This is a genomic window from Paenibacillus sp. PsM32 (genome assembly GCF_030433815.1).
Classification (GTDB): Bacteria; Bacillota; Bacilli; order Paenibacillales; family Paenibacillaceae; genus Saccharibacillus; species Saccharibacillus kyungheensis.
Genome location: NZ_JARUWY010000008.1, coordinates 1 through 57,671 on the forward strand (window position 1 = coordinate 1; position 57,671 = coordinate 57,671).

Sequence of the window (57,671 nt, forward strand, 5' to 3'; positions counted from 1 at the left end):
CGCACAGGACTTAAAATCCTGCGGTAGGTGACTACCGTACCGGTTCGATTCCGGTCCTCGGCATACTTATATTTTTGATATAAGTATAACGCATTATAATCAGTACATAAAGACAAGCAGCACATGTATAACCCTCAAGATCAATGTGGGTTACTGTGCCGGGGTGGCGGAACTGGCAGACGCACAGGACTTAAAATCCTGCGGTAGGTGACTACCGTACCGGTTCGATTCCGGTTCTCGGCATTATGAGATGTACCATTATACAAAAAAAGATCGTTTTCCTCTTATGTAATATATAGAGGAAAACGATCTTTTTTTGTTGTTTCTGTTTTACGAAAGATATGGTTTGAGGTTTTCCAAAATAACAGCATAAGCATTAGGCCACATATGAATTCCATCTGTCGAAAATTCTTCTTTTAAATTGCCATGTTCATCTGCTAATCCTTCATTTACATTGATAAAGTGAAAATGGTGTTGGCTAGCCAGTTCTTCAATGGCAGTGTTAGCTTCCTCAATATTAGATAGAGTACGTGTAGCAAACATCTCCGCTTTCATTGAAGGATCAAGTCCAAAATCAGCTTCTCCATTCACAGGATAGTATGCCATCACATAGACTTCGCATTGAGGTAATCTGTCTTTAATTTGATCCATAATTGTATTGTAATTGGTAAGAAGCGTTTCTTTTTGATAGCCATTTGGTCCAATAGATCCAATATCATTTGATCCAATATTAATAAATATTTTGGATGGAGCAAGTGCAAAAATACAATCATCCATCACTTCAAGAAGATCAGCCGTCGTACTTCCAGCAATGCCTCGATTGTAGATGATCTTTTGTAAATTAAGATTCAGTTGCATTTCATTGCTAGGGAACCATTCCATCAAAGAAGAACCTACAAATAAAATTTGTTCTTTCGTGATAAAATGATTAAGTAGTTTATATTTTTGATGTGTACTTTTCTTTTGTTCGCTAAAGTTATTCATCATTACAGTCTGAATCACTGCTTGCACATCCTGATCTTGCATTAGTTTCTTCATTTGTTCTGGACTCATAGTTGATCTGCTCCTTTAGATTAGGTTGAGAATGTATTCATATCTTTATTATTTGCTTTTACTAAGACAAGCATATACCTAGAATAAATCAATGTACAATATTGCAGGGCTAATGATTTGGGATAGGGCAAACGACAGGAAGCAATGTCTAGTGATATAGACAGCTCTCACTGTACGTTCTAAGCAGAATGTACATTTGTAAATGAATTAATACCTTCTGCACCTTTTGTCCTTATAGAGCGAATATAGAGCGCTCTCTTGCGAATAAGTAGTTGTTATCATTCGTGTTTAATAGCTTCAATACAAACAACATTAAAGTCATACAATATACGTGTACATATAACTTTATAATATCTAGAAAGATTATCCTGTATAGGGTGATCTTTTTTTTGTGAAAGATTATTCCAGATAATACTAAAAATATATATATTTTTATATTTAAATTATGTATTATATGTATAGTGAACAAAATTCAAAATATTTAAAAAAATATAATTATATTAATTAAAATAATTAAGGAGGTGATAAAACGTACTCTGAAATCTTTTTTAGTATCTTTATAAATTGGGAATGTACGTTATATATCGTTAGTTAAAGGATAGGAGTAGATAGAAAATACTGAACTTGATAAAGGAGGCAATATGATGGTGAAAACAAGTCGTACTTTGTTGCTGGTTCTAGTAATGTTCAGTTTGGTGTTTGGAGGTGTAGCTGTTTCTTTGTCATCTCAAGTGGAAGCAGCAGATGTTAATCTGGCACAGGGAAAACAAGTGACTGTTTCTTCTACAGAAGCCAGTGGTAATATCGCAGCTAATGCAGTAGACGGTAATTTATCGACCAGATGGGCATCGACAAATAGCGATACACAATATTACATTGTAGATCTCGGAACAGCTCAATCGGTATCCAGTGTTATTTTGCGTTGGGAGACTGCTTATGCGAAGCAATTTCAGATTCAGACATCTACCGATAATGTAAATTGGACGACAGTGTATTCGAACTATAGCAACACGGGAGGAACCAATACGATTACGTTTCCATCGACTACCGCTAGATATGTGAAAATGTATGCGTTTCAACGGGCGACTACCTATGGTTACTCGTTATACGAATTTGAAATATACGGCAGTGGTACACAAGCGGCTACAGGAGTACTTGATTATATTAAAAGCATCAGTGGCAAACAAACTGTAATTGGAATGCACAATCGTGAACCGAATGCTACACCTGCTGTACAGACAGAGAAAGTCAAAAGTATTACAGGTAAATATCCAGGGTTATGGAGTGGTGATTTATTATTTTCAGCCAATGATGTCAACAATCGTTGGAATATGATCTATGAAGCTAAAAAGCAGTGGGATAACGGAGCGATTGTGCAGGTGATGATGCACGTTACACCACCTACACAAGCCGATGCAGGCAATTGGGAAGGCGGAGTAGTCAGTCATTTAAGCGATGCTCAGTGGAAAGACTTAACGACTAACGGTGGTACATTAAACAAAGCGTGGAAAGCTCGCTTAGACAACTATGCGCAATATCTTCAGTATTTAGAAGACAATAAAGTCACTGTATTATTCCGTCCATTCCATGAAATGAATCAAGGGGTATTCTGGTGGGCAGGTCGTCCGGGTAGTACGGGTACTGCTGAATTGTATCGTTTGACTCATGATTATCTTGTAAATACCAAAGGGTTAAGTAATCTGGTATGGGTATGGGATATGCAAGATTTGGATCTGAATTGGAATGTATACAATCCAGGTAATGCTTATTGGGATATATTTGCTTTAGACGTATACAACCCTGATGGATTCACTACGCAAAAATACAATACAGCTTTGAGCGTAGCCAATGGCAAGCCGATAGCGATTGGTGAATGTGATGTATTACCTACACCTAGTCAGTTAGCGGCTCAACCGAAATGGACATTTGCTATGAGCTGGGCAGAGCTAACATTTGAAAAGAATACCAACGCTCAAATCCAGACTGTCTATAATGCGTCTAATGTGATTACACGTGATGAGTTACCGAAGCTAAAGTAATAGTGAAGCAAAGGAAAGATTAGAGTTAGAGTATAAGTATTTTATTGTATGTAGCAAGTCATATTAGATAGCTTGTAAAATAATCGATCCAAACAGTGGGCTAAGAGAAATCTCTTGGTTGCTGTTTGGATTTTTTTTGATACATATAGAGAATAGGATTAGAGTTGAAATTTGTTGAATAAAGCTTTATTGTTAAGTCAAGTGAATCCACTGTAGATAGACGATAGAACAAAGGGGATGATTAGCTCCATGAAAAAAATTACGCTCCAAGTGATTGCAGATGAATTGAAAGTCTCCAAAGCACTTGTCTCCAAAGCGTTATCCAATGACCCTGCTGTAAATGAAGGTACACGAGAAAAAATATGGCAAACAGCTGAAGAAATGGGTTACCGTATTAAGCCTGTTCGCAAAAAAGCTTCCGATACTCAAACAGGCAATATCGTTGTTCTGATGCCGAGAGCATATCTAGATGATATTGAATACTGGGGTAAAGTCATGCAAGGGGTAGAAGCTGAATTAACCAATCACCAATTTAGTATGATTTTATCGACAATAGATATTAGTTTATTCCCAAAAGAAGGATTGCCGTCTAGCATTTATGATCGCAAAGCCGATGGAGCGATAGTGATGGGACATTTGCCGGATAATTATATCGAAATGCTACGCTCGATCGATTTCCCATTTGTTATGTTAGATGCTAACTTACTTGATCCTTCGATTGATCATATTCTTGCAAATAACTTTCTTGGTGCTTATCAAGCGACCAATTATTTGTTTGCACAAGGTCATCGGAAAATAGGATTTGTGGGCGATCCAGATGCTTCGTGGAGCTTTCGTGAACGTAGTCGGGGATTTCGTGAAGCGATTCGTGATTTTAATGAGAAAAATGATGAAGAAATTCAAGCTACATTTATTGCTGGTATCGGTGTAAGTGGGACAGGGATGTACATTACAGGTGAATTTGCAGATACATTGAAAACGCAAACAACTTCAGAGCAAGCTTTAACTGGACTATTTTGTGGGAATGATGTAGTTGCTCTGGAAACACTCAGTCTATTATCGAAATGGGATATTCATTGTCCGGATGATGTATCGATTATCGGGTTTGACGATTTGACGTTAACAGAATTGATGAATCCCAAATTAACGACTATTCGTGTTCCCAAAAATGATATTGGCATGCGCGCAGTACAGATGTTAATGCGCCGAATCGAACATCCTGAGGTTACGCCCGAGCACATATTGATGTCTACCCAATTGATTGAGCGAGCATCGATTACAGTACCCAAGCAGTGATATAGAAGAAAGTCATAGTGATAAACGACGAAAAGCGATGTTATACAACGATATGGAATACAAATAGTTTATAAAAGGCACTTAGCAAGCATTACTTATGCGCTAAGTGTCTTTTTGTTATGTATTTATCTAAAGTCTATTTTAAAAATATCAATAAGTTGAATTAAATATAATTATATTGTTGAAATAAAAGTTTAATTATGTTAATGTTTGAATGTAAGCGATATCAATATTAGGGGGCTTTAAAGTGAAAAAGATATATTTGTCTGTACTGCTCGTTTGTATATTTTCGGTATTGTTAACAGCCTGTGGTGGAAGTCAGAGCACATCAGCAGACAAAAATGAAATTAGTGGCACGATCACTTTTTTAACAAATCGGACAGATATGGTTGGCGAAAAATATGATGATTATGCTAAACGTTTTAATGAAAAATATCCAGATGCTCATGTTGAATTTGAAGCAGTTACAGATCTAGACAAAACGACCAAAATTCGTGTCGGTTCTGGCGAATTTCCTGATGTGGTATTAATTCCAACGATTCCTAACTCAGACCTCCCCAAATATTTCACCCCATTAGATGATCTCGGATTGAATGATCGTATTTATTTTAAAGATTACAAATCGTTTGAAAACAAAGTGTATGGTATTTCAGTAGGTGCGACTACAACAGGTATTTTATACAACAAAAAAGCTTTTGCCGATGCAGGTATTACTGCGGTTCCCCAAACGCTTGATGAGTTCTATGCAGCAGCAGACAAACTCAAAGCCGCAGGCAAAGTTGCGTTAGCTTCTAATTTTAAAGATCAGTGGACATTGTATCCGTGGTCTTCTGAGATTCCAACTGCAATTGCAGGCGATGCTAATCTCAACAACAAACGACTTGAAAGTGATGCTCCTTATCAACTGGATAACCCTTACGGTCAATCGATGAGCATTATTCGCAATATGTATGAAAAAGGTTATTTAGAGCCAGATATTAACTCTACCAATTGGGAACAATCTAAAAAAGATATAGCTAGCGGTAAATTTGCGATGTATGTGATCGGTAACTGGGCGATTCCCCAAGTGATTGAAAGTGGCACTGATTCCAGCAATATCGGATACTTTCCATTTCCTTACGATAATTCTGGTAAATACAATGTCACATTAGCACCGGACTGGGCGTATGGTGTGAACAAAAATAGTGAGCATCCTGCAACAGCCAAAGCTTTTGTAAAATGGATGCTAGAAGATTCAGGGTTCGATGATTTTGCTGGATTTATCCCTGTATTGAAAGACAAAAAGCCAGCTGTAGAACAACTGACAGAATTTAATAGCTTCAAACCCAAGTATCTAGAAGCAGTATCTGATGATCCTAAAGTCACTGCTATCGTCAATAAAGCACAAATTACTAAAGAAGCATTTGTACAAGAATTTGTATTAGCTCCTGATCCACAAACGATTATGGATAAATATAATGCCGCATGGGCAAATGCCAAAAAATCGTTAGGTCATTAACAATAGGACATAGACGTCTATTTGTGCTCACACTAGAACAGATAAAGAAGATCAGCAAAGCAGGTCATTTTATTAGAGTGATCTTGCTTTGCTGAATGAAGCTGTTACAGAAAGGGAATGAAGTGGAACGATGAGTCATATTTCATATCCATTACAACGAAAATTGATATTGATTTCGTTTTTGTTAATACCTTTAGCATTATTAGTTATTTTTACGTATTATCCAGCGATGCGATTAGTGTACTTGAGCTTTACCAGTTGGGATGGAATCAGCCCGGTCAAAGAGTGGCTTGGACTGGGTAACTATATTGAAATTTTCACCAATCCTGATTTGTTTGGTGTATTTCTTCATCAGATTCCTTATGTATTGATCGGGATTATTCAAAATATCGTAGCGATTGTATTTGCTGTAATTTTAAATTCCAAATTGCGAGGACGTAATTTTTTTAGAGTCATGTTATTTCTTCCTTTTATTATGAATGCTGTTGCAGTGGCTTTTATGTTTCAGTATGTATTTGATACGACCAATGGATCGTTAAATGGATTGCTTGGGCTTGTTGGATTAGAGTCATGGCAACAAAGTTGGTTAGGGAATGCTTCGCTGGTCAACTATGCACTGGCATCTATCGGATTTTGGCGCTTTATGGGCTACAATATGGTCATTTATCTGGGAGCTCTTCAATCGATTCCCGGAGATATGTATGAAGCCGCCAGAATAGATGGAGCCAGCCGATTTCAAATGTTATGGTCGCTTACGATTCCTAATTTGACACCTATTATTTCATTAAATATGTTCCTTACGCTTAGTGGTGCTTTGGCGGTATTTGATTTACCGTTTGTTTTAACTAAAGGTGGACCTGCTGGAGCAAGTGAAACATTTTTGTTCAAAACGATTGAAACAGCATTCCAATTTAACAATTACGGTCTAGCTTCAGCGATGAGTGTAGTTCTGCTTTTATTTACAGCCATTATTTTGGTGGCACAAAATCTAGTCATTAATCGGAAAGGAGATTAACTGCTTATGAATCGAAAGTTTGATATCGTGCATATGCTCAAATATGTCATTTTGATCGTAGGAACATGTACCGTTTTATTTCCGCTGTATGTGGTATTTGTGAATGCATTCAAAAAAGAAGATGAAGGCAGTAATCCTTTCTCGTTACCTGCTAGTTTTTTGAATTTTGAAAACTTTGCCAATGTTATCGATCGGGCAGATATTATGCATGCTTTTTTGAATACATTTCTAATTATTATTATCGCATTGCTTGGCAATATTATACTCGGTACGATGGTGGCTTATGCTGTAGGTCGAATTCAATTTAGAGGCAAAAGGTTAGTGATTGGTGCGTTTCTGATCGCTACTATTATTCCGACGATTACGACTCAAGTGGTGACATTTTCGATTATTCAAGCGATAGGTATTTATAATACGCTTTACGCACCGATTTTATTATTTGTAGGCGCCGATGTGATTCAGATCTATATCTATTTGCAATTTATCAAAAATATTCCGTATGAATTGGACGAAAGTGCCATGATGGACGGAGCCAGTCTGTTACGGATTTATCGCAGTATTATTTTACCGTTACTTGGGCCGGCAACAGCGACTTTGATTATTTTGAAAACGATCAATATTTACAATGAGTTATATATTCCATTTCTGTATATGCCCAAGCAAGATTTGGTTGTGGTCTCTACAGCGATTATGCGGTTTGCAGGCAATAATCAAGCCCAATGGACGAATATATGTGCGGCAATTCTAATTATTATGATTCCGACGATTTTGTTGTATTTGTTTTTGCAAAAGTATATTTTCTCAGGTGTTACCAGTGGAGCAGTGAAAGGATAAGCATCTAACAAAGGAGGGAACGATTCTATTGGCAAGTATGTATACATCTGATCGTGAATATTCGTTAAGCCAGATGACATGGGAACTGAAAGGATTCTGGCCGTGGGTTCCGGTCAAAGGCACAAGTATGGAAATTGGGAACGAATTGCTAGGAGTTACAGAATGGATGCCAGCGACTGTGCCAGGAGGTGTTCATTATGATCTATACCGGGCAGGGTGGATAGAAAATCCGTATCAAGATATGAATAGTCTGCAATGTGAATGGGTGGAGAATCGCTGGTGGGTGTATCGGACTTGTTTTGAATGGAAAGATATTTATCCTCAGACAGATACAGTAGCTACCGAATTAATCTGTCAGGGATTAGATTATGAAGCACTCATTTATTGGAATGGACAATATCTTGGTGAACATATCGGAATGTACGAACCTGCGGTATTCGATATTACAGAGCAACTGCAACAAAGTGAACGTGTTGAACTGTTGATTATACTCAAGCATCCACCGGATGAAATGGGGCAAATCGGCAAAACGTCAGCAACATTTACCCAGAAAAGTCGATTCAACTACAAGTGGGACTTTTCCACACGTCTAATTAATATTGGCATTTGGGATGATATCGTGCTCAAATCCTATCAACATTGTTCTTTACAGGATATTCAAGTAAAGACTGATCTAAACGAACAATATCAAGGAGTTATTCAGATCGGTGGAGAGATCCAGCCACATGGGAAAAGTAAAGGCAAAAAGTCTACGCTAGTACAAGTGGCTATTTGTGATCCGGCAGGAAATGCTCTTGTTCAATTAAAACAATCACTTACAGAGAATGAGTCTACATTTACTATGCAAAGTCTAATAGATTCTCCGCAATTATGGTATCCCAACGGATATGGAGATCAGCCACTATATACGGTAGAGGTTGCATTGCTTCAGCACAATATCATATGTGATATGTATACATGTCGTGTAGGAATACGGCAATTGGAATATGTATCTAATGAAGGAAGTCCAACCGATGCGTTGCCATATACTGTTCGGATCAACGGACGTAAAATCTATATCCGTGGAGCAAATATCACTCCGCTCGATCATTTATATGGAAATGTAACTGCTCGTCGTTATGAATGGCTGATTCATCTTGCCAAAGAAGCAAATATGAATATGCTGCGTATCTGGGGTGGCGGTATTATCGAAAAAAGTATTTTATACGAGCTATGTGATATGCACGGTATTATGATCTGGCAAGAATTTATTCAATCAAGTTCAGGGATCGATAATACGCCTTCACAACGTCCTGAATTTTTGGATTTATTACAACGCAATGCAATCTCAGCGCTTAACAGTCGTCGTAATCATACTAGCCTTACGATCTGGAGCGGTGGCAATGAATTAATGAGTGCACCTAATATTCCTTCCACGTATGATGATCATAATCTAGCATTGCTTCAGCAACTGGTACAGCAGTATGATCCACAGCGAATGTTTTTGCCAACGTCTGCTTCAGGGCCTGTACAATATATCACCCATGAAAAAGGGGTCAGCCATGATGTACACGGTCACTGGAAATACGAAGGTAATCCTCAGCATTATGTGTTGTACGGTGAAGCAGATCATTTATTTCATAGTGAGTTCGGTGTAGATGGACTAAGTCATGTTCGCAGTCTACATAAATTTCTAAGTCAACCTTACCGACGACCGACTTCGATGGAAGATAGTCTGGTCTGGCGACATCATGGAGAATGGTGGGATACGTATGGCCGTGATATCGAATTATTCGGTTCGCTCGATAATTTAGAATCATTTGTAGATTGTAGTCAATGGATTCAAGCCGAGGGATTACGTTTTATTTTGGATTCTAATCGAAGCCGTCAATTTAACAATAGTGGAAGTCTGGTCTGGCAATTGAATGAACCATGGCCAAATGTCACCTGTACCAATCTAGTTGATTATTATAATGAAGCGAAAATGGCTTATTATTGGGTGAAAGAAGCTTATGCTCCTTTTCGAGCAAGTATCGATTATCGCAGTCTGCATTATGTTGTTGGTGAGACGGTGGAGTTTCCGTTACGTGTTGTAAGTAATCATGCGTCCAGAGATTTCACTATCAATATGCAACTATTAGATGGCAAAGGTCAGATGTTACAACACCATTCTATTGTCGGGACAACTAACATCGATCATGCTATTACTCCTACAATATTCTGTTGTGAGATTCCACAGACCGCAGATCAGTTATTTTATATTCGTGTGCAATCAGTATGTGGAGACCAGCCTATTGCAGATAATATCTATCCTTTTTCAACCAGACAACAGTCGATCTACGCCCCTGCGCTTGATCAAGCAGATGTTGACTTAGCAGTAGAAGCTCATCATGATTGGACTCATTCTTCTTTATCAGGATATCATCATACGTCATTCTGGAAACGGGAATACACAGTGACCAATCAAGGTAATACAGTGGCTTTGCATATTTATCCGTATGAATCTACAGACCGATTTTGGATGACAGCAAGCGAAGGGTACTTTACGTTGTTTCCCGGTGAGTCTAAACAAATAGTAGTGACTTGTTGCGATCAAGCCGCAGAACTATTTCCAGCAGATCGGTCGATATTATATACCGCTAAGGATGATCAGAACGAGCAGACATCACAACCTGAAATAGCTTTTGCATCCTTTCAACAACACGCTATCAGAAGCAATATAGAGCAATCATTGAATATGTAGATTTCTTGCCTTTCCAACCTAAAATAAGCTATAATACAGACGCATAGCAACATTTACTTTCTATTATAAATGTTGCTCATAGGTGAACGGTGAGATCCTTAGCATTCAAGTAGGTATACGTGTTTATCATAAGTACACCTATCGTATAAAGGACTGACTCATGAATAATGGGTTGGTCCTTTTTTTGTCAGACTACAAATCAATGAACAAGAAAGGATGTTGTATATGTTCGGTAATGATTGGGATGAAGTGCTCAAAGATGAAATGGAGAAACCTTATTTTCAACAGCTAATGACATGGTTAGATCAAGAGTATGAAGAAGCTGTAGTCTATCCGCCACGTGATTTAATTTTTCAAGCGTTCCGATTAACACCATATGCTGAAGTGAAAGCTGTAATTTTGGGACAAGATCCTTATCATGGAGCAGGGCAAGCAGAAGGATTAAGCTTTTCGGTCATGCCAGGGGTACGAGTACCGCCATCGTTACGTAATATCTACATAGAGTTAAAAGAAGATCTAAATATACCGACACCGAATCATGGTTCGCTTGTACAATGGGGCAAAGAAGGCGTTCTTTTGCTCAATACCGCATTAACAGTCAGAGAATCCAAGCCTGCTTCACATCGAGGTAAAGGATGGGAACAATTCACCGATGCAGTGATCCATGTATTGAATGATCGCTCGGAACCGATGGTGTTTTTATTATGGGGCAATCATGCCGCTGAAAAAGAATCTTTTATTGATCAAGAGCGTCATTTGATTATTCGGTCAGCTCATCCCAGCCCATTTGCAGCTCGCAAAGGATTTTTTGGAAGCAAACCTTTTTCACGTACAAATGAATTTTTAGAGCAACATGGAGAACGTCCGATCGACTGGCATATTCCAAATATCACATAAAGATTCATACTTCAAGGGAGGTGAAAAGATGAAGCATTGGGAAGGTAAAAAAGTAATGGTTACTCGTGACGATGAATATACTTCTAGATTGTATGGTACGATCCAATACTGGGACGAAAGCAAAAATCGATTGATTTTACAACCAGGAGCGATCAATGTGCTATTAAATGATATTTTGTATATCAAAGAATTAGAACAGTTACCTCAAGAATTAGAATCTTCTGCCGCAGAACTGAATCATATCGGGTATGTTATGAAATTACCGGTGCAATTCGATAATGCTATTCTTTTCGGCTCCCAGGTTATGATCTGGCAAGGCGATCGGTTGGTTGAATTACAGGCTAAGATTATAAAACATGATCATCAACAAGTATTTTTAGGCAATGGTCGTATTTTGCGCAAATCAGATTATCGATTTATTGTTCGCTCTCTACGTGGATGCTGAACAGCTTTACTCGTGAAAATACACCTTGATTTTCCAGAAAAAGAAGAGAATTTACAGGACTATAGCCTTATTTTGGATCAATTGTCTTCAAAAATATAGTATTCCAACCGATATTAATACAGGAATGGACAGAGAAGATCACAAATACGTTATACAAGGAGAGAAATTAATGACACATACTGCCAAAATGGCAAAATGGATGCTTGCACTTGTTATCGTAGCGAGTACACTATTTCCAGCCGGAGTTTTCGCAGCAGACAGCAGTGCGGTATCACTCAAATTTTCAGACGACAATGCTTTAACTCTATCTCTAGATGATGATGCTACCGACTTAACAGTATCCACAGTAGACGGTTCAGGCAATACAGAAGATGTATCTGATGATGCAAAATGGACTTCTTCCGCATCTACAGTAGCTACTGTCAAAGCAGGAACAATTACCCCCGTTGGCACAGGTACAACAACAATCACTGCTAAATATGGCGATCTATCTGCTACTAAAAAAGTAACAGTGACTTCACCGTATACAGCATTAAAAATTTCGCCAGAAGTAGCAGCAAATGTAACGATCGGACAGCCTTATACATTCAAAGCAACAGCTACCAAAACAGACGGTAGTTCAGAAGATGTAACTTCTTCAGTAACATGGTCTACATACAGTGCAGCAGTAGCCACTGTATCTCTGGGTACGGTAAAAGGAATCAAACAAGGTACAACAACAATTACAGCTAGATATGCAGGACTTGCAGATACACAAACGATTTATGTACGTTCTTCTTTCCAGGGTCTAATGTTAACACCTGAAGAAGATCAAGTAATGTTTATCGGTGATACTCCAAAACAAATCAAAGCAGAAGTAGCAGATGCCACTCGCGTTCCTACAGATGTAACGAATGATGTGAAATGGACTTCATCTAATGCAATCAATGTAACAGCAGACAATGGTTTGCTAACTCCATGGGTAGAAGGTACTTCTACAATCAAAGCAGAATATGAAGATTATACAAAGAGCTTCAAAGTGACTGTCTACAAAACAATGAAAAAAGTAGAAGCTAGTGTAGATTCAATTGATTTGGTTACAGGAGATAGTGCTACACTTCCTAAAGTAACAGGAACAGCAGTAGATGGAACAACTGTAGATTTGTCTAAGCTTGTAGAATGGAGTGCAGGTGATGGAAGTATTGCTTCAGTCACAAGTACAAAAGTAGAAGCTGAAAGCGAAGGTAACGTTAATTTAGTGGGTACAATTGGTGATCTTAAAGTGACTGTACCGGTATCGGTTCAGACCAAACTACTTGTATTGACACCAGACGTAACAACATTAAGTATTGTGGTTGGTGAGACTGCAAGCTTGCCTAAAGTAGAAGCAATGACAGTAGAAGGTTCTACCGTTGATGTAAGCAATGATATCGATTGGACGTCTTCTTCTGAAAGCTTATTGTTAACAGGTTCCAAAGCAAAAGCTTTATTAAACGGTAAAGCAACGCTTAAAGGAACATACCTTAACAAAACAGTTAAAGTTGCTGTAACGATGGAACCAAAAATTAAATCAATCACTGTTACACCAGATGTGGTTGAGTTGAATATCAAAAAGAGCAAAACTATTAAAGCAGTAGGCATCTATGCTGCAACAGGTAAATCGGTAACATTATCTACTAAAATGAATTGGGTTTCTTCAAATCCTTCTGTAGCGACTGTTAAAGGATCAAGTGTTAAAGCACTGAATCTAGGAACAACAACGTTAACAGGTTCGTATCAAGGGTTAACATTGACAGTTAAAGTGAATGTAACTGCGAAGTTGAAAAAACTAACGTTCTCTGAGAAAGCATTGAAATTGACTGTAGGCGATGCTAAATCTGTTCAAATCGTAGCTGAATACGATACAGGTACTAAAGTCGATGTTACGAAAGAAGCAACATGGACAAGTACTAAAGCAAATATCGCTACAGTAACAGAAGGTAAAATTACAGCACTTGCTAAAGGAACAACTACTATTAAAGTAGAATATGGCGATAAAAAGCTATCAACTACAGTAAATGTAAAAGAAGTTGTACCAGCCAAACAATAATCATATCGACTCACTTCATGTGAGGATATAACTTTAAGACTCTACCTAATCAGGTAGAGTCTTTTGTATAACAAGGATAGTTGGATATAGCAGAAGATATATAGGAGAGCGACTTGCCAAAAGGCAGTACTTCATTTAAAATAAGAACAAAAGTTCGTATATAGTTGTAGATAGACTGTATACGATATTGTTAGGAGAGATACAGAATGTTAGAAGATAACGAACGCAAATTGTTACGTATTTTATATAACTTCTTTTCGTTATACCGTCGTATGCCAGAATGGAGAGAATTATCATTTAAGACAGGCAAAACCACCAACGAACTCAGTCAAATCTTATTGTCTTTAGAAAATAAACAATACATATACTGGGACAGCAAACTTGAAGTAAACAGTATCGTCATGATTCAGGGCTGGGAGCGCAAAGAAAAGACGGTACTGCCTCTTCCAGAGTCTTATTGGACACAATATTGAAGTACATATACAACAGACTTGGCGGAGTCTGTACCCTGCCTAACCGGAAGTATGAATCACTACTAGAGAGCGCATAGTCGTATGCAAGCAATTGATTGACAACACTATAAATTCTTGATATTATATGGAAGTTGTCATACTTATTTTGACCTGTTAGCTCAGCGGGAGAGCACTATCTTGACAGGGTAGGGGTCAGTGGTTCGATCCCACTACAGGTCATAACCGAAAGTCCTTGTCTATCAAGGGCTTTTTTATTTTTTGAATAAAGGAGCGACATCATATGATTCAGCGTTACCGTATTACAAGAGAAATGCAACAACCAGAAGGTCAAGTGGATCCGATTACATTAGAAGAGTGTCAGGCTTATTTTGCGTTGCAGCCGGACTTTATCTATACCCCTGTGTTTACCGTTAAAGGAGAAGCTACGATGTCGATCGAAGGAGATTTCTTCTTGTGGGATATTGGAACAGCTTCAATTCCGTTTCGTCATTATGAAGGTGATCTATACGTATCAGGTACCAATGAAGCTGTTATCCCGAAAATGATAGAAGTGGCTAGTGCATTACGAGCAGACATTGCAGAAGGATAAGGCTGTCTGAATAAAGTTCCAAATGATTTTGGAACTTTTTTTATTTTTCTAAAATTCCTCAAACAACATATTAATACTATTTGATAACGATTACAAACTACATATACCTCTAATCATTTTCTAAGTATTTCCAATATATTTGTAAAAGTGTGTTTTAAACAACTGTAATCGGGGTCATATTAAATAAGCGTATCATTCAAGAGCGTATTAATTGATTTGGAGGAATTATGATGAACTTAGAATCTATGGTAACAGCACCTGTAATGGAAACAGAAGATACAGAAAATAGCTTTGTGGCTCAAGTACATGCTATTTTGAAAAATCGTCAAAATTCCGATTTAGCAGTAAGAGGCAAAATTAGCGAATTGGTTAGCCGATATACAGCAACAACCAACTAAACTGCATACATTTATCTAACAACAACTATAAATCATACTATATATAAAAACAGGTTGAACATTAGTGTTCGCCTGTTTTTTGATGTGTAGATTGATAAAGCATACATAGAGGCTCCTCTTACATATGTATCTGGAAAGTAAAAAAGAGGCAATAAAATACGCTTGATGAAGGTGTAATAAAACAGTAAAAAGCCCTGTATATCTACAAATATTCCAACAAAATACCAGATAGGTTTACTATAAGCACAGAAAAAAATGGTTTAATTTTTGACTTATGGTAAATATTTTTGATAATAACTGTGCTTCTTTTGATTTGAATTGTAATTAAAAGGTTAAATCCTTGTATAGATTAGATTTATTTGTATACGATGGTAGCTTAGTACATTTATTTTAAAGGTATCCACCTTGTCGAATAAACGATTTACTAGCCCAATCAATTCAACAAGAAAAGGGGTAGAATCTTATGCGTCAACAGCACCGATATGTCAATATGGATGTGCAGTACAATGACCAGATTCTTGATGTTAGTATTGTTTTTTATATGTATGGTAAGTTATCCAAATCGTATATTCGTTTTCGTTACAAAAAAGTAGATATCTTTGAATTGTATGATAGTAAAGAAGAAAATTACCAACAAGCTGTAAAAACAATCTGTGAATTGATTGATACGATCGGAGTCGAAACCTATAGAAAATTCGATCGTAGTATGGGCGAATTGAAACGCATCTACAGTAGACGAATTATTGTAGATAATAAAGTATATGCTAATTTTTATGAAAGTGAATTGAGTGTAGGCGAACGATTTATGTATAGCCGCGAAATCATGATGAACGATGGTAACCAATTAGAAGACCATTTGCTAATTGAAGACCGTGAAGATGTAGAATCCAAACAGCAAGTTTTGCGTAATTTGCGTCGCAAAGTTAAAAATTATTTTGAGGAAGTTGAAGTTCTACCGCATCCTCAATATTTAAATACAAAATATAGCTTGGTGTATCAGGACATTACCGATTGGATGGAACAGAATATTCCTACTTATTATATTCAGCGTTTTATGAATGCACTGGAAGCCGTATAATAGCTATTCCAACAGCACCCCTAAGCGGGTGCTTTTTATATGTATTTTTACGATAAGTATTATGATTAGACGTTGGATACATAGTCACAAATGCTAAATAACTAAATATCTTTTACTTCTATACGATAGCGCTCGACTTCACTTCCATGCTATGTTATTATAGTGGTTCTGATAACGTGGTAACGAACTAAAGCGTTCTGTAAATTGTAAGAGGAGCGATCATATGAAACAGAGAAAAATAGCAGGATGGGTATTACTGTTTAGTGTTGTTTTATTGGTATTGGCAGGATGTTCTAGTGGTACTAACAAGGACGACAATAAGTTAGTAATCGGCATCGATGACAAATTTGCACCTATGGGATTTCGTGATGAACAAAATAATATTGTTGGTTTTGATATTGATTATGCCAAAGCGGCAGCTGCTAAAATGGGTAAACAAGTTGAGTTTCAGCCGATAGATTGGTCTGCCAAAGAATCTGAATTAAACAGTGGACGGATTGATCTGATCTGGAACGGATATACGATCACAGATGAGCGCAAGCAAAAGGTACTATTTACCAAACCTTATCTAGCGAATAGTCAGGTGGTGGCAGTGCTTGCTAACTCACCGATTACTACGTTTAATGATCTAGCTGGCAAAACTGTAGGACTACAATCACTATCTTCCGCTTCAGATGCATTAGAAGCAAACCCGATCAAAGCACAACTTAAAGAAGTAAGCGAGTTTCCTGATAATGTACTGGCATTGAGCGATTTGAAAAATGGTCGTCTGGATGCTGTCGTGATTGATGAAGTAGTTGCTCGTTATTATATGTCTAAAGAGCCGAATACTTTTAAATTACTGGATGAATCGTTATCTCCTGAAGAATACGGTATCGGTGTAAAGCAAGGTAATGAAGAATTGCTTAACAGCTTGCAAAAAGCGCTGGATGAATTGAATAGCGATGGTACCGCAGCCAAAATTTCAACAACATGGTTTGGCGAAGATAAAGTTTTGAAATAACACCAGTAAAGATGATGTATAACTGTCTGATAAAATAGTGCACCACATATAAAGGTCATCAGAAAACCGGTTGAGTGATACAACCCGGTTTTCTTTTGTAAAGAGCAAGACTTGAATTCAAAATGTTGAGATGTAGGAGTCGAATATCATGAGTGTAGATTATTTATTACAAATCATAGGCCCGATGCTAGAGGGTGCTAAAAATACGATTATTCTATTTTTGATTGCAATCGTACTTTCCATCCCGTTAGGATTTGGAATTACATTGTTAGCTAATAGCAGTATCAAATTATTATCTTGGATAGCCCATACGTTTATTTATATTACTCGTGGAACACCGCTATTGTTGCAATTACTCTTTTTCTGCTTTGGATTACCGATGTTGCCGATTATAGGTGACTATTTAGTATTTGATCGTTTTGTAGCAGCAGGACTTGCTTTTGTATTGAATTATGCGGCTTATTTTGCAGAGATTTTTAGAGGTGGATTATTGTCGATTGATAAAGGACAACATGAAGCTGCACAGGTGCTTGGACTTAGCAAATGGCAAACGATGACCAAAGTTATTATCCCGCAAATGATTCGGGTAGCATTACCTTCACTGGCAAATGAGTCAATCACGCTGGTAAAAGATACTGCTTTATTGTATGCGGTAGCTGTACCGGAATTGCTTCACTTTGCACAAACAGCTGTCAATCGTGATTTTACAATTACCCCGTTTGTTTTGGCTGGTATTATTTATCTATTAATGACATTAGTATTGACGTTGCTGTTCAAAGGATTAGAACGTCGATTTAAATTTGAATAAAAGGAATGTCTATCTATGACTATGATTGAAGTACAACAACTCAAAAAAAGTTTTGGCGACCTAGAAGTGTTAAAAGGTGTTAATTTTACAGTTGAACCTGGAGAAGTAGTGGCTATTATCGGACCTTCTGGCTCTGGCAAAAGTACTATGTTACGCAGTCTTATTCATCTGGAAGAAGTCAACAGCGGCAGCATTCTATTTCAAGGTCAAGCATTAGTAGAGAACGGCAAATATACTAATGCAAGTCAGATCAAAAAAATAACGTCACGTATGGGAATGGTTTTTCAGCACTTTAATTTATTTCCGCATTTGACGGTGCAACAGAATTTGGAATTGGCTCCCAAAGCGGTCAAAAAAGAAAGTGTAGCTGATATTCGCAAACGCAGTGAAGTCATTTTGAATAAAGTCGGATTGCTTGATAAAGCCAATGTGTTACCAGCCAATCTGTCCGGCGGGCAGAAGCAACGGGTAGCGATTGCGAGAGCATTGATGCTTAATCCTGATATTTTATTATTTGATGAACCGACTTCGGCGCTTGATCCAGAATTAACAGGTGAAGTATTGCGAGTGATGCAACAACTAGCGCAAGAAAAAATCACGATGGTTGTTGTCACACATGAGATGAATTTTGCTAGAGATGTAGCGGATCGGGTGATCTTTATGGATAAAGGCGAGATTGCTGAATCCGGTACTCCGCAACAGATTTTTGAGAATCCTCAACTAGACCGTACCAAAGCTTTTCTTAGTCGTGTAGAAAAATAAAAATCAGTCTATACTTAGAGTATAAATACTTGTAAGTAAGTCTGATACCAGCATGCGATAATGCTATGTATTCAGAATACTTCTGATGGAGGAATAGAATGAATACACAATCCAAAGTAGCTATTATTACAGGAGCTGGAAGCGGTCTTGGTCAAGCAACCGCACTAAAGTTAAGCGATAACGGAGTGAGTGTAGTTGTTGTCGATATCTCTGAAACTGCTGGTCAAGCAACCGTATCTATGATCGAAGCCAAAGGTGGAACAGCCCTGTTTATCGCTGCCGATGTTAGTCAAGCACCACAGGTAGAGCAGTTTGTTGAGCAAACGGTAGCTACATTTGGGCGTATAGATATGTTTTTCAATAATGCAGGCATTTCAGGCCCGGGGCTAAAGTTAGCAGATCATACGATTGAGCAATTCGATCAGATTATTAATATTAATTTGCGTGGAGCTTTTTATGGAATGAAATACGTAATTCCTGAAATGCTCAAAACAGGCGGCGGTTCGATCGTCAATACAGCTTCTACCGCAGGTGTAGTAGGCGTACAGACAGTAGGTCCTTATGCCGCTAGCAAACATGGTATCATCGGCTTAACACGTACAGCAGCGATTGAATACGGCAAAGATCATATTCGTGTTAATGCGATTGCACCGGGTACAATTGAGACACCGATGGTCGCTGAATTTGGTAGACAAAATCCAGAGACGATGAAAGCAACAGTAGACAGTATTCCTTCTGGACGTTTGGGTAGACCGGAAGAAATTGCGAATCTGGTAGCTTTCCTATTAGGTGATGAAGCTCCTTATATTAACGGGGCGGTATATTCTATCGATGGTGCTGTAACCGCGCAATAAGATAGAATAGGTTATCGTACTAGAATTTGGTACAATACGTATGCAAGAACCCTTGAATAATCATTTCAAGGGTTTTTCTTATTTTGAAAGTATAGGAGCTGAAGACATGACTACACTAACATACACACGTCTTATTAATCGAACACTTGAAATTTTGGCAGAGAATAGCAGTCAAGAAGCTTATACTTATATAACTGAACATGCTCATGAAGTGAAAGGTAACGATGCACAGGTATATAACTTTCGTTATTCGTTAGCGGCAGCGTCAGGCATGAATACAGAAGCATTGCAATTATTACAAGAAGCTATTTTAGAAAAAGGGTACTGGTATTCTTCAACGTATTTGCTGGAAGAAGAAGATTTGAAGTCTTTGCGTGATCAAGATGAATTTCAGAAATTAGTAGAACTATGCGCAGAACGAGAAACACTAGCACGTGAAGAGTCTACACCTGAATTGAAAATTCTGTATCCACATGATCAAGAAGATCATACGATAAAGCAGACCATTATTGCGCTACATGGAGATCAGGAAAATATGGAGATTGCAGAACCGTACTGGATCAGTCTACTCGATCATCATTACCGGTTAGCTTTACCTCAATCTTCGCAAATTCTTTTTACAGATGCATATGAATGGGAAGATGTAGAGCAAGGGGTAGAAGAGTTGAAATGGCATCTTAGTGATATTATGACCGAAGATGCGCAAAGCCCTGCTACACCGTCACTCAAGCCGATTGTAGGAGGATTTTCCGCAGGTGCAAGAGTAGCATTATATACAGCGATTCAAGAGCCTACAGCGTTCAGTGGCTTGATTCTATTAGCACCATGGTTGCCGGAAGCATCAGAATGGGAGCAAGGTCTAGCAGGGTTACAAGAAGCAGGAGTGAAGCTTTCGATTATGTGCGGAGAATGGGATGACGATTGTCTACCGGGCACAATGGAACTGATCGAAGCACTTCAAGAAGCTCATGTAGATTACCAGTATATTGAACTGCCTGAACTGGATCATGATTATCCCAAATCATTTGCTCAGTTATTGCACGAATCAGTCACTTATATTCAATCGACAGAACAAGAAGACGAGGATGAACTGAATTCTAAAGAATCTACAGACAACAACGAGTAATCTAAAATTATATCTCAAGTTTATTTTAAAAATGAATTCAAAAAAGTTATAATCATAGAACGACTTTATTACAAAGACAACAAGTTGCCGTCTTGAAAGAAGAGTGAATACATTGAAAATTGGAGTTTTTGACTCGGGGATTGGTGGATTAACTGTTTTACATGAAGTGCTCAAAGTATTGCCAGCAGAAGACTATCTATTTTACGCAGATACTCAACATGTGCCTTACGGTGAAAAGCCTAAAGACGAGGTGCGTCAGTATATTTTTGATGCGGTAGATTATCTGGCAGCGCAACATATCAAAGCATTGGTAATCGCTTGTAATACAGCAACCAGTATAGCGGTGAACGATCTACGTCAGCGTTATGACTTTCCTATTCTTGGGATTGAACCGGCAGTTAAGCCTGCTGTGCAGAACAGTATGATCAAGCACAAAAAAGTACTGGTTTTAGCAACAACATTAACATTACGAGAAGAAAAATTTCAAAATTTGGTACGTTCAATAGATACAGCTGATATTGTGGAAAGTTTGGCTTTGCCAGGTCTGGTACAACTAGCAGAAAAAAGACAGTTTGCAGAGGCAGAGGTACAGTCTTATTTACAACAAGCGCTAGCAGGATTGGATCTCAATCAATATGGTACTATCGTATTAGGATGTACACATTTTCCTTATTTTAGAGAACATTTGCATCATTTCTTTCCTGAAGAAGTCGATATTATTGATGGTGGAGAAGGAACTGCACGCAATCTGTACCGCATTTTGCAACAACGTTCTCAGATCGGTGAAGGAACAGGTCAGATCAGTTATGTAGAATCAGGTCAGATTATCTATGACCCTGAGCGACTCAATAACTATGATCAATTGCTGTTGAGATTGTCAGCTTCTTCGACATTTTGATGATTGAGAAATCCAATTGAGCATACACAAAAGATATCAAGTCAAGCGCAGACTTCTATGGGAAGCTGCGCTTTTTTGTGATAGATATAAGAGGAGAGTATGGAGTTGAAAGATGGATATTATAGAAATATACATTATCACCATAACAATAAATGTAACTGGCGCAGCTATGATTACGAAACTTGCGTAGGAGAAGTAGAAGCAACATTAGGCGTTGTGACATGGCGAAGAGAACGGGTAGTTGTAATCGAGATGAATTTACGTCTGGTAGCAGTAGGTCTGACGACAGATTGAGTTATAGCAGTAGAAGATTCAGTAGTCTGGCGAGCTGTAGCATCTATAATCGGAGATGCAGTATATCCAGTCAGACGAGGATGAAGCGGTTGAACAGGCTTAATCGTAGGCTTGAGCTTGGACTTCGCAGGTTGCCACGCAAGAATCTGATCTTCGCGAAATGTACGCGGACTACCTGTACGTAGACAGTCAGCATAGACTAGACCTTTGCGAATATGCTTAATCTCGATACGTCGCTGTGTCAGTTGATTAGAACGATCCATATATACAATTTCCACAATTTCACCTACATATTTAGATAACATAGCATGTACTCCTATCCGAACATTTGTTCTTATTTATATTCTTATTATATACGAACATACGTTTCTTTTTCAAGTGTTATTTGTTGTTTTCAAAATAAGTACCAATTACATATGGATCGTACCATACAGCCTATACATTTCAGCTTATGCTTATATTGGGTAAATGAATTAATGAAGATTGATTTTAGGTATAGCCATTTAAGGAGGACTTATGAAAACAGATATTCCACAATTATTATCGCAAATGACACTTGAAGAAAAAGCCAGTCTTTGTTCAGGTCTTGATTTTTGGAACACACAACCTATCGAACGTCTAAATATTCCATCTGTAATGATGACAGATGGCCCGCATGGATTACGTAAGCAAGCTAAAGAAGCCGATCACTTGGGGTTGAACGATAGTGTACCGGCTACCTGTTTCCCGTCAGCCGCAGGAATGGCTTCTTCTTGGAACCGCGATCTTATTCGTCAAGTAGGGGAAGCACTCGGTCAAGAATCGCAAGCAGAGAATGTCGCTGTTTTGCTTGGACCAGGGACTAATATCAAACGCTCTCCGTTATGCGGACGTAACTTTGAATACTTTTCAGAAGATCCGTATCTTTCTGCTGAATTAGCAGCTCATCATATTCAAGGCGTACAAAGTCAAGGTGTAGGTACATCACTTAAACATTTTGCCGCTAATAATCAAGAAGAACGTCGTATGAGTGTAGATGCTATTGTCGATGAACGTACATTACGTGAAATTTATCTAGCTAGCTTTGAAGGAGCTGTTAAGCAATCTCAACCCTGGAGCGTGATGTGTTCGTATAACAAATTAAATGGAACATATACTGGTGAAAATGAATTTCTATTAACCAAAGTATTACGTGAAGAATGGGGATTTGAAGGATTTGTAGTGTCAGATTGGGGCGCTGTTAATGAACGTGTAGACGGTCTACGAGCAGGTCTAGAACTTGAAATGCCTGCAAACAATGGTATCGGTGATGCCAAAATCGTCAAAGCTGTACAAGAAGGGCAATTGGACGAAAAAGTTCTTGATCGAGCAGTAACACGGATCTTAGAATTTATTTTCAAAGCAGTAGAACAGCGTCAACAAGATAGTTCATATGAGGCAGAAGAACACCATACACTAGCCCGTAAAATAGGTCAAGAAAGTATGGTTTTACTTAAAAATGAAGATCAACTATTACCACTTGCTAAAAAAGGAAATATTGCAGTTATCGGTGAATTTGCTCAGAATCCACGTTACCAAGGTGGCGGTAGTTCCCATGTGAATCCTACACAACTGGATAAAGCATTGGATGAAATGACCAAGCTTGTTGGGGATCAAGGTCATGTATCGTATGCAGCTGGCTATGATCTGGATAGCGATGATATCAAAGAAGACTTAGTTCAAGAAGCTGTACAACTAGCAGCAAAAGCTGAAGTTGTAGTGTTATTTACAGGGCTCCCTGATCGTTATGAATCAGAAGGATATGATCGTACGCATCTTCATATCCCCCAAAATCATCAGCATTTAATCGAAGAAATTGCCAAAGTGCAGCCTAATTTGATTGTTGTGCTTAGCAATGGTTCACCTGTGGTCATGCCATGGATAGGACATGCCAAAGCAGTACTAGAAGGGTACTTGGGTGGACAAGCATTTGGTGGTGCAGTTGCCGATTTACTATTTGGTGAAGTGAGTCCAAGCGGGAAATTAGCTGAGACTTTCCCTATGCAGTTAAGCGACAATCCATCCTTTTTGAACTTTCCAGGTGAACAAGATCGGGTAGAATATCGTGAAGGTATTTTTGTCGGCTATCGTTATTATGACACCAAGCAGATCCAACCTCTATTCCCGTTCGGTTACGGGTTAAGCTACACTACATTTGCATACAGTAATCTCAAGGTCGATCGTGAGCAATACAGCGATCAAGATCAAGTAAAAGTAAGTGTGAAGATTACCAATACAGGTCAAATAGCAGGTAAAGAAATTGTACAATTATATGTAAAAGATAGTGAAAGTATAGTGATACGTCCGGAGAAAGAACTCAAAGGATTTGCTAAAGTGCATCTACAAGCAGGAGAAAGTCAGACCGTAGACTTTACACTCGATAAGCGTGCATTTGCTTATTACAATGTAGATTTAGCAGACTGGCATGTGGAATCAGGAACATTTGAGATTCTGATCGGTTCTTCTTCTCGTGATATTCATGTCCAACAATCGATCAACATTCAATCCAGTGTAGAACTTCCGCTGACGATTGATCGCAACACCACTATGGGAGATATTACGACTCATCCCAAAACAGAGCAACTGGCGAAAGAATTGCTGGATCGTTCAGGTATGGGACAATTGTTCGATGCTAGTGATGATATGATGTCAGCGATGGTTAAAGGAATGCCGTTACGGGCAATGGTCAATTTCGGACAGGGAAAATATACAGAAGAAATGCTTGCCCAAGATATCGAAAAGTTAAATCAAGCATTTGTATCACATCAATAATTATCAGATCAAACAGCTCTTTTTCATATAGAAAAGGGCTGTTTTTTTGTATGTTTTAGAACGAAGATTATAAGATCTAAATATAAATTATGTATCCAATGCTAATAACAGCCGTCTTTATCTTCTATTTATATGATACAATTGTAAAGAGTACACAATGGGAAGATCGAAGGAGCAAAATAAAATGGCGATAGAAGTGATACGCGTACAAACTCAGCAACAGTTAGAAGAATGCTTGAATATTCGGAGACAAGTATTTGTTGTAGAGCAGAAAGTTCCTGAAAGCAGAGAAGTAGATGAGTATGATCAATTGCCCAATGATGGCGTAGCTTATCATTTTCTGTTACAAAAAGATGGCGAGAATATTGCCGCAGGTCGTATGATTCGTTATGAAAACGGAGCAGCTAAAATGCAACGTATTGCTGTATTACCTGGTTATCGTAGAGGTGGGTATGGCAAATCTATTCTTTTGGGTATGGAAAATTATGCGCGCCAAAATGGATTTGAAAAAGCTTTACTTGATTCTCAATGTCAAGCCGAAGGGTTTTACAATAAAATGGGATATATCACAATTTCCGAAGAGCCTTTTGAAGATGCAGGTATTGCTCATGTTAGTATGAAAAAGCAACTTGTGGTTACCATCTAAATTATTACGATCGTTATCAATCGTTGTTAACATAGCAAAACCGCGCCAATTGTATCTGGCACGGTTTTTTTGTTGTATTTCAAAAGGAAATTAACCCAATGTATAAAATTGATGTTGCTCCAAAAAGGTCATCTCTTTGGTTTTACCGATAAAATCTTCTTTGTCATCATTATAATGCATCAACAAAATAGTCGAACGTACTTGCTCCGGTAAAGATAACAATTCATCCAGTGTCGCATGTACGATACCCGGAGGGTGTAACTGGCAATCATGCAGAATCGTCTGAACCCCACGCTCATAGACTAAATGTTCCAATAGATGAGGCTGGAATTTCATATCTCCACTATAAAAAATAGTCTCATTTACTAAAAACGAATAGCTATTTTTTCCATCAATATGAGGTGTCTGAATTAATTCGATATCCAATCCTTCGGTTAACGTGATCGGTTGTTCAGCCACAATCGGTCTTACATCAAATACATCTTCAATCCGCTCTATTCCTTCTTGCGTCATACCACCTGATAATGTGTGTTCCCACAAAGGACGTACTAATGTACTAGCAATATATAGAACCGGTTTACGATTATAGATAAATTTCATCTGAAATCCTAATTCTTCAAGACCACCTACATGATCTCCATGAATATGAGTAATCAGAATCGCATCAATTTCATTAACAGTTTTGCCTAACTGGTGTAATGCAAGCGGAGCTGTAATACCGCAATCCACCATTAGCGTATAGTCACCTACATGAATCAATGCATTATTATTATGATAATTTTTGGCAAAAGCATTACCTGTTCCTAGCATCTGTAGTTCAATAGACACAGTATTCCTCCTGTCTGTATGGTACATGTAATAAAGAGATGTCTATCCAATCATCAGACATTCTTCCTTCTCAATGTACCATGAATAGAAGCCAGAAGGGAAATGCAGGAATTGGATTCTGGCATAAATGCAGATAAAGATACAACCACACGTAATTGGTTTAATGATAGTTGAAACAGCAATCATGCGAGAATCCTACTTATCAAAAGGTTACAATTTTTTTACCGCAACTGAACGGGACTATTGGAGTATATATCTATAAGAAGATCAGCATAGAGATACAATGCTTTTATAATACAGAAAGAATTGGAGTCGATAAGCTTTTTCTAAATATAAAAGGAGGGGTTTTTACGTGATATGGAAAAGAGTTGCAGTCTGTGCATTAGCCTTTTTCTTAATGAGCAGTTCGGTGCTATTTGCAGATGCTGTAAGTCAAAAGATTAAAGTATGGATTAATGGAAGTGAGGTCAGTGATGGAGCTTACATGATCGATGGCAAAACCTATGTGCCTTTGCGTGAAATTCAAGGTCTTGTCGATTATGATAATGATGCCAAAACCGTCAAACTTACCAAACCCAACGTACATATCTTTTTATTCAAAAATGATACGGCGTTTGGCAACGTCAGTAAAGGAAAGCTCAAATTCAATGTATTTAGTCAGGTAGACAATCTACAAACAGATATTGTAGCCGTCAAAGTGGCTATTATTGATCCTTCAGGCAATCAAAAAGATATCCAAAGTCAGGATATCACGCAACAAAAAGATAACTTCTGGTTCCGCACATACGATTTCACGTATGATTTTAATACCGCAGGGAAATATACAGTTGGATTTTATATGAAAAAATCCAAAGCTAGCGATTATGTGCTTGTCTCACAAAAAGTAATTACAGCGCTAAATCAATAATAATGAACACACAGTAGCGATGATCTATAGAAGGTGTGGCTCTCAATTGACCTGTCTAGGGGAAAGTGGTAAGATACACAAGTATTATTTCATGAATGCAAGGTATTACACCTATTTATGAACCTAAATGACATTCAATTTTATACCGAAAGTAGGTTATCCTAATGAGCGATAAACACGTACATGATGAAAATTGTAATCATGATCACGACCATGACCACGAAGCGGAAGAATATGTATTAACATTGACTGACGATGAAGGTAATGATGTAGAAATGGTTCTTGTTGAAACATTTGATGTTGGCGAGAAACTATATGCACTTCTATTAGAGCGTGGTAACCCTGAAGCAGATGGTTACATTATGCGTCTTGAAGAAGAAGAAGACGGATTCGAATTGCAAAATATCGAAGACGAAAAAGAATGGGCAGCTGTAGAGAAAGCATACGGCGAGCTTATCGAAGAATCTGAATAAGATTCAATATCGTTATAAATAAAGCCGGAGTAGATATTGTATATTTCTATACAGTATTCACTCCGGCTTTTTTTGTATTCTATCTGGTCTCTTTCAATAGAAAAGAGTACGAATTTAGAAAATAGCGTCTGTTTCTACGATTACTTTTACATGATGTACAGTACGATCTTCAGGTCCTTTGACCGGCAATCCTACTTCAACATGATCGGTAATATAATCAATATTTTCTTGCGAAATTACTTCACCCGGTAACAAAATAGGAATACCTGGCGGATACACATAAATAAATTCAGCGATAATACGTCCTGCGGATTCTTTAAAAGGAACCACTTCTGTATCACCGTAAAAAGCATCACGCGGAATCAGTGACAATTGCGGAATCTCTGGAATTTTGACAACCAGTTCGTGAATTTCTTTAGAACCGTCCGTGCTGTAATATTGAGATGCCATATCGGTCAAAGAGCGCACCAGAATATCGACACTATCCTGCGTATCACCTGGAGTTACCAGACACAAAATATTATACATATCACTGAGTTCAATCTCTAGATTGTAATGCTCACGTAACCAGTTCTCTGCATCATATCCCGTAATACCTAAATGACGAATATGAATAGTCAGCTTAGTCGGATCATAGTTAAACGTTGCTTCACCGCCAAGTAATTCTTTACCAAAGCAGTATAATCCCGGAATATCATTGATCTTTTGACGAGTTTCTTGCGCCAATTGAATCGTACGCTCTGCCATATCATGTCCGTTAAGCGCTAGATTGCGGCGTGACGTATCTAGAGACGCTAATAGGATATATGAAGTAGAGGTTGTCGTCAGCATGCTAATAATGGTCTGTACGCGGTGAGGATTCACATGTCCATTTTTAACATTTAGATTTAACACCGAACTTTGTGTCATCGAGCCACCTAGCTTATGTACACTGGTAGCTGCCATATCTGCTCCAGCTTCCATCGCAGAGATCGGCAAGTCTTTGTGGAAATGAATCAATACACCATGCGCTTCATCGACCAATACAGGAACACCACGACTATGAGAAAGATCGACGATTTCTTTTAGATCAGCACAGACTCCGAAATAAGTCGGGTTAATCACAAGCACTGCTTTGGCATCAGGATGACGATCTAGAGCACGACGTACAGAAGAAGTCGTAATTCCATGATCAATCCCCAAATTTTCATCACGTGCTGGAGAAACGAATACTGGCTTCGCTCCTGCAAAAATAATAGCAGACATAATCGATTTGTGTACATTACGTGGAACGATAATTTTGTCACCCGGCGAACAAACTGACAAAATCATTGTCATAATAGCGCCACTTGTTCCCTGTACTGAAAAATACGTATAATCAGCACCAAAAGCATCAGCAGCTAATTTTTGTGCTTGCTCGATAACGCCCATCGGTTGGTGCAAATCATCAAGTGGTGCAATATTGATCAGATCTATAGAAAGGGTATTATCACCCACAAACTCTCGGAATTCCTGATCACTGCCGATTCCTTTTTTGTGCCCTGGAATATGGAATTGGACGGGATTGCTTGCCGCGTGCTCTCGTAGAGCGGTGAAAAGCGGCGTTTGCTTATGATCCATTGAAGCTGTCACAACCTTTCTGAGGTAAAGTAATTATTCTGAGGCTAAAATGCTTATCCAACATTTTGCCAAACAAAATGAGTATAGCAAAACGTGGGGGGAATGCAATAGTTATTATGATAAGATAAAATGCATATAAGATAAAGGGGTATACATTCAAGGGTAGACTTGAAGGGAGTCATCGTTATTAATGGTATCAATTTCAAATGCTGACACAGATCATCAGAATCAAGCCAAAAATCGTCAACGCAATATTTTTGTATTTGTATGCCTATGGTTACTTATTTTTTTAGTTGAATTTGTTAAAGGTGGATTATTAGTTACTTTGTTACCCGTATATATGGGGCATGTACTTGGATTGCCTGCTTTTGCTATCGGTATTGCTTTTGCTTTGCAGTATGTAGGTGATAATGCACTTCGAGGTCCAGCGGGGTGGCTAGCAGAACGGCTAGGATTTCGGATGATTATGTCGATTGGTATGATCCTTGTCTTAGGTGCAGTATTTATTATGGCAACAGAAAAAAGTACAGGCTGGTTAATATTTGCTTGTGGTGTAATGGGGGTTGGCAGTGCTCCATTATGGCCTTGTGTAATGTCCAAGATCACCGATCTGTCACATGCAGATGGAAAATATGGAACATCTATGAGTATTATCGAGATTGCTTCTCTTGGAGGAGCGGGGCTTGGGCCGGTTACAGTCAATTGGATTAGTGATACATCGTACCAATCTACATTATGGATGATGTTGATTTTTATGACTGTTGTACTAGCTATAGCATTATGCTTACCCGGTCGTAAAGAATCAGCTTCAATAGCAACAGGGAGTCGCCATGAAACCGAGCAACACAACGATGCTACTACTGGATCACTTCATGCAAATCAATTATCTGTACCTCATGTATCGGTGACACGTATCACTGGTAAACAACGGGTACAGCAATATATAGCGTTGATTCGTTCACTACATATTCATCCGCTATTGTATCCAGCCCTTTTTTTGCAATCTTTTGCTTTAGGTATTTTGACGCCTATTATTACTTTATACGTAATCAGTCAGTTAGGATTAACCCCCGCTTATTTTAATGGATTATTAATTGCTGGTGGTGGTGTTACTGCTTTGGGTCTGATTCCAGCAGGTCGTCTGATCGATCGGTGGGGCAGTCGATTTTTTTTGCATATCGGATTTTTATTAGCAGGGACAGCGTTAATAGGGATTGCTTCTACAACGATACTGGCTTGGATATGGATATTTGTAATAGGTATTGGTCTTAGTTACGCGATGATTTTACCAGCATGGAACTCGTTACTGGCTAATCTTGTACCTGCACAAGAGCGCGGTATGATCTGGGGATTATTTTTGACATTACAAGGATCAGGGCTTGTTATTGGCCCTTTGGTATCGGGAAAGTTATGGGATATCATCAGTCCTCAAGCGCCGTTTTTTGTTAGTGCCAGCTCTATGTTTATTTTATTCGGTATTCACTGGATTATGATACGTCATACCCGAAAATTATCTTCCTCAAATAATTAATGAACAATATATGAAAAAAACAGATGCAAAAAACCTTATCTGCATAACAGTAGATAAGGTTTTTTTATTTTCACAATGATCTATTAAAATGCCATACGGTACAACGGAAGCAATTGCTCAAAAGTCTGTTCTACTTTTTCGATAAAAGCTTTGCCGTCTTGAAGTAAAGGATCATCTTTTTCGATCCGTAATCCACATACGATTTCGGATTTTTTGACATTTTGCAATCGTTCAGCAGTATCTACCCAGTATTGATCATCCAATTCTCCCTGAATATTAGCTTGTGGCGACATATGATCAGTAGACCAGTAAAATTCATCTGGAATCATTTGTTTTACCTTTTTCCAATCTTTCTGAAGCGCTTTTCCAAAATCAAGTTTACGGGGACTTTCATAAATAATAGCAAACACAATAAAGACATGAGTACCAAACATACCTACTTCAAAATGAGGCAATGCTTTATAACCACGTTTATTCGATGCCCATGCTACCCATGTATCTTTAGGTGGATTGACCGTACGACGAGCATGCTTGGCAACATGCACATACATCTCTTCACCACATAATGTAGCTAGATAAGGCTGTATCTGTTCACCAATTGTTGTTAATTTAGGTCGAATCGTGCTAATCAATGCATCCATACGTGGTTCTAATCCATCAATCGTGAATACATCAAAGTCTTTAGAATCAAAACCGTTAAATTCAATTTTATTCATCTTTGTCATGCCTCTCTTTCCAAATCAATCCATATCAATGTAGAGATAATCAGCGTTTATTATAGCATAGGAGCAGGCAATTATTTCATGAAGATTACATGTGACTGTATGCTTTAGTGCTTAGACAACCTTGTAAAGGGGTAAAATTATATTAAGTATATATTGTACTAAAGATGCAACAGATAACTACACTCTTCATAGGTACCATTTCAGAAACAGTATTCGTTATTTATACTTTTTTTTGTATATTTTATCAATTAACTACAGAACAGCTAAACAGATATATAGACCCACATACAGATAAACCAATGTTAAAAAGGAGGTACTACTATGAACAAAAGTTATGAAGTAGAGTATTGTAACTTGGAATTGCGTTTTGAACGTCGTGATATTCAGAATTTGATTCGTGATTTGATCAAAGAAGGGTATTCATTGTATTGGAGAGAAACAGAGGATTCATTTATCGTCTCGATCCGTACAGATGATCATATGACCAAATTACGTTTTCAACAAACGCAAGAAGGATACAAATTGATCGGAGATTATCGTATCCATGATTCACGTTTGTCAGAATGGATGGAAAAACTAATCGGTGATACGCGTGGTCATGCTATTGTCAAACGATTTAAAGATCAACAAATTTTAGTTGAGAATATTCTGTTTGGCGAAGTGATCCGGATGGTCGAAATTTCTGGTTTTGAACAACGTGTTTTGTATCAAAAAGAATCAACGTTAACGCATGAAGCGTTACACACACTTTTTTTATCAACGGAAGGTGAAGAGAGATTGGAAAATATAGAGACCCAAATTGACGAGTCACTTGATCGATTGAATGAAGCTATCAAAACAGGCGATACTGAAAAAATTGATGAATGTAAAAAAGTGTTGGAAAATCTTCGTTTTGAACTGATTCGTTTGGAAAAGTAAACTTTAAAACGTGATCCCCAAAATAATTTGTTGAAATAGCCAAAATATTCACAATTCTTTCAACAATTCTATGAATTTTGGTCAGATCACGTTTTGAGACTTTCCTTATGACATTAAAACCTGTAAAATGATGAATTGAGCCAACTTATTTTATGCAAAATCATGAATACAAAATATTGAAGCAAAGGATGGAGAACCAGAAATGTCTAAACAACAAATTGGTGTTATCGGTCTTGCCGTTATGGGTAAGAACTTAGCTTTAAATATTGAAAGCAGAGGCTTCACAGTATCTGTATTCAATCGTTCTCCGCAAAAAACGAACGATTTGCTTGAAGAAGCAAAAGGTAAAAATTTAACAGGAACATTCTCTATTGAAGAGTTCGTGAATTCTTTAGAAGTTCCACGCAAAATTCTAATTATGGTTCAAGCAGGATCTGCAACCGATTCTACAATTGAACAATTGATTCCTTTCTTAACTGAAGGCGACATCATTATTGATGGTGGTAATGCTTACTTCCCTGATACTCAACGTCGTAGCAAAGACTTGGAAGCTCAAGGATTCCGCTTTATCGGTACAGGTGTATCCGGTGGTGAAGAAGGCGCACTTAAAGGACCTGCTATTATGCCAGGTGGACAAGAAAGTGCTTATAAATTAGTAGAACCTATTCTTACAGCGATTTCGGCTAAAGTCGATGGCGACCCTTGCTGTACATATATCGGACCAGACGGTGCTGGACACTATGTAAAAATGGTGCATAACGGTATCGAATATGGCGATATGCAGTTGATTGGTGAAGCATACAACTTGCTTACATCTGTTCTAGGAACATCTGCTGAAGAATTACAATCGATTTTCAGCGAGTGGAACAAAGGTGAGTTGGATAGTTACTTGATCGAGATCACAGCAGATATCTTCTCTAAATATGATGAAGAAACAGGCAAACCGATGGTTGATGTGATTCTTGACTCTGCTGGTCAAAAAGGTACAGGTAAATGGACAAGTCAAAGTTCACTTGATCTAGGTGTTCCTTTGTCTATGATCACTGAATCTGTATTTGCACGTTTCTTGTCTGCAATGAAAGAAGAACGTGTAGCAGCTAGCAAAATTTTAAATGGACCTAAAACAGATGCTTTTGCAGGCGATAAAGCTGAATTTATCGAAGCAGTACGCAGAGCATTGTTCGCTTCCAAAATCGTATCTTACGCTCAAGGTTTCGCACAAATGCGTGCAGCTTCTGACGAATACGGTTGGGATTTAAAATATGGTAACATCGCTATGATCTTCCGCGGTGGCTGTATTATCCGTTCACGTTTCTTGCAAAACATCAAAGATGCGTATGACAAAGATTCTGGCTTGAAAAACCTATTGCTTGATGATTACTTCAAAGGTGTAGTTGAAGAATATCAAGATGCATGGCGTGAAGTAGTATCGATCGCTGTGAAATATGGTATTCCTGTTCCTGGATTCTCCAGCGCATTGGCTTACTTTGATAGCTATCGTACAGAAAGATTGCCAGCGAACTTGTTACAAGCTCAACGCGATTATTTCGGTGCTCATACTTTCAAACGTTTGGACAAAGAAGGTACTTTCCATCACGAATGGATGCAAGAATAGTCTGCTGACTATCATATTAAATATATCAAAGCGCACTGGTACTCCTATAAATATAGGAAAAGCCAGTGCGCTTTTTTCATCAAAACGAATGATTGTCTTATGTTTTATCTCTATGCTATGATGGGTGGAATAGCATAGTTGTTGAAAGAGGTGTAGATATAGTGCATCAATCAGAAGATAGTGTACATTCCAATATTATACTGGTTGGAATGATGGGCACAGGCAAAACAACCGTAGGCACATTACTAGCTGATCTATTACAATATCCATTAGTTGATATTGATGCAGTGATTGCAGAATCAGAAGGTATGAGTGTACAAGATATTTTCGCTTCCAAAGGAGAATTGTATTTTCGTGAGCTTGAAAGCCAAACGCTTGCTAGCGTATTAGAGCAAAAAGGGCAGATTGTTTCTACAGGTGGTGGTTCAGTACTACGTGCTGAAAATTGTGATCTGATGATCGCGAAAGGGCTTGTAGTCTGTCTGACTGCGGATATTGATCATATTGTACAGCGAGTAGGCGGAGATGATAACCGTCCATTACTAGCAGGAGATACGTATGAACGGGTAAGTAGTATTATGGAGCAACGTAAACATGCTTATCAATTTGCACATGTTACGGTAGATACATCGCTTTTGAATCCTGATGAAGTGGCTTTACATGTTTTAACACGTTACCGCGTTCAAGCTTTTTAATGTTTAGGTGCGAAAGTAAAAGACTTGTTACATGAAGTCAACAAGTCTTTTGAGTAAAATCTAGCTATATATTATTGATTTTCAACCCAATCAATCATACCGCCAGACATATTAAGGCAATGGTCGTAACCTAATTGTTGTAAGTATTCGCGAGCACGTTCACTACGGTATCCACTACGACAAATCAAAACAGTCGGTAACGTTTTATCGATTTCATTCAGACGATCAGGAATTTGACCCAAAGGAATATGTTTGGCACCGTCGATCATACCCTGGTTCACTTCTTCATCTTCACGTACATCAATCAATTGCAATTTTTCTCCTGCCGCTATGCGTTCGCGCAGTTCATCCGTGTCGATCTGAGTAGGATTAGACATATATGTTATACCCTCATTTCTGAATGTGTTTTAACTTCTTTATCATACCGAAGCGTGTTCTGGACTGTCAATTGAAGTGAGCCGATAACTGCAAAGAAATACCAAACATATAAGCAAATGTATCACTATATAAATACTATTATTTTATTTAAAGGAGATTGAACTCATGGATGTTATTGTTACCCCTACCCCTGAACTCAAAGGAGAAATCGGAGCGTTATCTTCTAAAAATTATACGACTCGCTATTTGTTAGTCGCTGCTCTAGCAGAAGGAACAAGCACGATTCATTTTCCAGCACATAGTGAAGATAGTGATGCTATGCGTCGTTGTATTCGTGATTTAGGCGCTGTGTTGGAAGAAGACGATGAGAAAATAGTGATAACAGGTTTTGGTAGTAAACCTGTAGATGTAAAAGAGCTTAATGTAGGAAATGCTGGCGCGGTACTACGCTTTTTGATGGCCATTGCTGCATTGTGCCCTGAAGTGACGTTTGTGAATACATATCCTGATTCACTGGGTAAACGTCCACATGATGATCTGATTACATCATTAGGTCAATTAGGTGTAGAAGTAGAACATCAGAACGGAAGATTACCGATTACGATTCGTGGAGGTCAGCCGCGTGGTGGCAAGATTACGGTATCCGGTAGCGTAAGTTCACAGTATTTGAGTGCGCTGTTATTTTTGACTCCTTTATTAGAAGAAGATAGTGAAATTACGGTTCTACATGATCTCAAATCCAAAGTAGTCGTAGGTCAGACACTTGAAGTATTAGCTCAAGCAGGTATTACAATTGAAGCTAGTGAAGACCTCATGACATATAAAGTACCTGGTCGTCAAAAATATGTAGCTCAATCTTATACTGTACAAGGAGATTACCCTGGGTCAGCGGCTGTACTTGCAGCAGCGGCTGTGACAAAGTCTGATGTTATTATTCACCGTCTACCTGTAGAAAGTAAGCAAGGGGAAAAAGCAGTAGTTGATGTATTGCAAATGATGCAAGTTCCGTTAACGCATGAAAATGATATTGTCCATGTCAAAGGAACAGGTCAACTCCAAGCGGTCGAATTTGATGGAGATGCTGCTACAGATGCTGTCCTTGCGATGGTAGCCGCGGCTGTATTTGCAGAAGGAACATCACGTTTCTATAATGTAGAAAATTTACGTTATAAAGAATGTGACCGGATTACTGATTATTTGACAGAGCTTCGCAAAGCAGGAGCTAATGTAGAAGAACGTCAAGCAGAAATCATCGTACATGGTCGTCCTGAAGGAGTAGAAGGCGGTGTAACGATCGATGCTCATTACGATCATCGTGTCATTATGGCGCTGTCTATTGTTGGCTTACGTGCGAAGCAACCGATTGTTATTCGTGATGCTCATCATGTAGCGAAGTCATATCCACAGTACTTTGATCATATTCAGGCGCTTGGGGCTAATATAGAATGGGTACAAGGTTAATATAAGCATTCATATATAGCTGAATAGACTCATCCACTTTTTATGATCAAATACACATCAAGGAGGAAGATCAAGATGGCTTTTACCAATCCTTCACGAGAAGAAATCAAAACGATTTTGGAAAACGTAGGCAATATTGCAGTAGTAGGACTTTCTGACAAAATGGATCGTACATCGTATATGGTATCCGCAGCGATGCAAAATCGTGGATATCGTATTATTCCTGTTAATCCACAAGCAGCAGGTCAGAAGATTCTAGGGGAAACGTGTTATGCCAGTCTTAAAGATGTTCCTGAACCGATTGATATGGTCAATGTATTCCGTCGTAGTGAATATTGCGCAGATATTGCTAGAGAAGCAGTAGATGTGGGTGCCAAAACGATCTGGTTGCAATTAGGTGTAGTCAATAATGAAGCAGCACAGATCGCAGAAGAACAGGGTATTGATATGATTATGGATCGCTGTATTAAAGTAGAAGAAGCGATTGTGCGCCCTGTAAGAGTATAAATATAGAACAATATACCTGATCCTATCCTGTAGAGGATAGGTAATTCATAAAAATATAGAAAAGTCTGTAGGATATCTGATCAGGCTTTTCTATATTTTTTTGTCATTTCATTGTGTTTTGCCGAATAGGTATAGAATAGATTCTAAAATAGGTGTATGTTATATATGAAAATGAGGAAATCATGACATTCTTATCATATAGAGCCGCTTTGACAAAACATGGCCTACAGCGTACCATCAGGTATAGGAAGGGGGAGGGCGCGTTGAATTGGCTAGGTTCCCTGCAACAGTTCGGAAGAGCTATTATGCTTCCTACCATGGTACTTCCGGCAGCGGCTATTTTGCTCAGTGTAGGAGGGCTCCCATGGGGAGCATGGGGCTTACCTGTCGTCTCTGAGGTAGCTACAATAGCAGGTCAAAGTATTTTTCATTATTTACCGTTTATTTTTGCGATAGGTGTTGCGTTAGGGCTTGCTAATCAAGCAGGCACCGCAGGGCTTGCCGCTTTTGCCGGAATGGCATTATATGATCAGGTGACCAAGCATTTTAGCAGTGATTTGATACAGCCTTCCACATTGATTGGAATTATGATGGGTATCATTGCCGGGGCAGTGTACAGGCGATTCAAAAATGTACGTCTTCCCGAAGCGATCCAGTTTTTTGGCGGATCGCGTTTTGTTTTGCTGTTTATGGGGTTATTCTCTTCTGTGTTTGCTTACGTCATGTTGTGGTTCGCTCCCATATTACAGCACCTATTAAATGGGCTGACATGGGGATTATCGACGATGGGCGGGTTTGGACTCTTTTTATATGGAGCCTTATATCGCATTTTGTCTGCTTTTGGACTGCATCATTTATTGAATAATATTGTATGGTTCCAGATCGGTTCGTATGAAAGCCATGGAGATATCGTACAAGGCGATTTGCCACGCTTTTTTAGTGGCGATCCGACAGCCGGTATTTATATGGCAGGATTATATCCGGTGATGATGTTCGCTTTGCCAGCAACGGCATTAGCGATTATCCAAGAAGCACGCGAAGACTTGAAGCCCAAAGTACGTAAAACATTTATGCGTGCTGCTCTAGTATGCTTTTTAACAGGCGTATCCGAGCAGATTGAGTTTGCCTTTTTATTTGCTTCTCCATGGTTATTCGGTATTCATATCGTATTATCTGGACTCGCAATGTGGATTACGTATGCGTTAGATATTCATCATGGCTTTTCGTATTCAGCAGGAGCGATCGACTATGTGCTGAATTATCATTTATCTAGCAATGCATGGATGTTAATTCCGATTGGAATAGCTTATGGACTAGCGTATTACTTTATTTTCCGATTTGCTATTCGGCGCTTCCGAATTCCGACACCAGGTCGTGAAGAAGCTTCTACATTAGGCGATTGGGTAGGAAATATTCCGTATCAGACACCGCTTATTTTACAAGCATTAGGTGGCAAAGAAAATATTGTACGCGTAGAAGCTTGTATTACAAGATTGAGATTAACGGTCGTTAATGATCGTGCTATAGATAGCCGTGCATTAAAGTCACTGGGTTCAGCAGGATTGATCAAGTTAGGTGGCGGTAATGTACAGATTGTATTTGGAACATATTCGGAATTGATTCGTGAAGAAATTCGGAAGTTGATGGATCGCGATCTGACACATGTTCAATTTTGTGCACCTGTACAGGGTAAAATGATTGCCCTATCTGAAGTGCCTGATCAGATTTTTGCAGGTAAGTTAGTCGGTGAAGGTGTAGCTTTTTTGCCTGAAAGTGGTGAACTGGTATCGCCTGTAGCTGGAACGATTATGCATTTGTATCCTACGATGCATGCGATCGGTATCGGTACATCAGAAGGTGTCGAAATATTGCTTCATATCGGTATTGATACCTCTCAGCAAAAAGGCTGCTTTGAAGCGGTTGTAGCTGCTGGCGATGTAGTCGAAGCCGGGCAATTATTGATTAAGTTTGATTTGGAAACATTGCAAAAAAACGCACCGTCACTTGCAACTCCGATGGTTATTACTAACCCTGATCGTGTCCGATCATGGAGTTATGCTCCATTTAAAAATGTAAAAAAAGGACAAGGGGCTGTAATGTCGGTAGTATTGCATGATAAGAGCGGTGGGGGGGACTAAACATGATCAAAGGAATCGCAGCTGCTGGTGGAGTAGCCATAGGAAAAGCTTTTGTGTTGCCAACATGGGAATGGGATGTACCGGATCAGTGTCTTGATCCGACAGACCTTGCGCAAGAATTTGAGCGCTTATATGAAGGCATTCGTACATCTAAAACTGAGATTGAGCTGATGAAAAATGAGTTCGAGGAAATCGCAGGTCCCGAAGAATCAAGTATTTTTGATGCTCATTTAGCTATTTTGGAAGATCCTGAATTTATGAATGAGATTCGCGGTATTATTGAACGCCAATACAAAGCGGCAGAAGTGGCTGTACAAGAAGCGATTAACCACTTTGTAACGATGTTTGATCTACTGGATGATGAATATATGAAAGAACGGGCTGCTGATATTAAAGATGTCGGTAACCGTCTACTTAAACATTTACTGGGTGCACCTGAGGTGACTTTGCCTACAGATACACAACCTTACATTCTGGTCGCCAAAGAGTTATCGCCTTCGCAATTGGTTCATTTGAATCCACATAATGTACTGGGAATTGCTACTATTCTAGGCGGAAAAACATCGCATTCTGCGATTATGGCACGAGCGATCGGTATTCCGCTTGTCTCTGGATTAGAAAGTCAATTAGACCCACCGATTCAGACAGGTGAAATGATTATTGTTGATGGCGATAATGGTAAAATTATTGTTCATCCTGATCAACAAACGATCGAGCATTATAAGCTGATTAGAACCGCTCAGGATCGCCGTAAGCGTCAGCTAGAGATGTTGTCTACTGTTGACTCTATTACCAAAGACGGTATCCCTATGCGTCTCTCAGCGAATATTAGTTCGATTAAAGAATTGGATATCGCTTTGAAAAATGGAGCCAAAGGTGTAGGCTTGTTCCGTACAGAATTTATGTATATGGATCGTAATTCTTTCCCAAGTGAGCGAGAGCAGTTTGAAGTGTATCGCTTAGTGGCAGAGAAAGCCAAAGGACAGGCAGTGGTTATTCGTACGCTTGATATTGGTGGAGATAAAGAACTGGATTATTTCCCTTTACCTGAAGAAGAAAATCCATTTCTCGGTTATCGAGCGATTCGTATCTGTCTGGAACATACAGAAATGTTCAAAACACAGCTTCTTGCGATATTACGTGCAAGTGCTTACGGAGCAGTCAAAATCATGTATCCGATGATCTCTTCTGTAGAAGAGGTACAACAAGCTAATGTTATTTTGCATGAAGCGATGGATGAATTGGATCAACGAGGATTGCCTTACAATCGTGAGATTCAAGTCGGTATTATGATCGAAATTCCAGCAGCAGTCGCGATAGCGGATCTACTCGCGGAAGAATGTGACTTTTTCAGTATCGGCACCAATGATCTGGTGCAATATGTACTGGCTGTTGACCGTATGAATGAACATATTGCTCATATGTATAATCCTTATCATCCGGCTGTGTTGCGTATGTTACGCAGTACGATTCAAGCGGCTCATGCAGAAGGTATTCCTGTGAGTGTATGTGGAGAAATGGCTGGCGATGAGCGTTCTATTCCATTTTGGTTACAGATGGGTGTCGATCATCTAAGTATGTCACCACAATCATTGTTGCGAGTTAAACAGAGTATATTGAATACCGATTCCAAGCAAGCGAGCAGTCAAGCATTATCGTGGATGAAATTAAAAACATCGCAGGCGATTGAAGAAGGTATTCAACAATATATGAATACACTAACAGATTCCGATGCTTCTTTTGCTTCTTCTACTTCATAACATGATTTACTTTATTCCATAGCGTAGAACAAAAAAAGACATACCTTTTAACGGTATGTCTTTTTTGTTTATATTTAGCCTGTTATGTCTATCAAAATATTGCTGTACTTATGCTGTTAAATGGTGACCAACACAAATACAATAGTTACACTTTTTCAGCTAACGCATCACAAAAGGCTTTGCCATATGGAGGAAGATCGGGTGGACGACGAGCTGAAATAATATGTCCATCAACCACAACAGCTTCATCTTTCCAGATAGCGCCTGCATTTTGCATATCATCACGAATACCCGGTGTAGAAGTAACAGTAACGCCTTCTAAAATGCCGGCTGAGATCAATACCCACCCTGCATGACAGATTTGACCGATAGGTTTGCGAGCTTCATGCATTTCTCGCACCAATTCTAATACTTTAGGATAGCGACGTAATTTATCTGGTGCCCAACCTCCAGGAACCAAAATACCATCATAATCAGCACTGTCTAATTCGTCAAAGCTATATTCTGCTTCAGCAGGTACTCCATATTTACCAATATACTTTTTACCGCGATCCGCACCAGCAAGATGAACTTCAGCACCTTCTTCACGTACTCGATATACAGGAACCCATAGTTCCAAGTCTTCAAATTCCTCATCTACTAAAGCAATGACTTTTTTACCTGCTAATCTCATATCATCATTCCTTTCAGAGTTATATTCTATAGATAGCGATCGATATGAACCGATCAATCCCATTATTGAGGTTCATTGTATCAAAATAAACGATAAGGATCAAAATCCATGATCATGAAAAAAAGACTCAGAAGAATGAAAAGAAAACATTATGAAAATTACATTCATCTAAATTCGGCTGAAAAAACGGTAACAATGACAAAAAAATGGATTTTTACACTGTTATTTGTTAAGATACTTATGATAGTTATTCATGAAAACGTTCTTACATTAATTAATAGCAAAAGGGGATGTGTGCATAATGGCAAGTGTAACTCAGATGACTACAACCGATCAGTTACAAGAAGCTTTGAATCATACAACACAAAAACCACTGCTTGTATTTAAACATAGTACTCGTTGTCCGATTAGCGCTGGCGCTTATAGTGAATTTAAATCGTATTTGGAAAGCAATCCAAGTGAAGATGTCGATTATGGATTGGTCTATGTAGTGGAAAATCGCGATGTATCGAATGCAGTAGCAGAACATTTGCAAGTCAAACATGAATCACCACAAGTGATTTTAGTTAAAAATGGTGAGCCTGTCTGGAACACTTCACACTCGAAGATTACAGTAAGTTCGCTACGTGAAGCGTTATCTTAACATCATAACAATGATTGCAAGTCATACTATTTTAGCGTATCATGAATCTAAATGAAAAACGAAGCAAATTCTTGAAAACATGAAGAAAATTTATTGGTAATGGAGAGAAGGACCGTGACAGTAACCATTTATGATGTAGCACGCGAAGCTGGAGTATCTATGGCTACAGTATCTCGTGTAGTGAATAATAATCCGAACGTAAAACCACAAACACGCAAAAAAGTTTATGAAGCAATAGAACGTCTAGGATATCGTCCTAACGCAGTCGCACGTGGATTGGCAAGTAAGAAAACTACCACTGTAGGCGTTGTTATTCCTGATATTTCAAATTCTATTTTTGCAGAAATTGCCCGCGGTATCGAAGATATTGCGAATATGTATCATTACAATATTATCCTTTGTAATGCAGATAAGAAAAAAGAAAAAGAAATTCGTGTGGTAAACACATTGTTAGAAAAGCAAGTAGATGGTCTATTATTTATGGGCGGAACAGTAACAGAAGATCATTTACAAGCATTCCAATCTTCAGCTGTACCGATCGTATTATGTGCAACTCGTGATGAGAATGGATTGATTCCATCAGTAGATATCGATCATGAAGCAGCAGCTTATGATGCTGTAAACACATTGATTCGTCATGGACACCGCGAGATTGCAATGATCAGTGGTACATTACAAGATCCTGCAAATGGATACTCCCGTTTTCAAGGATACAAAAAAGCATTAGAAGCAGCTAATATTGAATACAAAGAAGACTGGGTACGTATCGGTAACTATCGTTATGAATCTGGCGTAGAAGCCATGAAATATTTTATCGGTCTCAAAAAACGTCCAACTGCTATTTTTGCAGCAACCGATGAAATGGCTATTGGTGCGATTCACAGTATTCAAGACGAAGGTTTGAAAGTACCGGACGACTTCTCTATTATTTCTGTAGATAATATTCGTCTTGCTTCTATGGTTCGTCCACAGCTTACAACCGTAGCGCAACCGATGTATGATCTGGGTGCTGTAGCTATGCGTCTATTAACGAAATTGATGAAAAAAGAAAACGTTGAAAATACGCGTGTTATTTTGCCACACGAAACAATTCTACGTCTTTCTGTAAATCAATTGAACTAATAGGTTAATACCATCAATAACTATGAATATAGATAAAAAGCATCTTCTCCTGCAAAGGAAAGATGCTTTTTTTGTTGTGTTTTATAGGGGTAGTAGGCAAGCGTTACGATTGAATTCAAATTAATGTTTATTACTTTTTATCTATAAACAAACAGACAAAAACAGCGAATATCGATTATATTCAATCGGTATTCGCTGTTTAGTATATCAGTATTTTTACTTACCTTTATATTGTATTGGCGATGATGGTGGGGATGAACCACTCTCATTGACCGCTACTACATAAAACCAACCATCAATTTTGCGACTGGAATTATATTGGAACTTTGTATCTGGTGTAGATCCGGCTAGATTGTAAGGACCCCCACTTGTTTTGCTAAAGTATACTTTGTAATTACTTGCAGACTGAGATGGAGCTCCCCACGAGATCACGACTGCACTTTTACCTGCACCTTTAGCGCTAAGTGAAGATGGAGCAGAAGGAGCTACTTTTGCTTTAGCAGGAGCAGCTTCTTCAGTAGTCGTAGCAGGGTCAGTAGCGTTGCCTTCAGTTGATGATGTACCATCTGTTGAAGGTTCTTCAGTCGTTCCATCTGGTAATAAAGTACCTTCATCTGGCTCTTCTACAGGCACAGGAGCAGCACTGTAATCAACAGTATTACTTGGACTAGATTCATGTCCACCTACATCGACAGCAGTAACATAGAAAGAGAAATTGCCATTAGCAGAGACAAATGAATTGAATTGACTGCTGCCTAATTGTGCTGATTTCTGATATTGATACGAACCATCGCCAGCTGAACGATATAGACGATAACCGACTACATCACCAGAACCACCAGAGTTAAAGGTGATACGAGCATCACTACCGCTAGTAGATAAGCGTACATTGCTAGGCGGATTAGGTGAGCCACCATCATCTTGTCTTGGATCAATACGTGTTGGAGCATCTGCGCCTGCATCTTCAGGTAGATAACGCCATAGTGCGTATTTAGGCCCTGACATATTAGCTAATGCATGTTGCAGATCTTTGATCAATTCAGAGATCGGCATTTCACGTTTGACTACAGTACGTTGATTCACCATATCATCTGGTGTGCCATCTTGTGGAATATAGTTTACACCATTGTACGTAATGTATTTCGCGTAAGCTACACCGTCATCAAAGTCTTTAGGTACATACTTAGCATTGAAAATATCGGTGACAAGGTTACCAGATTGCCGTGTAGCAGACGTTGGTAATTTACCGCTGAATCCAGAGACTGTTTGCGTTACAATGCCGTCTGGTTTGGTAAATGCATCTGTTTTGAACAATTCAGGATCACTATCGGTCACTTTGTTCATAATCGTTGCCCATAAAGTACGAGCACGTTTTTTTCCATCTTCGGATAGGGTGTTCACTGGTTCACGATAACCTGCCCATACCCCGAGCGTTACATCTGGCGTAAAGCCCATAAACCAGACATCGGCATAGTTCTGAGTGGAACCCGTTTTACCGACGATTGGTATTTTGCCGTATTTATTAAATAACGTCTGCATCGTTCTACCTGTACCACGTGAATCTGTAATAACAGTACGAAGCATATCTGTCATTAGATAAGCTGTTTGTTTGGAAAAGACTCGTTGTGGATCAGCTTTGTGTTTGTAGACAATTTTGTTATAAGGATCAACAATTTTGTCAATCATATAAGCATCATTGAATATCCCTTGATTCGGAATAGATCCATACGCATTTGTTAATTCTTCGACAGTCACTCCATATTTAAGACCGCCGAGTACTCCTGTTTGTGCAGAGTAATCGGTATCTTGAATCGTCGTAATGCCTAATTTTTTAGCAAATGTCCATGCTTTATCAATACCTACTTTTTGATTAAATAGTTTGAGAGCAGGGACATTTAACGATTCATCAAGAGCAGTACGAGCAGTTACCAGACCTTGATAACGTCCATTTGCATTCGCAGGGATGTGATATCCTTTGCCCCCATCTTTCAAAATAATCGGAGCATCATCTACAATACTTGCCGGTTGTACCAGACCTGCATCGAGCGCAGGCAGATAAGCAGCGATTGGCTTCATTGTAGAACCAGGCTGACGTGTCATCTGGGTAGCATAATTCATTTGTTCTTCTTGGAAGCTACGACCTTCAATCATACCGAGAATAGCGCCAGTTTTGTGATTGATCATCATAGCGGCTGTTTGTTCTTTACCTTTAGTATTGCTATCAGGCGAGAAGTTGCTACTGTCTTCTGCTACTTCATGCATCGTGTTATAGACCGTTTTGTTAATCGTCGTATATACACGATAACCACCAGTTAACAATTTTTGACGAGCATCTTCAAACAATTGATTGCGTTCTTCTGAAGATAAAGTAGACATATCCAAATCTGGATTTTCCATTTTTACAATTGTTTGTGCGCCTTGTCGTTCAATTTCCATCATAAGATAAGGATATTGAGAATACGCTTTGGCGGTTGGTTTAGCCAGTGCACTTTTGAGATCGAAATTAATCGCTTCATTGTATTCACTCGCTGTAATCTTACCTAACTCTTTCATACGTTCAAGAACCAGTTGTTGCCTGCCTACAGCACGTTTAAATCCTTTTTCATTGAATTTACCGTTGCTATCAAAAGCAGAATAAGCTGTTGGTAATTGAGGTAGCCCTGCAATATAAGCGGCTTCAGCAATATTGATTTTACTCAGATCATTTAGAGCAAAAATCCCTTTGGCTGCTGCTTTGATTCCAAAAATATTGTATCCGCTTGAACCTTTACCGAAAGGCATTTTGTTCAAGTAGGCAGTCAAAATTTCGTTTTTGGTCATAAAGCGTTCGATACGAAGAGAAAGCAACATTTCTTTAATTTTGCGATCATCTGTTTTGTCCAAGTTCAAAAATACCCGTCTCGACAATTGCTGTGTAAGCGTACTCCCTCCGGTTTGGACGGATTCATTCAGTACCCGCTGTTTGACAGCGCGCAGCGTACCATTCATATCTACACCTTTATGTTCATAAAAATGATTATCTTCTATGGAAATAATGGCGTCGATGACAGGTTGAGGAATCTGTTCATAAGTCACCAATCGACGATCTTCTTCTGTACGAAGTTGTCCAATCGGGGAACCGTCATTAAAATAAGCAAAGCCGGTCACTGCATTTTCATTGATCTTTTTGACTATTTCTTCACGCGAACGCACAGGTTCGTCTTTTACAATCGAAGAAACGTAGCCCATCAAAATACCTCCACCGAACAGGCAAATGGCAAAACCAGCAATAACTACCCATTTGAACACAGTGAGTAATTTGCGGAATCCAGAGTGCTTGCTAGCGGACTTATTTGTTGGACGCTTGTCCTTCTTTTCAGCCATGTAACTTCCCCCTTTTACCAGCCACTATTATAGCATAAAAATTACGCTATAATCAGTTTCTTCTGAACGATAAAAGTAGGATGGGCACAAAGTCGGATGTGAACAAGCATTGACTTGTTTGCAAAAGGTATGTTATAAAAGTGATACGTTGAAGCAATCTACAATTACATAACACAAAGACGAAGAAAGACACCCAGTAGAAGTGGAGATTACCGTTCTCAGAGAACCGATGGTTGGTGCAAATCGGCAAGCGGACTTCCTTTGAATTACAGGTCTGGAGTCGTTTGATATTAATGAATGTATCTATAATATCAAGCCGGGATGAAGATTCCGTTATATATAATGAAGTGAGAAGCTGACTATATCTTATGATGTTATAAGTATGAGATCAGTCTTCTAATTAGGGTGGTAACGCGAGGCCTGCTCGTCCCTTTATGGGGATGGGTAGGTCTTTTTTGGTGCTCATTTTCAAGCAGGCACTCTAACGGAAGTCATCCGTATAATGATGTGATAGGGAGCGAATAGAACATGAAATGGGAAGAACTAACACCAGCACAACAAGCAGAAGTAGAAAAACAATTAAGTGTAATTGAGCGAGGAACAGCAGAGATTATTCCTGAAGATGCACTGCGTCAAAAAGTTATCAAATCAGTAGCAACAGGTAAACCATTAACGGTCAAATTAGGTCTTGATCCATCTGCACCAGATATTCATATTGGACATACTGTTGTTTTGCAGAAGTTACGTCAATTTCAAGAATTAGGGCATCATGTTCAATTGATTATCGGTGACTTTACCGGAAGAATTGGTGATCCAACAGGTAAATCAGAGACACGTAAGCAATTAACCGAAGAACAAGTTAAGCATAATGCAGAAACGTACAAAGAGCAGATCACAAAGATTCTTGATCCTAGCAAAATGAAAGTATACTTTAACTCCGAATGGCTAAGCCCGATGAATTTTGCAGATGTAGTCAATCTAGCTGCCAAAGTTACAGTAGCACGCATGTTAGAACGGGATGATTTTACAAAGCGCTACCAGGGTGGTCAGCCTATCAGTATTCATGAATTTTTCTACCCGTTGATGCAAGGGATGGATTCTGTAGCACTTGAAAGTGATATCGAAATTGGTGGTACAGACCAGAAGTTTAACTTATTGATGGGACGTACACTGCAAAAGGAATACGGTAAAGCAACTCAAGTAGCGATCACTTTACCGATTATTGAAGGATTAGATGGCGTTCAGAAAATGAGTAAAAGTCTGGGTAACTACATCGGCATCAACGAAGAGCCTAACGAAATTTTTGGTAAATCCATGAGTGTACCTGATGAATTGATGCTCAAGTACTACGAGTTAACAACAGATATTTCAAATGAAGATCTGGCTAAGCTCAAAGCAGGACTTGCAGATGGTTCTATCCATCCACGTGATGCCAAAATGAATCTAGCTCAAAATTATGTGCGTATGTTCCATAATGAAGAAGCAGGAGTGGCTGCGAAAAATCATTTTGTGACTGTATTCCAACAGCGTGCATTACCTGATGATATTCAAGAGGTAGTCATTGATGAAAGTCTTTTGGAAAATGGACAAATCGGTCTTATTAAATTGGTAATGACCTTGGGATTTGCAACATCTACCAGTGAAGCTAGACGTAGTATTCAACAAGGTGCTCTCAAAATTAACGAGCAAAAACATGATGATGTGAATGCAAGTATCGAACTGTCTGATGGAGATATCGTACAAGTAGGTAAACGTAAATTTGCCAAAATCAAAAAAGCTTAATTCAGATTCAATCCAAATTTAATACAAATACATTTCAACCTTTGGTATTACTTCGGTAATGCTAAAGGTTTTTTTGTGTTCATTACAGGTAACGGGATAAACAGTCACAAAATAGTCAGTTGTTTATCCAATATCTCAAAGTGAAACTATTAATTTTATGTATCAATTTGTCGATATAAGTAGAATGTGGATTTTATTATAGATAAAGAGAGGATAGGTAATTACATTGCGTAGATTCAAGTTTAAAAGTATCCAGGCTCGCACATTATTAACATTACTTCCGATTGTTATTATCGCTCTTGTAGGGATTAGTGTGTTATCGTACCAATTTGCAAAGGAGAAGCTTAATACAGAAATCAATACCAATGCTAATAACACATTAATAGGACTGAATGAGAGCTTAAACAGTCAATTAAAACAAAATTCAATGATTGTATCATCACTTGCAGCAGCTACAGGAGAATTGGGAAATGATCTAGATATTGCTGATTATTTTAAACTGACAGAACGCTGGCAAATGTTAAGTCCATTTACGTACGGGGTAGGTATTTTCTTCGCAGAAAATCAGTATGAACAAGGTGTTAAATATCGGTCTGCTTATGCAATCCGAGATGGAGACAAAATTACAACAACAACAGAATATGATGATCCCGCTTATGATTATTTAACACAACCTTATTACACTGCAACTCTTAATAACTTTGATAAAATCTATTATACAGAACCATTTACTGATTCGGTTAGTAAAATCAAAATGATTACAGCAGGTAAAACAATTCGTAATAATGATGGTCAAGTGCTCGGTGTTGCCTTGGCAGATATCAGTATGAATAATATTCGAGATTATGTAAATAATCTTAAAATAGGTACAGCCGGTCGTGCTATATTGGTCAGCGGTAAAGGCGAAGTACTAGCAAGTGGTAGACCTGAGATTGTAGCGGATATGCCTTTGAAAGATGAAAAAATAGAGGGTATGGATACAGTAGCTAACCTGATTAACAAAAATCAAACAGGTCGTACAGTAGTGAATATTCAGGGAGAATTAAATACTGTTTTCTATATGACTGTGCAAGAAACAGGTTGGAAAATTGCTGTAGTATTACCTGATTCTGAAATTCAACAGCCTACTCAAGAATTGCTACATATTCTAATTATTGTAGGCGCAATCGGTATCATCATTATTAGTGCTGCGATTTTGTGGAATAATATAGGGATGATTCGAGAAACGCGTAAAGTAGTCGAAGTCAGCCGTAAAATGGCTGTAGGCGATTATTCTGCACGATTATCTAATCAAAGAGCCGATGAATTTGGTCAGATGGCTAATGAGTTTAACAAAGTGCTAGAGTCTACCAGTGGCATTATGAATCATCTGAATCAACAATCGACTATGATTCAAAATGCAGCTACAGAGATCGCTCAAGATTCAACGATGGCCGCCACAGATGCAGGTCATAATGTCAAAGAGTTGCAACAAATGGAAAGTGGTGCCGAATTACAATTAAAAGCTGCTGATGAAAGTACAGTAGCAATGGAAGAAATGGCGATTGGTGTACAACGGATCGCAGAATCGGTACAAGAAGTATCGGAAGCTACAGTTATTATTGAGCAAAAAGCAGAGCAGGGTAACCAGCATCTGAACAAAGCAGTTCAGCAAATTGATAGAGCTAAAGAAGTCATGGATGAAGCAGGACGTATGGCGGCTTCGCTAAATGAACGTTCTCAACAGATCAGTAGCATTATAGATATGATTCAATCGATTAACAAACAGACGACATTGCTTGCTCTGAATGCTTCTATTGAAGCAGCACGAGCAGGAGAAGCAGGTCGCGGATTCGCTGTAGTTGCGTCTGAGATCAGTAATCTAGCGAATAACGTTGGAGATTCGGCTAGATTGATTACTGAACAGATTGTCTCTATGCAAGCAGAAACGTCTGCTGTAGTAAATGGGATGAAAGATGGCTCAACACAGGTTACCGACGGTATCATTATGTTAGAAGATACGAAGCAGATGTTTGCTTCTATTAGTGGAGATATTGAAAGTGTGGCTGGTGAGATTCAAGAAGTATCATCTGCATCGGAACAAATGTCAGCTGGCGCAGAAGAAGTGACAGCGTCTTTGAACAACCTGGCGGATATTGCTAAATCATCAGCAGTGCGTGCAGCAAGTGCAACAGAACGTTCTACACAACAGTCACAATCTTTACAGCAGTTACAAGCTTCCGCACAATCTTTAGATGCTGTATCAGATGCTTTGAATGAACTTATTTCTAAATTCCGTACTTGATAATATGATCCCTTTATGATGATGAAATAGATTCAAATGGATAGGATAGACCAAAAAACCGCCTGCAATATGCTGGCGGTTTTTTGGTGTTGTGCTCAATAACCAAATAAAAAAAGCTGTCAGAGAATTCTCTGACAGCTTTGAATTTAAATCTTAACGGTTGTAGAACTCAACGATTTGTTTTTCGTCGATTTCTTGAGACAATTCAGAACGCTCTGGCAAACGGATATATTTACCTTCAACAGCGTTTTCGTTGTACTCGATGTAAGCAGGCAAGTGTGAACGGTTTTCGATAGCTTCTTTAACAGAAGACAAGCTACGGCTTCTTTCACGAAGACCAATAACATCACCTGGTTTTACGGAGTAAGAAGCGATATCTACTTTTTTACCGTTAACAGTGATATGACCGTGGGATACCAATTGACGTGCTCCAGCGCGGCTGTTAGCAAAACCAATACGGTAAGCCAAGTTATCCAAGCGGCTTTCTAGCAAGAACATGAAGTTTTCACCAGCAATACCTTGAATTTTTTGTGCTTTAGAGAACAAAGTACGGAATTGTTTTTCGCCCAAACCATACATGTGACGCAATTTTTGTTTTTCTTGTAATTGCATACCATAGTTACTCATTTTACGACGTTGGTTCGCTCCGTGTTGACCTGGAGGGAAAGGACGTTTCAAATCTTTACCATTGCCGCTTAGGGAAATACCAAGACGACGACTTAATTTAAATTTAGGACCAGTGTAACGTGACATTTATAATAAGCTCCTTCGTAATTAAAGTTTTATTTTGAATATAAACATTCCGGGGCTTTGGGTCTGTGATTCATGTTGCCGCGTTTTGTTTGTCGTAGGCTCGGATAGGAAGCGTACTACTAGCAAAAATGTTCAGCCGCAGTCTTGCTAGCAACAAAAAGCGTGAGGGTGAAACAACGTTACCCCAAATTAAAGTCTATCCAGTCTTCATCAATAATAAATTATATAGGAAATAGGGATCTGTCGTCAATAGGTTTGTAAATATTGTTTGTGTAAAATTTGTTACGGGTTATTTCTGTATTAAATATTGTGTGCAAACCATAGCATAAAATTGTAGAATGAGTGTATTAATGTTAAGAAATTTAGTCACTTATTAGTATTCGTGAAAGGAGGCATTTTATATGTCAGACAATCAATGGAATTATCCGGTGCAAGCCTGGCGTACCGAAGAAGGACATGCCTCCTATCCGGTTGTATCAACTGCTGACGAAACGTTCTGGCTGCAAAATCTGGATATTAATCCTGAAGATTTTCCGCATATTGAACCACTGTTGCAAGAAAGTCTGGAAGATTGGCAACAACAAAATCATTCTCAAATGCGGATAGGTAATGCACATTGGTTTTTAATAAATCATATGCATAAATATATAGGCGGAGATCAGACAAGTGATCATTTGATACCAAAGATAGATATAGCAACCTTAACTCCTCATACGAATCAGGAGCATGTGATTGAATACGAAGAAGGACTTTATCGGTATACGATGGTCCCTATTTATACCCGCCGTCATCATCAACAATTTGCGATGATGGGATGTGCTCAAATCCATCGTGACTCCGATGTATTATCGACAGAAGAAATTAAATTGCTTGTGTTGCATTATAAAAGTCTATTTTATCGTCGCTTCGAATATACATTTGTAGCGGATATGTTACATTCCAAAACACTAGCAGAGCGTGAAGCCCAGCGTCGTTCTGTCTTGTTTCAAGTGATTCAACGTATGCACGACAAATTCGATATCGATGCTTTGATTAATGAGCTTTTTGCTATCGTAGATCAGATGTATCCACAGGTAGAATTTGAATTGCTAGTATCGCAAGATAATAAAAGTAACAATGCTAGAGTAAAGCCTTTATCGTTGCAAAATCCAAAAGAAGATATGTGTGTGCGTGCTTTTACAGCAGGGCAACCACTTATGGAAATACACGCCAAAGCTCAAGGTTCTGATCGAATGGAAGTAGCGATTCCTCTAATCGGGAAGCAAGCGATCTATGGTGTATTTCATCTATTGTCTGAGTCTCCTTTAGAGGAAGAAGATATAGAGCTCATGAGGATTATGGCAGAAGCGGCTGGACGTACATTTGAAAATGCTAAATTATATGAACAATCACAATTGCTCAACGAAGATCTGCGTCTCATCAATGAGATTACAAGAAGGCTCAACCAAAGTCTGCAATTGAACGAGATTTTTGATATTGCAGGTAAAGAATTACTTGATGTATTCAAAGCAGAGACCGTCGCAGTACTCCATTTGAATCCAGAGACAGAGCAATTTGAAGTGGTCACCGGTAATGTTCCAAGTATGGAAGGCAAGTCAGTAGGGAAAGATCATGGATATACCGGATTACTGTATCGCACCAAAGAGCCTGTCATCTTATCTGATTATTGCCAAAATCCCAGTCTGGAATCGTTATTTATGAACGCTTCAGGTTCTTGTTCGATGATCGCTTCTCCATTAATGAGTGGTGGAGAAGTTAATGGATCGATCTTTTTAGGTCATCGTACCAGTCATTATTTTTCATATGGTAATTTTAAGCTATTACAAGTCATTACAACGCACATTGGACTAGCAGTAGCCAATGCAACCCTACATGATGAAGTAAGACGTATGGCAAGCCGTGACGCGCTCACAGGGTTATATCTACGTCGCTATCTAGACGAAAAGATTCACAGCTATCAAAGCAAAGAAGATAGCGGAACGTTATTGATGGTCGATATAGATAAATTCAAACAAGTGAACGATACGTATGGTCATCAGATCGGTGATGAGATTTTGAAGCAAGTCAGTAAAATGATTCAATCTTCTATTCGTGAAGACGATATTGCAGCCCGATGGGGCGGAGAAGAACTGGCGGTCTATTTCCCTCAGATTGATGCAGAGAAAACAGAAGTGATCGCTGAACGGATTCGTGAAAAAATCGAACAGGAAACAGATCCAACAGTGACTGTTTCTTGCGGAATTGCAGCCTGGGATCGCAAAGACAAAAAAGTAAGTGTAGAATCTTTATTTTATCGTGCAGACATGGCGCTATATCAGGCTAAAAAAAGTGGACGTAATCAAGTCTGTATCGATGAAAGTCCAAGAGAATAATATAAGGAGTAGTTCTATGGATCATTATCGATAAGCGATATAGATGCTAGAGCTACTTTTTTATTTTATAACGACAGGTAAAGACAAGAAACTTAACATCATGATACAATGTTTTTTGAATAATTAACCGTTGTTCAAAAAAATATTTAAAAAACTATTTACGAGGGGAAGATATGTGATGCAAGATCCTAGAGTAAAAGTATTAGCCAAAAATTTGGTTGAATATTCAATCGATGTACAACCAGGGGAAAATGTTTTGGTCGAAATGATCGGTAATGAACGTGATCTATTAAATGCAGTGATTCATGCGATTGGCGAACGAGGCGGTAATGTGTTTGTTCAATTGACTGATCGTAAAGTACAACGTGCTATGTTGATGAATGCGACAGAATCAAGCATGAAAACATGGGCTGCACTTGATCTAGAACGCATGAAGCAGATGCAAGGTTATATTGGTATTCGTGCAGGCGAGAATATCAATGATCTATCTGATGTTCCTGATGACAAACAAAAGTTGTACAACAGTATTTATCAACATGCTGTTCATAGCGAGCAACGTGTTAAACATACCAAATGGGTAGTGCTTCGTTATCCAAATGCAAGCATGGCACAATTGGCAGGAATGAGCACAGAAGCATTTGAAGATTTCTATTTTGACGTATGTAATCTAGATTACGCTAAAATGGACAAAGCTCAAGATGCGTTAGAGCAATTAATGATCCGTACAGACAAAGTTCGCTTAGTCGGTAAAAATACAGATTTGCAATTCTCTATCAAAGATATCGGTGCTAAAAAATGTTCCGGTCAACGCAATATTCCAGATGGTGAAGTATTTAGCGCGCCGGTTCGTGATTCGGTTAATGGCGTTATCAGCTACAACACACCAACGGTATATAACGGCACTACTTTTGAAGGCATCACTTTCCGTTTTGAAAATGGTAAAATTGTTGAAGCGACAAGTAATGATACTGAGAAATTAAACAGCATTTTGGATTCAGATGATGGTGCTCGTCATATCGGAGAATTTGCAATTGGATTCCATCCTCATATTTTGCATCCGATGAACGATATTTTATTTGATGAAAAAATCGCAGGTAGTTTCCACTTCACACCAGGACAAGCATATGAAGAAACAGATAACGGTAATCGTTCTTCGATTCACTGGGATCTAGTATTTATTCAACGTCCAGAATACGGTGGCGGTGAGATTTACTTTGATGATGTATTGATTCGCAAAGACGGAATCTTTGTATTGCCAGAACTAGAAGCGCTTAATCCAGAGAACTTGAAATAATCTTTTAATAAATACTATAAAAGATTGAAAATGGTAAAAGAGGTTATATATTGTTGAGAGCATCTTATACGCTATTCACAATCGTAACCTCTTTTTATCGCTCTCATACGCTGTAAGAAATGGGTTGCATAAGAAAGCGTATTCAATTATGATGTAAATGGAAAACCTGAATTGTTGAAAATTTTAGTCGGAGTAGGAGGGTTCTCAAATGGCAACAAGTAATACGAATAATGCCGCAGTAGTTGAAATCGCACAGACAGCAGGTCAGTTCACTTCTTCTATTGTTTTACAACACGAATCTAAATTTATTGATGTTAAAAGTATTTTGGGGCTATTTACAACACTTGTGAAAAATCAAGATTATGAGCTCCATGTACATGGACCAGACGAAGAAGAAGCTAAAAAAGCAGTAGTTGCTGCTTTTGAAAAGCACGGACTTGCCGTAAAACTTGCAGAAGGTCAATGATTAACGAAATGCTGCTGATTCCTTGTGAATCGCAGCATTTTTTGTATGGATCAATCCGAATTCTATTTTTCAATAAATAGTTAAAATATAATGTAAATTCCTTTAATTTCGTTAGGGGTTCTTGTATTAGCCTCCAATTTCGTCTAATATTAATAGTAGTAGTGACTGACGATTCTCGAACATGGGGGGGAAGAGCATGACTTCATCTGATTTACAAGAGCAGTTGAATATAAAAGCATTGAATCTTCTACAAGAAGATGCAAATAAAATTGAAAAATTAATTGAAATACAGATGGAGAATTTGGATACTCGTTACTGTCCTCTGTACGAGGAAGTTCTGGATACTCAAGTATACGGCTTTTCCAAAGAAGTAGATTTTGCTATACGTGCTGGATTTGTTTCTGAGCCTGTAGGCAAACAGCTGATCAGCAACCTGGAGCGTAATTTGTCTGTGTTGTATGAAGCCATGAATAATAAACAACAGTCTGCTGAGTAGCAGACTTTCGTTACATAGAAACGCCTGTACCTTCAGAAGAGGGCACAGGCGTTTTTGGTTTGTTTTAATTTAGACAAGATAGAAAGATACACCGAGAATAATATAAGTGACTAATAACAATAGACCTTCATACCAGTTGGTCGAACCATCTTGAATAATAGATTTGGCGATAAATACAGATACCATAATCGCGACAAGTTCCAGTGTCGTAAATACAATATCCATCGTATTGCCTAAGAAAAAGCTCACAAAAATCAGTACTGGCGCTACAAAGAGAGCAATCTGTAGACTACTACCGACAGCAATCTCAACCGATGCACCAATTTTGTTTTTCATCGCTAGCATAATCGCAGCACTATGTTCAGCAGCATTACCAATAATCGCTACTACAAATGCACCGACAAATAATTCACTGAATCCAAAGTCTGTTGTAAATGTCTCAAGCGTACCTACAAGCCATTCACTGACAAAAGCAGTCATGACAGTAGCAATCACCAAAAACAAAATAGATTTATTTTTAGACCATTTGGGTTCTTCATGATCTTCAGGTGCTTTGGGATCTTTCACATCTTCAAGATACTTTTTGTGCGTAATCATCGAGAAGATCAACCAGGCAACATACGCAGCGATCAATAGTCCGGCTACAATCAGACTAAGTGTATCGACTTCGGTAGGAGTGATCGAATGAGTATTCAAAAATAAAGCAGGCACAAATAGTGCGATGACAGCTACAATCATCAATGAACCGTTCATATTAGCAAGCGCTACATTAAAGTTCTGAATCTTATGCTTTACACCACCTGCAAAAATACTAAGACCAAGTACCAGTAATAGATTACCTATAATCGAGCCGGTTAAGCTGGCTTTGACCATATCGTATAATCCTTCGCGTAGCAACATGATAGCGATAATTAATTCTGCGGCATTACCAAAGGTAGCGTTAAGAAATCCACCTAAACGTTGTCCTGCATAATGAGCTACACTTTCTGTAGCCCGTCCTAGAAATCCAGCGACTAATACAACAGCTATAGCCGAGACTACAAATTGTAGAATAGGATTCAAATGTGCATAATGAGCAATAGCACTAAACACAAAAAAGATAGCCAATAAAATCGTAGATAAATGTTTCTTCATTCTGCACCCCTTTTTCTATATATTTTATGTAAATTCTTTAACATTATAACCAAAACAGTAGTGTATTTAAACCAATTGCGTGAGATAAAGTTTAGATTTTGGCAGAATGCTGATACAATAGAGGAGAAAAGTCAGCTTGATATAGAAGTTCTTTTATAAAGATAATGG

At 38.6% G+C, this 57,671-nt stretch carries 49 protein-coding genes, 2 tRNA genes and 1 other annotated feature; of the genes, 41 read left to right on the forward strand and 10 right to left on the reverse strand.

Going from position 1 to position 57,671, the window contains the following annotated elements:
* The first annotated feature begins 157 nt into the window (after positions 1-157).
* Positions 158-243 (forward strand) — tRNA-Leu (locus tag QCD85_RS15440).
* Positions 244-330: 87 nt separating this feature from the next.
* On the opposite strand, the gene QCD85_RS15445 is transcribed toward QCD85_RS15440, so the two are convergent.
* Entirely contained in the window at positions 331-1,053 is a 723-nt protein-coding gene (locus QCD85_RS15445; protein ID WP_301263162.1) for an SGNH/GDSL hydrolase family protein, read from the reverse strand.
* Positions 1,054-1,697: 644 nt separating this feature from the next.
* On the opposite strand from QCD85_RS15445, the gene QCD85_RS15450 reads away from it, so the two are divergent.
* The 20 genes from QCD85_RS15450 to murI all read left to right on the forward strand — a co-directional run bounded on the left by QCD85_RS15450 (position 1,698) and on the right by murI (position 21,856).
* Positions 1,698-3,092, forward strand: coding sequence for a glycosyl hydrolase (locus tag QCD85_RS15450; RefSeq protein ID WP_301263163.1), 1,395 nt, complete (start codon positions 1,698-1,700; stop codon positions 3,090-3,092).
* A 249-nt stretch (positions 3,093-3,341) separates the two neighbouring features.
* Positions 3,342-4,388, forward strand: a complete 1,047-nt coding sequence (locus QCD85_RS15455; RefSeq protein WP_301263164.1) for a LacI family DNA-binding transcriptional regulator — start codon at positions 3,342-3,344, stop codon at positions 4,386-4,388.
* A 247-nt stretch (positions 4,389-4,635) separates the two neighbouring features.
* The gene (locus QCD85_RS15460) at positions 4,636-5,886 is read left to right on the forward strand and encodes an ABC transporter substrate-binding protein (RefSeq protein WP_301263165.1); all 1,251 of its coding nucleotides are present in this window, start codon (positions 4,636-4,638) and stop codon (positions 5,884-5,886) included.
* 130 nt (positions 5,887-6,016) lie between these two features.
* The gene (locus QCD85_RS15465; protein WP_301263166.1) at positions 6,017-6,901 is read left to right on the forward strand and encodes a carbohydrate ABC transporter permease; all 885 of its coding nucleotides are present in this window, start codon (positions 6,017-6,019) and stop codon (positions 6,899-6,901) included.
* Between the two features lie 6 nt (positions 6,902-6,907).
* The gene (locus QCD85_RS15470) at positions 6,908-7,735 is read left to right on the forward strand and encodes a carbohydrate ABC transporter permease (RefSeq protein ID WP_301263167.1); all 828 of its coding nucleotides are present in this window, start codon (positions 6,908-6,910) and stop codon (positions 7,733-7,735) included.
* 37 nt (positions 7,736-7,772) lie between these two features.
* Positions 7,773-10,457 carry a glycoside hydrolase family 2 protein gene (locus QCD85_RS15475; RefSeq protein ID WP_301263258.1) on the forward strand — a complete coding sequence of 895 codons (2,685 nt, stop codon included), beginning with the start codon at positions 7,773-7,775 and terminating at the stop codon, positions 10,455-10,457.
* 225 nt (positions 10,458-10,682) lie between these two features.
* Positions 10,683-11,354 carry a uracil-DNA glycosylase gene (locus QCD85_RS15480; protein WP_301263168.1) on the forward strand — a complete coding sequence of 224 codons (672 nt, stop codon included), beginning with the start codon at positions 10,683-10,685 and terminating at the stop codon, positions 11,352-11,354.
* A 28-nt stretch (positions 11,355-11,382) separates the two neighbouring features.
* Complete coding sequence (locus QCD85_RS15485; RefSeq protein WP_273613057.1) at positions 11,383-11,799, forward strand: hypothetical protein; 417 nt, start codon at positions 11,383-11,385, stop codon at positions 11,797-11,799.
* Between the two features lie 169 nt (positions 11,800-11,968).
* Positions 11,969-13,867: an Ig-like domain-containing protein gene (locus tag QCD85_RS15490; RefSeq protein ID WP_273613056.1), complete on the forward strand. Its 1,899-nt coding sequence runs from the start codon at positions 11,969-11,971 to the stop codon at positions 13,865-13,867.
* A gap of 206 nt (positions 13,868-14,073) precedes the next feature.
* Positions 14,074-14,340: a hypothetical protein gene (locus QCD85_RS15495; RefSeq protein WP_273613055.1), complete on the forward strand. Its 267-nt coding sequence runs from the start codon at positions 14,074-14,076 to the stop codon at positions 14,338-14,340.
* A gap of 147 nt (positions 14,341-14,487) precedes the next feature.
* A tRNA-Val gene (locus tag QCD85_RS15500) sits at positions 14,488-14,559 on the forward strand.
* 61 nt (positions 14,560-14,620) lie between these two features.
* Complete coding sequence (locus QCD85_RS15505; protein WP_273613054.1) at positions 14,621-14,929, forward strand: hypothetical protein; 309 nt, start codon at positions 14,621-14,623, stop codon at positions 14,927-14,929.
* Positions 14,930-15,159: 230 nt separating this feature from the next.
* Complete coding sequence (locus QCD85_RS15510; protein ID WP_273613053.1) at positions 15,160-15,327, forward strand: hypothetical protein; 168 nt, start codon at positions 15,160-15,162, stop codon at positions 15,325-15,327.
* Between the two features lie 463 nt (positions 15,328-15,790).
* Positions 15,791-16,405 carry a hypothetical protein gene (locus QCD85_RS15515; protein WP_273613052.1) on the forward strand — a complete coding sequence of 205 codons (615 nt, stop codon included), beginning with the start codon at positions 15,791-15,793 and terminating at the stop codon, positions 16,403-16,405.
* A 223-nt stretch (positions 16,406-16,628) separates the two neighbouring features.
* On the forward strand, positions 16,629-17,408 hold the full coding sequence (locus QCD85_RS15520; RefSeq protein ID WP_301263169.1) for an amino acid ABC transporter substrate-binding protein: 780 nt from the start codon (positions 16,629-16,631) through the stop codon (positions 17,406-17,408).
* 148 nt (positions 17,409-17,556) lie between these two features.
* Positions 17,557-18,216: an amino acid ABC transporter permease gene (locus QCD85_RS15525; RefSeq protein WP_273613050.1), complete on the forward strand. Its 660-nt coding sequence runs from the start codon at positions 17,557-17,559 to the stop codon at positions 18,214-18,216.
* 15 nt (positions 18,217-18,231) lie between these two features.
* Positions 18,232-18,978 (forward strand): amino acid ABC transporter ATP-binding protein, encoded by a 747-nt coding sequence (locus QCD85_RS15530; RefSeq protein WP_273613049.1) that lies wholly within the window; start codon positions 18,232-18,234, stop codon positions 18,976-18,978.
* A gap of 98 nt (positions 18,979-19,076) precedes the next feature.
* Positions 19,077-19,832 (forward strand): SDR family NAD(P)-dependent oxidoreductase, encoded by a 756-nt coding sequence (locus tag QCD85_RS15535; protein WP_301263170.1) that lies wholly within the window; start codon positions 19,077-19,079, stop codon positions 19,830-19,832.
* Between the two features lie 106 nt (positions 19,833-19,938).
* On the forward strand, positions 19,939-20,958 hold the full coding sequence (locus QCD85_RS15540) for an alpha/beta hydrolase (protein WP_301263171.1): 1,020 nt from the start codon (positions 19,939-19,941) through the stop codon (positions 20,956-20,958).
* Positions 20,959-21,070: 112 nt separating this feature from the next.
* Positions 21,071-21,856 (forward strand): glutamate racemase, encoded by a 786-nt coding sequence (gene murI / locus QCD85_RS15545; RefSeq protein WP_301263172.1) that lies wholly within the window; start codon positions 21,071-21,073, stop codon positions 21,854-21,856.
* A gap of 173 nt (positions 21,857-22,029) precedes the next feature.
* Here the strand turns inward: murI and QCD85_RS15550 are convergent, their stop codons facing one another.
* Positions 22,030-22,455 (reverse strand): hypothetical protein, encoded by a 426-nt coding sequence (locus tag QCD85_RS15550; RefSeq protein WP_301263173.1) that lies wholly within the window; start codon positions 22,453-22,455, stop codon positions 22,030-22,032.
* Between the two features lie 211 nt (positions 22,456-22,666).
* On the opposite strand from QCD85_RS15550, the gene QCD85_RS15555 reads away from it, so the two are divergent.
* Together QCD85_RS15555 and QCD85_RS15560 are read left to right on the forward strand one after the other, a co-directional pair.
* Positions 22,667-24,940: a glycoside hydrolase family 3 C-terminal domain-containing protein gene (locus QCD85_RS15555; RefSeq protein ID WP_301263174.1), complete on the forward strand. Its 2,274-nt coding sequence runs from the start codon at positions 22,667-22,669 to the stop codon at positions 24,938-24,940.
* A gap of 184 nt (positions 24,941-25,124) precedes the next feature.
* Positions 25,125-25,586 carry a GNAT family N-acetyltransferase gene (locus QCD85_RS15560; RefSeq protein WP_273613043.1) on the forward strand — a complete coding sequence of 154 codons (462 nt, stop codon included), beginning with the start codon at positions 25,125-25,127 and terminating at the stop codon, positions 25,584-25,586.
* Between the two features lie 90 nt (positions 25,587-25,676).
* On the opposite strand, the gene QCD85_RS15565 is transcribed toward QCD85_RS15560, so the two are convergent.
* The gene (locus QCD85_RS15565; RefSeq protein WP_273613042.1) at positions 25,677-26,414 is read right to left on the reverse strand and encodes an MBL fold metallo-hydrolase; all 738 of its coding nucleotides are present in this window, start codon (positions 26,412-26,414) and stop codon (positions 25,677-25,679) included.
* Between the two features lie 352 nt (positions 26,415-26,766).
* Between QCD85_RS15565 and QCD85_RS15570 the strand changes: the two genes are divergently transcribed.
* Positions 26,767-27,321: a copper amine oxidase gene (locus tag QCD85_RS15570; protein ID WP_301263175.1), complete on the forward strand. Its 555-nt coding sequence runs from the start codon at positions 26,767-26,769 to the stop codon at positions 27,319-27,321.
* A 164-nt stretch (positions 27,322-27,485) separates the two neighbouring features.
* Complete coding sequence (locus QCD85_RS15575; protein WP_069329002.1) at positions 27,486-27,794, forward strand: DUF1292 domain-containing protein; 309 nt, start codon at positions 27,486-27,488, stop codon at positions 27,792-27,794.
* Between the two features lie 114 nt (positions 27,795-27,908).
* Here QCD85_RS15575 and QCD85_RS15580 read toward each other — a convergent pair whose 3' ends face one another.
* A complete protein-coding gene (locus QCD85_RS15580; RefSeq protein ID WP_204823334.1) occupies positions 27,909-29,393 on the reverse strand; it encodes an aminotransferase class I/II-fold pyridoxal phosphate-dependent enzyme in 1,485 nt (494 codons plus the stop codon).
* A 190-nt stretch (positions 29,394-29,583) separates the two neighbouring features.
* On the opposite strand from QCD85_RS15580, the gene QCD85_RS15585 reads away from it, so the two are divergent.
* Positions 29,584-30,924, forward strand: coding sequence for an MFS transporter (locus tag QCD85_RS15585; protein WP_301263176.1), 1,341 nt, complete (start codon positions 29,584-29,586; stop codon positions 30,922-30,924).
* 83 nt (positions 30,925-31,007) lie between these two features.
* Here QCD85_RS15585 and QCD85_RS15590 read toward each other — a convergent pair whose 3' ends face one another.
* Positions 31,008-31,631 (reverse strand): YktB family protein, encoded by a 624-nt coding sequence (locus QCD85_RS15590; protein WP_301263259.1) that lies wholly within the window; start codon positions 31,629-31,631, stop codon positions 31,008-31,010.
* A 339-nt stretch (positions 31,632-31,970) separates the two neighbouring features.
* Between QCD85_RS15590 and QCD85_RS15595 the strand changes: the two genes are divergently transcribed.
* From QCD85_RS15595 to QCD85_RS15605, 3 genes are all read left to right on the forward strand, one after another.
* Positions 31,971-32,567 (forward strand): hypothetical protein, encoded by a 597-nt coding sequence (locus tag QCD85_RS15595; RefSeq protein WP_273613038.1) that lies wholly within the window; start codon positions 31,971-31,973, stop codon positions 32,565-32,567.
* Between the two features lie 202 nt (positions 32,568-32,769).
* Positions 32,770-34,182, forward strand: a complete 1,413-nt coding sequence (gndA, locus tag QCD85_RS15600) for an NADP-dependent phosphogluconate dehydrogenase (protein ID WP_204823337.1) — start codon at positions 32,770-32,772, stop codon at positions 34,180-34,182.
* Positions 34,183-34,343: 161 nt separating this feature from the next.
* Positions 34,344-34,877, forward strand: a complete 534-nt coding sequence (locus tag QCD85_RS15605; RefSeq protein ID WP_301263177.1) for a shikimate kinase — start codon at positions 34,344-34,346, stop codon at positions 34,875-34,877.
* Positions 34,878-34,948: 71 nt separating this feature from the next.
* Here QCD85_RS15605 and QCD85_RS15610 read toward each other — a convergent pair whose 3' ends face one another.
* Positions 34,949-35,254, reverse strand: a complete 306-nt coding sequence (locus tag QCD85_RS15610) for a rhodanese-like domain-containing protein (protein WP_273613036.1) — start codon at positions 35,252-35,254, stop codon at positions 34,949-34,951.
* A 166-nt stretch (positions 35,255-35,420) separates the two neighbouring features.
* Here QCD85_RS15610 and aroA point away from each other — a divergent pair, with 166 nt between their 5' ends.
* The 4 genes from aroA (at position 35,421) to ptsP (ending at position 41,121) form a co-directional block, all read left to right on the forward strand.
* The gene (aroA, locus tag QCD85_RS15615; RefSeq protein WP_273613035.1) at positions 35,421-36,716 is read left to right on the forward strand and encodes a 3-phosphoshikimate 1-carboxyvinyltransferase; all 1,296 of its coding nucleotides are present in this window, start codon (positions 35,421-35,423) and stop codon (positions 36,714-36,716) included.
* Positions 36,717-36,791: 75 nt separating this feature from the next.
* Positions 36,792-37,223 (forward strand): CoA-binding protein, encoded by a 432-nt coding sequence (locus QCD85_RS15620; RefSeq protein WP_273613034.1) that lies wholly within the window; start codon positions 36,792-36,794, stop codon positions 37,221-37,223.
* Between the two features lie 263 nt (positions 37,224-37,486).
* Positions 37,487-39,361, forward strand: a complete 1,875-nt coding sequence (locus QCD85_RS15625; RefSeq protein ID WP_273613033.1) for a glucose PTS transporter subunit IIA — start codon at positions 37,487-37,489, stop codon at positions 39,359-39,361.
* Positions 39,362-39,363: 2 nt separating this feature from the next.
* The gene (ptsP, locus tag QCD85_RS15630; protein ID WP_273613032.1) at positions 39,364-41,121 is read left to right on the forward strand and encodes a phosphoenolpyruvate--protein phosphotransferase; all 1,758 of its coding nucleotides are present in this window, start codon (positions 39,364-39,366) and stop codon (positions 41,119-41,121) included.
* 145 nt (positions 41,122-41,266) lie between these two features.
* Here the strand turns inward: ptsP and QCD85_RS15635 are convergent, their stop codons facing one another.
* Entirely contained in the window at positions 41,267-41,794 is a 528-nt protein-coding gene (locus QCD85_RS15635; protein WP_273613031.1) for a type 1 glutamine amidotransferase domain-containing protein, read from the reverse strand.
* A 301-nt stretch (positions 41,795-42,095) separates the two neighbouring features.
* Here QCD85_RS15635 and ytxJ point away from each other — a divergent pair, with 301 nt between their 5' ends.
* Together ytxJ and ccpA are read left to right on the forward strand one after the other, a co-directional pair.
* Positions 42,096-42,437, forward strand: a complete 342-nt coding sequence (gene ytxJ, locus QCD85_RS15640; protein WP_273613030.1) for a bacillithiol system redox-active protein YtxJ — start codon at positions 42,096-42,098, stop codon at positions 42,435-42,437.
* Positions 42,438-42,551: 114 nt separating this feature from the next.
* Complete coding sequence (ccpA, locus tag QCD85_RS15645) at positions 42,552-43,559, forward strand: catabolite control protein A (protein WP_301263178.1); 1,008 nt, start codon at positions 42,552-42,554, stop codon at positions 43,557-43,559.
* Between the two features lie 216 nt (positions 43,560-43,775).
* Here the strand turns inward: ccpA and QCD85_RS15650 are convergent, their stop codons facing one another.
* Entirely contained in the window at positions 43,776-46,922 is a 3,147-nt protein-coding gene (locus QCD85_RS15650; RefSeq protein WP_301263179.1) for a penicillin-binding protein 1A, read from the reverse strand.
* Positions 46,923-47,095: 173 nt separating this feature from the next.
* Positions 47,096-47,357: a binding site (T-box leader), on the forward strand.
* A gap of 93 nt (positions 47,358-47,450) precedes the next feature.
* Here QCD85_RS15650 and tyrS point away from each other — a divergent pair.
* Positions 47,451-48,704, forward strand: coding sequence for a tyrosine--tRNA ligase (gene tyrS / locus QCD85_RS15655; RefSeq protein ID WP_274172310.1), 1,254 nt, complete (start codon positions 47,451-47,453; stop codon positions 48,702-48,704).
* Positions 48,705-48,930: 226 nt separating this feature from the next.
* Positions 48,931-50,988, forward strand: coding sequence for a methyl-accepting chemotaxis protein (locus QCD85_RS15660; RefSeq protein WP_301263180.1), 2,058 nt, complete (start codon positions 48,931-48,933; stop codon positions 50,986-50,988).
* 153 nt (positions 50,989-51,141) lie between these two features.
* Here the strand turns inward: QCD85_RS15660 and rpsD are convergent, their stop codons facing one another.
* Complete coding sequence (gene rpsD, locus QCD85_RS15665) at positions 51,142-51,741, reverse strand: 30S ribosomal protein S4 (protein ID WP_204823349.1); 600 nt, start codon at positions 51,739-51,741, stop codon at positions 51,142-51,144.
* Positions 51,742-52,142: 401 nt separating this feature from the next.
* Here rpsD and QCD85_RS15670 point away from each other — a divergent pair, with 401 nt between their 5' ends.
* The 4 genes from QCD85_RS15670 (at position 52,143) to QCD85_RS15685 (ending at position 56,369) form a co-directional block, all read left to right on the forward strand.
* Positions 52,143-54,113 (forward strand): sensor domain-containing diguanylate cyclase, encoded by a 1,971-nt coding sequence (locus QCD85_RS15670; protein WP_274172311.1) that lies wholly within the window; start codon positions 52,143-52,145, stop codon positions 54,111-54,113.
* Between the two features lie 178 nt (positions 54,114-54,291).
* On the forward strand, positions 54,292-55,407 hold the full coding sequence (locus QCD85_RS15675; RefSeq protein ID WP_204823351.1) for an aminopeptidase: 1,116 nt from the start codon (positions 54,292-54,294) through the stop codon (positions 55,405-55,407).
* Positions 55,408-55,615: 208 nt separating this feature from the next.
* A complete protein-coding gene (locus QCD85_RS15680) occupies positions 55,616-55,873 on the forward strand; it encodes an HPr family phosphocarrier protein (RefSeq protein WP_069329023.1) in 258 nt (85 codons plus the stop codon).
* Between the two features lie 196 nt (positions 55,874-56,069).
* On the forward strand, positions 56,070-56,369 hold the full coding sequence (locus tag QCD85_RS15685) for a YlaN family protein (RefSeq protein ID WP_069329024.1): 300 nt from the start codon (positions 56,070-56,072) through the stop codon (positions 56,367-56,369).
* A gap of 69 nt (positions 56,370-56,438) precedes the next feature.
* Here the strand turns inward: QCD85_RS15685 and cax are convergent, their stop codons facing one another.
* On the reverse strand, positions 56,439-57,503 hold the full coding sequence (gene cax / locus QCD85_RS15690; protein ID WP_273613025.1) for a calcium/proton exchanger: 1,065 nt from the start codon (positions 57,501-57,503) through the stop codon (positions 56,439-56,441).
* Positions 57,504-57,671 lie beyond the last annotated feature (168 nt).

What these genes read in the sequence shown, in the direction of transcription:
- QCD85_RS15445 (WP_301263162.1), bottom strand. Translation starts at nt 1,053, where the DNA reads ATGAGTCCAGAACAAATGAAGAAACTAATGCAAGATCAGGATGTGCAA.
- QCD85_RS15450 (WP_301263163.1), top strand. Translation starts at nt 1,698, where the DNA reads ATGGTGAAAACAAGTCGTACTTTGTTGCTGGTTCTAGTAATGTTCAGT.
- QCD85_RS15455 (WP_301263164.1), top strand. Translation starts at nt 3,342, where the DNA reads ATGAAAAAAATTACGCTCCAAGTGATTGCAGATGAATTGAAAGTCTCC.
- QCD85_RS15465 (WP_301263166.1), top strand. Translation starts at nt 6,017, where the DNA reads ATGAGTCATATTTCATATCCATTACAACGAAAATTGATATTGATTTCG.
- QCD85_RS15470 (WP_301263167.1), top strand. Translation starts at nt 6,908, where the DNA reads ATGAATCGAAAGTTTGATATCGTGCATATGCTCAAATATGTCATTTTG.
- QCD85_RS15475 (WP_301263258.1), top strand. Translation starts at nt 7,773, where the DNA reads ATGTATACATCTGATCGTGAATATTCGTTAAGCCAGATGACATGGGAA.
- QCD85_RS15480 (WP_301263168.1), top strand. Translation starts at nt 10,683, where the DNA reads ATGTTCGGTAATGATTGGGATGAAGTGCTCAAAGATGAAATGGAGAAA.
- QCD85_RS15485 (WP_273613057.1), top strand. Translation starts at nt 11,383, where the DNA reads ATGAAGCATTGGGAAGGTAAAAAAGTAATGGTTACTCGTGACGATGAA.
- QCD85_RS15490 (WP_273613056.1), top strand. Translation starts at nt 11,969, where the DNA reads ATGACACATACTGCCAAAATGGCAAAATGGATGCTTGCACTTGTTATC.
- QCD85_RS15495 (WP_273613055.1), top strand. Translation starts at nt 14,074, where the DNA reads ATGTTAGAAGATAACGAACGCAAATTGTTACGTATTTTATATAACTTC.
- QCD85_RS15505 (WP_273613054.1), top strand. Translation starts at nt 14,621, where the DNA reads ATGATTCAGCGTTACCGTATTACAAGAGAAATGCAACAACCAGAAGGT.
- QCD85_RS15510 (WP_273613053.1), top strand. Translation starts at nt 15,160, where the DNA reads ATGAACTTAGAATCTATGGTAACAGCACCTGTAATGGAAACAGAAGAT.
- QCD85_RS15515 (WP_273613052.1), top strand. Translation starts at nt 15,791, where the DNA reads ATGCGTCAACAGCACCGATATGTCAATATGGATGTGCAGTACAATGAC.
- QCD85_RS15520 (WP_301263169.1), top strand. Translation starts at nt 16,629, where the DNA reads ATGAAACAGAGAAAAATAGCAGGATGGGTATTACTGTTTAGTGTTGTT.
- QCD85_RS15525 (WP_273613050.1), top strand. Translation starts at nt 17,557, where the DNA reads ATGAGTGTAGATTATTTATTACAAATCATAGGCCCGATGCTAGAGGGT.
- QCD85_RS15530 (WP_273613049.1), top strand. Translation starts at nt 18,232, where the DNA reads ATGACTATGATTGAAGTACAACAACTCAAAAAAAGTTTTGGCGACCTA.
- QCD85_RS15535 (WP_301263170.1), top strand. Translation starts at nt 19,077, where the DNA reads ATGAATACACAATCCAAAGTAGCTATTATTACAGGAGCTGGAAGCGGT.
- QCD85_RS15540 (WP_301263171.1), top strand. Translation starts at nt 19,939, where the DNA reads ATGACTACACTAACATACACACGTCTTATTAATCGAACACTTGAAATT.
- QCD85_RS15550 (WP_301263173.1), bottom strand. Translation starts at nt 22,455, where the DNA reads ATGTTATCTAAATATGTAGGTGAAATTGTGGAAATTGTATATATGGAT.
- QCD85_RS15555 (WP_301263174.1), top strand. Translation starts at nt 22,667, where the DNA reads ATGAAAACAGATATTCCACAATTATTATCGCAAATGACACTTGAAGAA.
- QCD85_RS15560 (WP_273613043.1), top strand. Translation starts at nt 25,125, where the DNA reads ATGGCGATAGAAGTGATACGCGTACAAACTCAGCAACAGTTAGAAGAA.
- QCD85_RS15575 (WP_069329002.1), top strand. Translation starts at nt 27,486, where the DNA reads ATGAGCGATAAACACGTACATGATGAAAATTGTAATCATGATCACGAC.
- QCD85_RS15580 (WP_204823334.1), bottom strand. Translation starts at nt 29,393, where the DNA reads ATGGATCATAAGCAAACGCCGCTTTTCACCGCTCTACGAGAGCACGCG.
- QCD85_RS15585 (WP_301263176.1), top strand. Translation starts at nt 29,584, where the DNA reads ATGGTATCAATTTCAAATGCTGACACAGATCATCAGAATCAAGCCAAA.
- QCD85_RS15595 (WP_273613038.1), top strand. Translation starts at nt 31,971, where the DNA reads ATGAACAAAAGTTATGAAGTAGAGTATTGTAACTTGGAATTGCGTTTT.
- gndA (WP_204823337.1), top strand. Translation starts at nt 32,770, where the DNA reads ATGTCTAAACAACAAATTGGTGTTATCGGTCTTGCCGTTATGGGTAAG.
- QCD85_RS15610 (WP_273613036.1), bottom strand. Translation starts at nt 35,254, where the DNA reads ATGTCTAATCCTACTCAGATCGACACGGATGAACTGCGCGAACGCATA.
- aroA (WP_273613035.1), top strand. Translation starts at nt 35,421, where the DNA reads ATGGATGTTATTGTTACCCCTACCCCTGAACTCAAAGGAGAAATCGGA.
- QCD85_RS15620 (WP_273613034.1), top strand. Translation starts at nt 36,792, where the DNA reads ATGGCTTTTACCAATCCTTCACGAGAAGAAATCAAAACGATTTTGGAA.
- ptsP (WP_273613032.1), top strand. Translation starts at nt 39,364, where the DNA reads ATGATCAAAGGAATCGCAGCTGCTGGTGGAGTAGCCATAGGAAAAGCT.
- QCD85_RS15635 (WP_273613031.1), bottom strand. Translation starts at nt 41,794, where the DNA reads ATGAGATTAGCAGGTAAAAAAGTCATTGCTTTAGTAGATGAGGAATTT.
- ytxJ (WP_273613030.1), top strand. Translation starts at nt 42,096, where the DNA reads ATGGCAAGTGTAACTCAGATGACTACAACCGATCAGTTACAAGAAGCT.
- QCD85_RS15650 (WP_301263179.1), bottom strand. Translation starts at nt 46,922, where the DNA reads ATGGCTGAAAAGAAGGACAAGCGTCCAACAAATAAGTCCGCTAGCAAG.
- tyrS (WP_274172310.1), top strand. Translation starts at nt 47,451, where the DNA reads ATGAAATGGGAAGAACTAACACCAGCACAACAAGCAGAAGTAGAAAAA.
- rpsD (WP_204823349.1), bottom strand. Translation starts at nt 51,741, where the DNA reads ATGTCACGTTACACTGGTCCTAAATTTAAATTAAGTCGTCGTCTTGGT.
- QCD85_RS15670 (WP_274172311.1), top strand. Translation starts at nt 52,143, where the DNA reads ATGTCAGACAATCAATGGAATTATCCGGTGCAAGCCTGGCGTACCGAA.
- QCD85_RS15675 (WP_204823351.1), top strand. Translation starts at nt 54,292, where the DNA reads ATGCAAGATCCTAGAGTAAAAGTATTAGCCAAAAATTTGGTTGAATAT.
- QCD85_RS15680 (WP_069329023.1), top strand. Translation starts at nt 55,616, where the DNA reads ATGGCAACAAGTAATACGAATAATGCCGCAGTAGTTGAAATCGCACAG.
- QCD85_RS15685 (WP_069329024.1), top strand. Translation starts at nt 56,070, where the DNA reads ATGACTTCATCTGATTTACAAGAGCAGTTGAATATAAAAGCATTGAAT.
- cax (WP_273613025.1), bottom strand. Translation starts at nt 57,503, where the DNA reads ATGAAGAAACATTTATCTACGATTTTATTGGCTATCTTTTTTGTGTTT.